The sequence below is a fragment of the Paraburkholderia sp. FT54 genome (assembly GCF_031585635.1).
GTDB lineage: Bacteria > Pseudomonadota > Gammaproteobacteria > Burkholderiales > Burkholderiaceae > Paraburkholderia.
In genome coordinates, this window is the sequence record NZ_CP134196.1 from 2,344,968 (window position 1) to 2,402,638 (window position 57,671).

Consider the following 57,671-nt stretch of genomic DNA (forward strand, 5'->3'; position numbering starts at 1 on the left):
CAGCGACTGGTTGATCTCATTCTGTGCCATTCCCTGCGCCTCGTCCTCATACTCTTCGGACTCGTCGCCATGCTCCTCCTGAGCCGTTCTCTCGCCCGCGATCGTGTCTTCCTCTGTGCCGAGCAGTTCCCGACGCAGCGCCTCGAGGCGCTTGCGCTGCTGCGCGATGAACTCGTCACTCAACTCACCCTGTTGCTGCGGCATGGTGCTTCTCCCTCAGATTGATTTGCTTTACTCACCGTAGAGCCGGGCATCAGGCACCCGGTTCCTGAAATGCGTGGCCGTTGGCCTCCTTACAAAGAGCCCGTGCGCCGGCTATTTCTTCATATGAGTAGTCGTTTTCGCGCGCGGCAGCATGCGCTCTCACTGCCCACGCTACAGCGAATTCCATGAGCAGGTCGCGGCCAGCTGAACGCGGGTTTCTCCAATGCTAACTATCCGCGAAATACGATCGGCATGCGCTATTCACGCGCAATTTTCTTTGTGTCGGGATGCCCGGGATTACGGCATGATGACGCTAAGCAGGGACACGCGCCCTAAAGGAGAGAGCGATGCCAGCATCCACTGTTTTTTACGGCGAGTTTGAGATGGTCGTGCGCCCTGAGACCAACAGGTTCGGAGCATGGATCGCGAGCGTGAGCCTGAGAAATGGCGCGGGCAAAGTCGTCGATATTCGCCCGATGACCGTTCAACCCGAATGGCTGACGGAAGATGAAGCGATTAGAGACGCGGTCGAATGGGGCCGCCGGTTCATCGATCGTGAGTTCGAGACGTCGCAGCCTCACTCCTGGGTTAGCGCCCGCTCTCGCGCAGAGGTCTGGTTCCGTGATGCGGAAGAAAAATCACACGGGCCCGAAACCGGTCCATAGACGTTGCAAGATCACCTTGCAAGGCACGCCCAAGGTCAATTGACCGATTCGTCGTAGCGGCGTGAAGTCCGCCGCTCGCCCGGCTTCGATACCCCAACTACGAGCGCTTGCCTTTTGCCGGCGCCCTGAGCCGTGTCGCGCCCGCGCCGGGCAACAGATTCGCCGCCAGGAAATCGACGAAGACCCTCAGCTTGGGCGACACATACGGACTCGACGGCCACACCGCGCGGAACACGCCGCTGTGTTCGACGTACTCATCCAGTACCGTCACGAGGTTGCCATCCGCGAGTTGCCGGCGGATCGCAAAGTCCGGCACGCAGGTCACGCCGAGCCCTTGCTCGGCAAGTGCAATCAGCGGCTCGACCGTGCTCGACGAGGCCGTCACGGGCAACGGTACGTCATTGCCGGAAGCGGGCGTCACCAAAGGCCAGCGCTGCAACTTGCCGCTGGTCGGATAGCGGTGATGCAGGCAGGCGTGATACAACAGGTCCTCGGGTTTCGACGGCGTACCGGCGCGAGCGAAATAAGACGGGGCGCCGACGAGTTGCAGCCGGTAAGTGCCGAGCGTGCGCGCGATCAACCGCGAGTCGCTCGCATCGCCGGTCCGCACGACGACGTCGAACCCATCGTTGACGACATCGACCAGGTGATCGCTGAAATCCAGATCCAGTTCGATCTCGGGATAGGCGCGCATGAAGCCGCTCAAGGTCGGCATCATCAGCATGCCGACCATCGGCAAACTCACGCGAAGCCGGCCCTTGGGCACGCCTTTGGATTGCGCGAAGCCGGATTCGATCGCGTCGATCTCCGAAAAGATGCGGCGACAGCTTTCGAGGAATTGCTGGCCTTCCTGCGTCAGCGTGATGCTGCGCGTGCTGCGGTGGAAAAGGCGCACGCCGAGCCGCTTCTCGAGCCGCGCCACCGCTTTGCCGACCGCGGACGAAGACAGGCCGAGTTGCTGCCCGGCATCGGTGAAGCTGCGCAACTCCGCGGCGCGGGAAAAGACTTTCAGAGCGTTGAGACTGTCCACACCGCGTCCCCACGATTGCGGACATTGGTGTCCGATAAGTCGGGAACTCTAGCATATTGATGGCCACAAACGTCGCCCCCAGAATCATGCAACGGATCACTTTCGCCCTGAGGCTTTGCATGAAACCCGCACACGTCACCTCCGCTCTCCCTGCTCCGGTCTACTGGCTGGCGCTCGGCGCTTTCGCGATCGGCACCGAAGGCTTCATGATCTCGCCGCTCTTGCCCGGCCTCGCCGCCGATCTCTCAGTGAAGATCGAAACCGCGGGTCAGTTGGTCACGGTTTTCGCTCTGGCGTATGGCCTCAGCTCGCCCGTGTTGACGGCGCTAAGCGGCAACCTGAATCGCCGCACTTTGTTGCTCGCGAGCATGATCGCGTTCGCGCTCTCCAATCTGCTCGCTGTCGTCGCGCCGAACTTCTGGGCGCTGATGGGCGCGCGCGTGCTGTTGGCGCTGTCCGCCGGTCTGTATGTGCCGGGCGCCAATGCGCTGGCGAGCGTCATCGTGCCGCCTGAACGCCGCGGCCGGGCAATTGCGGTGGTGAACGGCGGCATCACGATCGCCATCGCACTCGGCGTGCCCCTCGGCGCGGTCGTCGGCCATGCGCTCGGCTGGCGCATGACGTTCGCCGGCGTCGCCGGACTGGCGACGTTCGCCGCGGCCGGGCTCGTCATCGGTCTGCCGCGCGACATAGGAGCCGGCATCCCGGTTGCGACGCTGCGCGAGCGCATCGCGGTGGCGCGCAACCCGGTCGTGCTGGCAACGCTGCTGACAACCACGCTCTGGGCGACCGGCGCCTACACGGTCTACACCTACCTCTCGCCGTTTCTCGCCGGCGTCACCGGCCTGGCCGGCGCGCGGATCGGCATGGTGATGTTCATGTGGGGGCTCGCTGCCGCGGCCGGCGTCGTGACCGGCGGCAATGCGAGCGACCGCTTCGGACCGCTGGCCGTGATCGTGCCGACGATCGCATTGTCCGGCCTCGCGTTCGCCACGCTGTCGATCAGCGCGCGCGTCCTGTCACCTGCCGCCGCACTCATACCCGTGCTCGTGGCCATCGCGTTGTGGGGCGTCGCGCACTGGGCTTTCTATCCGGCCCAGCAGGCGCGCCTCATCGACATCGCCGGCCTCAAGGTCGCATCGATCGTGCTGTCGCTCAATGCATCGTTTATGTACATCGGTTTCTCGCTGGGCGCCGCGCTTGGCGCACTGACCTTGGCCCACGCCGGCGTGACCAGCCTCGGATGGGTCGCGGCGGCTTGCGAACTGGCGGCGGTGCTGCTGACCGTCGCGATTGTCGGACGGCCTGCCGTGGTGAGCGCGCCTTGCCAGGCGGAGCGCGGATAGTCGCCCGACCATCGCGGGTGCCATCGGACAGGGCGTCCTGTCCGATGCGGCGGCGCATCGCCCTGACTGGTACTGAAGCGGTCTTCGGCATCGTCCACCGCCAAACCTGGAAGTTCGGTACGATAAGCCGGCCTGTCGCACGAGCGCATCCTGCTATGACCGAAATGAATATGGACTGGGGCGATGTCCGCGTGTTTCTCGCGATTGCCCGTTGCGGCACGCTCGGCGCCGCCGCGCGCCAACTGGGACAAACCCAGCCCACCATGGGCCGCCGATTGCGTGCGCTCGAAAACGCGGTCGGCCAGACGCTGTTCCAGCGTACCGCCGACGGCTTCGTACTGACCGATGAAGGCCATGCTGTGCTGAGCTTCGCGCAGCGTATGGAGGAAGAAGCGCTCGCGTTCACGCGTTCGCTTGCAGGGACCGCTCAGCAGCTGACGGGGTCGCTGCGCGTGTCGTCATCCGACTGGTTCGGCATTCATGTGCTGACGCCGGTGTTCGCCGCGTTTCTCTCGCGGCATCCGCAACTGTCGATCGAGTTGATCACCGATTCGCGACGCTACAGTCTCTCGCGCCGTGAAGCGGATCTCGTGTTTCGCATCACGCCGTTCGACGAACCCGACGTCATCCAGCGAAAGATCATGGATTTGAACTACGCGCTGTACGGGCACGTCGATCTGGTTGCGCCGCACGCGGGCGATGGCGCAGGGCAATCGCTCATCACGATGGACAGCGCCTTCGAAACCTTGCCCGATGTGACATGGATCCGCCGCATGCTGCCGAATGCGCGGGTCGCGTACGCCAGCAACAATCGTGGCGTCCAGGCGCGCATGTGCGCAGAGGGCGGCGGCTTCGCGGTTCTGCCGTGCGCGCTGGGCGACAACACGCCGGGCCTGCGGCGCATCGACCTCGGCGAAACACCGCCGGGCCGCGAGGTCTGGTTTGGCTACCATCGTGACCTTCGGCGGCTTGGGCGGTTGCGGGCGCTGATCGACGTTATCGTCGAAAAACTCGCCAACGCCTGACACGCCTCTGGACAATGCTGGCGTCATCCCGTCAACGCTTCGGCGCGACCAGCGTCACTCGATATCGACGACGATTTTGCCGCGCGCACTGCGATCGGTGATTGCGTCGTACGCTCGTTCAGCCGAACGCAGATCGAAGCGGCGCGGATCGAGTCGCGGCGTCAATTGACCCGCTTCGGCGAGACGCGTCGCTTCGCCCAGCATCTCGCCGTGATGCGCCCGATGCTCGCCGGTCAGCAGCGCATGCAAGGTGAACACGCCAGAGTAAGTCGCTTCGCGAAACGACAGCGGCGCGAGCGCATGCGTCCCCCAACCGAGCGCGCTGACGACATGGCCGAAATGCCTGACCGCGGCGAACGACGCATCGAGCGTCGCGCCGCCCACCGTATCGGCGACCACATCGAAACCCGCGCAGCCCGTATGCCGAGCGACGTATTGCTCGACGTTCTGGGTGGCGTAGTCGATCGGCGTGGCGCCGAGGCGCATGACCATGTCGTGATCGCGCGCGCTCGCCGTGGCGAACACCCGCGCCCCGAGCGCCCGCGCGAGTTGCACTGAAACCTGACCCACGCCACCCGCGCCGCCCTGCACGAGCACGGTCTGCCCGGCCTGCAGCTTCGCGCGATCCACGATCCCCATGTAGGCGGTGATGAACACCAGCGGCAGCGCGGCGGCTTCGCGCATCGACAGATTGGATGGCTTCAGTGCCAGCAGATCCGAGTCGACGGCGGCATATTGCGCGAGCGAACCCTGAATGCCGCCGACGCCTCCCGTCATGCCGTAGACCTCATCGCCCGCTTTAAAGCGGGTCACGCCCGCACCGACCGCCTCGACCACGCCGGCCATGTCGATGCCGAGCACCAGGGGCAGTGGATGCCTTGCATGGGCAGCGCCACCTGCGCGGATTTTCGTGTCGAGCGGATTCAGCCCGGCCGCCGCGGTGCGCACCAGCACCTGGCCAGGCAACGGTTCAGGGCGCGCCAGGGTTGTGAGTTCGAGCGGTCCGTTGTACTGGGAGAGAACGAGGGCTTGCATAGTCATGGCGACGCTCCTTGCGAATACCGGTAAGGAAAAAGCAGATGAAGCGCATAGTGACCCATGCAAACCAGCCTGAAAACTTACAAATCCGCACACCTGTCATGCGTTAACGCATGACCTGGCCTTTCACCCGGCGCGGCCGCCAGTTGCATTGGTCGTACGCGACGGCGGCCGCCGGGCACGATGTCCACCGGAACCGTTCCGCGTCACCGAAACATCGAAGCATCTTCGATCAGCGCGGGCGTCACGCGGGACTTGAGCAGATCGAGCCATGCCTTGGTCTTGGCATCGAGAAAATGTCTGGAGGGATACAGGGCGGAGACGGTGACATCGGGTGACCGCCACGACGGAAGAACGCGAACCAGACGCCCGTCGCGAATCGAGTCCTTGACGGTGAACCACGGCAGCAAGGCTATGCCGCTAGCTTGCTGCGCCGTCTTCAGAAGAACGTCGGGATTGTCCGCCGTGATGGGACCGACGGCTTGCGCCAGAAATGACCGCTTGCCCGACATCAGTTCCCACTCCGCGGCAACCGAGGGATTGATCAGCCGAATGCAGGCATGGTCCTCCAGTTCGCGCGGATGCCGGGGCGCACCGCGCCGTTCAAGGTAGGCAGGCGCCGCGCACAGGACACCGAACACCGTGCCCAGCGACAGGGCGACCAATCCCGAATCGGACAACTGTCGCGACAGATAGATGCCCACATCGATGCCCTCCGCAAGCAGCGCCGGCGCGTACTGCGAAGTCGCGTACTCGACGCTCACTTTGGGGAACGCTGCGCAAAAGTCGGCAATCAGCGGGACCACATAGAGATTTCCGAAGCTACCCATGCATTGAACCCTGAGCCGCCCTGCCGGCTCGATCGTCGCCCCTGATGCATAAGCCTCGGCAACGTTCACGCGCTCGAGGATATCCCGGCACTGAATCACATACGTCTCGCCGGTGCTGGTGAGCGCAATCCGGCGGGTTGTCCTCTGTAGCAGTTTGGTGCGCAGGCGCGTCTCCAGTCCGGATACGAGCCGCGAGATCTGCGCTGTCGTGAGGTCCATCTGCTCGGCGGCGGATGTGAAGGTTCCAGCCTCCACCACCCTGACAAACGCCGTCATCGCGTGAAGCAGGCCGTAATCAAGATTTTTACGCATGACGTAACTAAGTTTCCGATCCGACTCGATTGTTACTCACAGTAGGACTATCGAAAATGGTCGTCAAGCCGGCACTGCGTCCGAATCCGTCAGACAGCGGCGCCCCCTTTTCGACATCTTTGGAGCAACACCATGAACGGTGCAGAAAGTCTGCTGAAGTCGCTGGTTGCCAGCGACGTGGAGGTCTGTTTTGGAAACCCGGGCACATCGGAAATGCATTTCGTTGCAGCGCTCGACGCGGTGAAAGAAATGAGACCCGTGCTGGGTCTTCAGGAAAACGTCGTAACCGGGGCCGCCGACGGCTATGCTCGGATGGCCGGCAAGCCGGCCGCCACGCTCCTGCATCTGGGACCAGGGCTGGCAAACGGTCTGAGCAATCTCCACAACGCGCGCCGCGCTTCCAGTCCGATCGTGAACATTGTCGGAGATCATGCGTCGTCGCACGCAAGGTACGACGCGCCTCTCGCCTCGGATATCGCCGGCTTTGCACGTCCGGTGTCGGAGTGGGTTCATTCGTCCACGAGCGCCCGTTCCGTCGGCGCGGATGCGGCACGCGCCGTCCGCGCAGCGAGGGAGGCGCCGGGGCAGATCGCGACACTGATTCTCCCGGCCGACACCGCCTGGGACCGCGCGGACGAGGTTGCGGCGGCGCTGCCGCTTCAGCCGCGTGCACACGCGGCCGGTTCAACTATCGACCGTGTCGCCAGCAGGCTGCGGGCAGGAATGAAGGCAGTCCTTCTCGTTCGAGGCGACGCGCTTCGAGGCGAAGGTCTGGTCGCGGCAGGCAAAATCGCGGCAAAGACCGGGGCGCGGCTGGTTTCCGACACGTTTGCGCCTCGTTTGGAACGCGGTGCGGGCCGCGTGCGGGTCGAACGGCTTCCCTACTTCGGCGAGCACGCCACTGAATTCCTGGCCGGAACAGAGTTGCTGATTCTGGTCGGCGCACGTCCTCCGGTCAGTTTCTTCGCGTATCCCGACAAACCCAGCTGGCTGACGCCCGACGGCTGCGAGATCGCCGTGCTGAGCCATCCGCACGAAGACGGAGTGGCCGCCCTGGCAGCGCTCATGAACGCCGTCGATGCGAGCGGCGCCGAGGAGCGCGTTGCCGCGCGGCAAGCGATTCCCTTGTCGCTCGACGGCGCACTCGACGCGAAGAGCATTGCGCAGATCGTGGCCATGCATCTGCCCACAAACGCAATCGTCGCCGATGAGGGCGTTTCGTCGACCCTGCCTTACTACGACCTCCTGAACAACGCCGCGCCGCATGATTTTCTCAACCTCACCGGCGGTGCGATCGGCAGCATGATGGCCGTGTCGACCGGCGCCGGCATTGCCTGTCCGGACCGCAAGGTCGTGACATTGGTCGGCGACGGCAGCGCGATGTACACCGTCCAGTCGCTCTGGACCCAGGCGCGCGAGGACCTCGATATCGTGACCGTCGTGTTTGCCAATCGCGGCTATAAGGTGCTGAACAACGAACTGGTTCGCGTGGGCGCGGCTTCGAATGGATCGGGCGCGGCAGCCATGCTCGATCTGAGTACTCCGTCGTTGGACTGGGTTTCGATTGGCAACGGCCTGGGTGTCGCCGCCGTCCGCGCGAATTCCCGCCGCGCGTTCGAGCAGGCGTTCATCTCGGCGGTAGCGCAACGCGGCCCGCGCCTGATCGAAGCGGTTATCGAGTAAGCGCCGCAAAGCCCGACTTGGGGGCAGGCTTACATGTCAATTTCGTAATGAAGCAGTAGGGATTGCGTCATTTGAGGAAGCGCAATATGGCTTCCAGACGCTCAGAGAAGAAAGACCCGCACTACCAGTAGCGTCGAAGTATCTGCTGCCATGCGGAGAATTTCCACCAGTTGTCCATTGCATTTATTTAGGAATCGAGATCATGAAGAAAGCTATTGTTTGCCTCGCCCTCACTGCTGCCGCCTTGTCCGCTCCGGTGCTCAGCTTCGCGCAGTCCAATGCTCCGGTGACACGTGCCGAGGTCGTTAGCGAACTGGCACAAGTGGAACAGGCCGGCTATAACCCCGCGCGAGCCGAAGACGCCCAATACCCGGCCGACATTCAGGCCGCCGATGCGATCGTCGCGGCGCAATCCACCAACCAACAGACGATGCAGAGCTACGGCGGTACGCCGGCGAACGGTGCAACGTCAAGCGGTCCGACGCACACGGCAATGAATTCGACCTGTATCGGTCCGGCCAGCTTCTGCACCCCGTATTTCGGCAAATGAGCGGCACGCTTTCCGGTCCCGTGCTGTTGCTGCATGCACGGGACCCGGCTTCATCTGAAGTTCCTCCCGGCTCAACGGAGCTTCACCCGCTGTCCACCTCGCATTGAGCCCCGTTCCGCTGCAGGCACGCCGCAGACGCGCGTCATCCCTTGCCGAACTCCGTTTCCCACACCTGCTCGATTGCCTGCAACGCAGTCAGCACGATCGACCGGTTCAGCGCCGCCGCGAGCGTGCCGTCGCGCTCGGCATACGCCTCGCACAGCCGTTGATGATCGGCGCACGAGCGCTGCATCCGCCCCGGTAACGACGTGCTGAGGTGCCGCAGCCGGTTGGTGCGCATGCGCATCGAATCGAGTACTTCCTTGAAGATGCCGTTACGGCTCACCCGCAGTTCTTCATCCCGAAACGCGACATTGGCCCAGAAATAGCCGTCGACGTCGGCGCGCGCGGCCGCGTCGGCGAGACGCGCGTGCGCGCGCCACAACGACTCGATGTCCTCGGCGGTGGCGTGCTCGACGATCGCAAGCGACACCTGCCCATATAACAGCACGCGCAGCTGGTAGATCTCGCGCACTTCCGTGAGGCTCATCGACGACACGCGCGGACGCCGCCGCGGCGACCAGTCGACCAGCCGTTCGCGGTTCAGCACGAACAGCGCCTCGCGCACCGGCGTGCGGCTGACGTTGAAGCGCTTCGCGAGATCGACCGAATTCAGGTCGTCGCCCGGTTGCAGCCGCCCTTCGATGATGCCGCGCGCCACCCAGTCGACGATCTCCGCGACCGGCGATGCGTCGCTCTGCTCCTCTTCGTCGCGTGTGTCGACAGTTTCGTCCATCCCGTTATTCCTCGATATCCCTTGGTATGCCGCTCCGCTGCGTGCACGGATTCTAGCAAACCGGCGGCCGGCCAGGCCGGCGGGGCTCCTGCTTGATTCCGCAAAGTGTGCACAGTTCATAGAATTTCTCTTGAAATTCACCCGTGATTCGCCATACACTTGCCTAAAGTGTCGACACTACCAATATAGAACATCAATCCAACGGGACCGTGATTAGCGCTAAAGCGCTAACTGCGGTCGACAGGAGACGCAAGCATGTACATGGAAAAGGAGATCGCCGGCGCAACCGCCGTCGAAGCCAGCGTTTCGGCGCGGCTCGACCGCCTGCCGCCGACGCGTTATTTCAGCGGCCTCGTCGCGCGTATCGCGATCGGCGGCTGGTTCGAGTTTTATGAAATGTTCATGGCGGCCTATATCTCACTGGGACTCATCGGCAGTGGCCTGTACCGTGCCACCACGGCCGGCCTGTTCGACGTCAACGGGTTCGCCAGCTTTCTCGGCTCGTTTTTCGCCGGGATGTTCGTCGGCACGGTGGCGCTCGGCGGCTTCACCGACCGCTTCGGACGCCGCGCCGTGTTCACCTGCGCGATGCTGATCTATTCGGTCGCGACCTTCGCCGCCGCGTTCCAGCATTCGCCGGAATCCATGGATCTCTGGCGCTTTATCGCGGGCCTCGGAATCGGCGTGCAACTCATCACTGTCGACACTTATATTTCCGAGCTGACGCCGACTCACACGCGCGGCCGTTACAGCGCGTTCAGCATCCTCGTGATCCTGACTTCCGTGCCGACCGTCGCGGTGCTGTCGTTCCTGCTCGTGCCGCACACGATCCTCGGTCTCGAAGGCTGGCGCTGGGTGATGATCATCGGCTCGGCGGGCGCGGTGCTGATCTGGTTCATGCGGCGCGGCCTGCCGGAGTCGCCACGCTGGCTCGAAAGCAAGGGCCGGCATGTGGAAGCGCGTGCCATCGTCGATGCGATCGAGGCCCGCGTGGTCGCCGAAACCGGCCGGGCGTTGCAGGCACCGGCGCAACACACCCCGGAGCCGCTGGCGAGTGAGCACAGCGCGTCATGGTCGGAGATGTGGAAAGGCCGCTACTTCAGCCGCACTGTGATGCTGTCGTTCTTCAACTTCTTCCAGACCTTCGGCGTATATGGATTCGGCGCATGGGTGCCGGTGCTGCTCTACACGAAGGGCATCACGATCACGCATTCGCTCCTCTACACGATGGTGATCGCGTTCGCGACGCCGCTTGGTGCGCTCGGCGCGATGGCGTGCGCGGAGCGCGTCCAGCGCAAGTGGCAACTGGTCGGGTGCGCGATCGTCGTCGCGGTCGCGGGCGTGCTGTTCGGCATGGTGCGCGAACCGGTGCTGATCCTGCTGTTCGGCAGCGCCGTGACCATCGCGAATAATTGGCTGATCGGCATCTTTCACACCTATCAGGCCGAGCTCTATCCGACGCGGATTCGCGCCCGCGCTGTCGGTTTCGTTTTTAGCTGGAGCCGTCTGAGTTCGATCTTCGTCGGTTTCTGGGTGGCGGCATTGCTGAAGCATTCGGGCGTGCCCGCCGTGTTCGTGCTGATTTCGTCAGCCATGTTTGTGATCGTCGTGATGGTCGGGCTGCTAGGGCCGAAGACCAACGGCATTCGTCTGGAGGAGTTGTCTCAATGAGTTCCATCGCCGCCGCATTCGCGCACGGCCTTTTCGCACTGGCGCAGCGTCCGCTGCCGATTCCGGTCGCGGAGGAAGCCAGGCGTTCCTTGATCAATGTGATCGGCACCTCGATCGGTGCGTCGCGGCATCCCGGTGTCGATGCGATCCTCGCCGCCGCCGCTGAGCTGGGCGTCGCGCCGAACGCGCCGGTGCCGGGCCGCCGCGAAAAAGTCGACCTGCATTTTTCGGCGCTCGCAACCGGCTTTGCCGGCCATCTCGACGATTTCGACGACACCCATCTCGTCACCGTGATTCACCCTGCCGCTTCGGTGCTCGCCGTGCTGACGGCGCTCGCGCCCGACACACGGCCCACCGGCGCGGCCGCGCTGACCGCGTTCACGCTCGGCTGCGAAGCGCAGTTGCGGGTCGGCGTATCCATTTCGCCGGAACACTACGATCGCGGCTGGCACATCACCGGCACGTGCGGTGTGATCGGCTGCGCGGTGACGGCCGCACTGCTGCTCGGTCTCGACGAAGCGAGGTTGGCAGAAGCCGTGTCGATCGCCGCCTCGATGTTCGTCGGCCAGCGCGAAGCATTCGGCACGATGACCAAGCCCTATCACCCCGGCAAGGCGGCAGCGAACGGCATTGCGGCCGCGCGTCTCGCGCAGCAAGGCCAGCGCGCCGCCGCCGATATTTTCGAAGCCGCCGGCGGCTATTCGCATTCGATGTCGACCAAGGTCGATTTCGAGCTCATGAACGGCGCGTTCGGCGAGCGCTGGGAACTGCTCTTCAACACGTACAAGCCGTATCCGTGCGGCATCGTCGCGCATCCGGCGATCGACGCGGGACTCGCGCTCGCGCCGCGGATCGACGATGTGCAGTCGATCGAATCGATCACGCTGCGCTGCCATCCGCTCGTGCCCGAACTGATGGGCAATCCGCAGCCGAAGGACGGCCTGCAGGCGCGCTTCAGCGCGATTCACGGCGTGGCGGCCGCGCTGTGCGACGGCCAGGTCGGTCTCGCGCAATACGAAGACGCGCGCGTGGTGCGGGACGACGTCACCGCGGTGCGCGCGCTGACGAAGCTCGCGCCCGACGCATCGGTCAATCGCGACGAAGTCTTTATCGCGGCGACGCTGAAGAACGGCACGGTCGTCGAACATCACGTCGAGCATGCGCGCGGCAGTCTCGCGCGTCCCTTGACCCAGGACGAACTGATGCACAAGGTTCGTCTGCTGGTGGATCCGCTGCTCGGCGAGGGCGTCGCCGCACAACTCGCTTCCGCCGTGGCGACACTGGATACCGCCGCCAATCTCGACGCGCTCTTTGCACTCTGCGCACCGTCTGAGGAACTGAATCATGCATAACGCCGCTCAACATTCCGTCGTGTCCGACGCGCTCGTCGGCTTCGCCATCGCCGCGCTGCCCGCCTCGGCCGATGCCGCACTCGACGCCGCCCGCGACGCGCTCACTCACGCGCGCCTGCTCACCGATCCGGCGACGCGCTCCACCGCGCAGATCAGCGCACTGCTGCAATCGCAAGGCAGCGCGACGACTGACTCGCGCACTCGCGCATGGATTCTCGGCACGTCGCTCGCGACGCAGGCCGCCGCGTCGCCGGCAATGCCGGTGCTCGCCGCCGTGATCGCGGCCGGCGACAGGCTCGGCTCGTCCGAAAACGATGCGATCGCCGCCGCCGCGATCGGTATCGAAGCCGCCTCGCGCATTCTCAGTGCGGTCGATAGCGACGAATTTCGCGCGCGCTGGAACGTGGCGTCGTCGGTGGGCTTGCTGGGCGCGGTGCTGGCGGTCTCGCGCCTGCTGCGTCTCGACGAAGTGCATACACGTCATGCACTCGGCGTCGCCGCAACCCAGGCCGCGGGCCTCGCGCACAACGCGGACCACGCAATGGAAGCGATCGAGATCGGCAAAGCCGCTGCCGACGCGCTCGAAGCCGCGATGATCGCGAAGCACGGATTCACGAGCGCCGCTGCTTCGATCGATGGACGGCGCGGCTTCGCGGCGCTGATGGCGTATCGATTCGACGCCGCCGCCATCACTGAAGCGCTGGGTACGCGCTGGACTTCGCTCGACTGAACGTGACGCGCTTCGCCCGATGTGTTTGACGCATGGGGCGAAGCTGTCATCATCAACCATGCTCGACGCCTCGTCGGCCAGACCAGGGGAATCCAATATGACCAGCAAGCGAATCATCCAAGCCTCGTTGCCCGCGCTGTTCTCGCTGTGCGCGGCACTGAGCGGCGCGAACGCCATCGCGCAGACGCCCGCGTCGCAACCGTCGGCCGGTGGACTGCCGGCGCACTCGCCGTTCGATATTCCATACGGCATGCCAATCAGTCTGCAGAACGCCAACCAGGCGCTCGAAGCCGCCGAAGCCGAGGCCGCGCGGCATGGCTGGCCCGAAGCCATTGCGGTGACCGATCCGAGCGGTGAGCTCGTCGCGTTCGCGAAGATGGACGACACGCAGAACTCATCGCCGAAAATCGCGCTACGCAAGGCCGCGACCGCCGCGCGTTTTCGCCGCGATACGCGCACGTTCTATAACGCCTTCGAAGCCGGCCACACCTCTTCGGCGACGCTCGATCCTTCGGTGGTCGCGTCGCCCGGAGGCTATCCGCTCGTGATCGGCGGCAAGATTGTCGGGGCGATCGGATGCAGCGGCGGCAGCGGCGATCAGGATGCGGATATCTGCAAGGCGGGCGCGGACGCATTGAAGTAACGACGCGAGTCGCCGTTTTGCGGCGCTCGCGTTGGTCGACAATCCTGCTCGCAAGCCAACTTGATCAGGATGCCTTTTTTATGCACGGAGAAGTTCATCATGGCCGATAAACCCGCTGACGGATCAGCGATGCCGCCGATCGCATCATCACGGCGCCGGTTCCTGATCAAAAGCGTCGCGGTTTTGCCGGTGGCTGGCGGCCTCGCCGCGTGTGATCGACCCGGCGGTGTGACGGCGTCAGCATCGGCGTCGACCACCGCTGGCGTCGACGGTTCCAGCTCGACACCGTACCAGCCGAAGTTCTTCAAGCCTGACGAATGGAGCACTCTGCAGGCCACGATCGACCGCCTGATTCCGGCCGATGCCGAAGGCCCCGGCGCGCTGGAACTCGACGTCGCGGCGTTCATCGACCGGCAGATGGAAGGCGCGTTCGGTCATGCGTCGGCGTGGTACATGCACGGTCCGTTTCATCCGGACGCATCACCGCTCGCCGGCTATCAAAGTCCGATGTCTCCTCGCGACCTGTATCGCACCGGCATCGCGGCACTCGACGTCTATTGCAAGACACACTTCGGCGGCAAGCCGTTCGTGCAATTGTCCGCCGCGCAACAGGACACGTTGCTGCACGGCATGGATAGCGGCAAGGTCAAATTCGAGCAGACCTCGACCGCTCATTTCATCGCGTTGCTGTGGCAGAACACGAAAGAAGGCTATTTTTCCGATCCGGTTCACGGCGGCAACAAGCACGCCGCGAGCTGGACCATGATCGGTTTTCCTGGCGCACGCGCCGACTATCTCGACTGGGTCGCGCAACCCGGCAAAGTGTATCCGCTTGGATCCGTGACGATCGAAGGCAAGGCATAGCCGCCGTCTTCATCCAGCGCGACGCACAGCAGCATCGCATAAAACACACGCCAGGAGGAGACACATGGCGAACATCAGTAAACCCAAAGTGGACGTGGTCGTCGTTGGCATGGGCTGGTCGGGTTCGATCATGGCGATCGAACTGGCGGACGCCGGCCTCACCGTGGTCGGCCTCGAACGCGGTGAAAACCGCGACACGTATCCCGACTTCGCGTATCCGAAGATCGCCGACGAACTGACCTACGTGCAGCGCTACAAGCTGATGCAAAGCCTCGCGCACGAGACCGTCACGATCCGCCGCCACGCGAGCGAACTCGCGTTGCCGCTGCGCCAGTACGGCGCCTTTCTGTTCGGCGATGGCGTTGGCGGCTCGGGCGTGCATTGGAACGGCTTCACGTATCGCGCGACCGACCCCGAACTGAAACTGCGCAGCCACTACGAACAACGCTACGGCAAGGGCTTCATTCCCGACGACATGACGATTCAGGACTGGCCCGTCAGCGCCGCCGAACTCGAGCCGTTCTACGACCGCTTCGAATATGTCGCCGGCACCTCGGGCAAGGCGGGCAATCTCAACGGCCAGTCGATCAGCGGCGGCAATCCGTTCGAAGCGCCGCGCTCGCGCGATTATGCGTTGCCGCCCTTGCCGACCGCGTATCCGTCGATGTTGTTCGAACAGGCCGCGCGCGAAGTCGGCTACCACCCGTATCCGACGCCTGCTTCGATTGCGTCGAAGGCATATACCAATCCGTACGGCATGCAGCTTGGGCCGTGCAACTTCTGCGGCTATTGCGAACTGTTCGGCTGCTACATGTTCTCCAAAGCATCGCCGCAGACCTGCATTCTTCCGGCCCTCGCGAGAAAGCCGAATTTCGAATTGCGCGACCGCTCGGCGGTCGTCAAGGTCAATCTCGACTCGACCGGCAAACGCGCGACCGGCGTCACCTATATCGACGCTCAGGGACACACCGTCGAGCAGCCGGCGGATATCGTCGCCCTATGCGCGTACCAGATGCACAACGTGCGCCTGCTGTTGTTGTCCGGTATCGGCAAGCCATACGATCCCGCCACCGGCGAAGGCACCGTCGGCAAGAACTACGCGTACCAGAAGAACAGCAAGATTCAGGTCTTCTTCGACAAGGATGTCGCGATCAATCCGTTCATCGGTTCGGGATCGGGCGGCGTCGTTTATGACGATTTCAATGCCGACAACTTCGATCACGGGCCTCTGAATTTCATCGGCGGCGCGATCACCTTTGCGACCGTGACGGGTGGTCGCCCAATTGCGCAGGCACTGGTGCCGCCCGGCACGCCGAAGTGGGGTTCGGGCTGGAAAAAGGCCGTGAAAGACCACTATCTGCATTCGTTCGCCATCTCGACGCAAGGCTCGGTGATGTCGTACCGCGACAACTATCTCGATCTCGATCCGACGTATAAGGACGCGTATGGCCTGCCGCTATTGCGCATGACGTTCGACTGGAAAGACAACGAAGGCCGCATGACGCAGTTCATCAGCCACAAGGCCGCCGATGTCGCGCGCGCCATGACCCCGAAGCCGCAATCGGTTGCGATCAACGCGGGCAAGCCGGGCGATCACTTCGACGTCGGCCCGTATCAGAGCACGCATACGACCGGTGGCGCGATCGCAGGCGACCGGCCGGAGAACAGCGTGGTCAACAAGTATCTTCAGTCGTGGGATGTCCCGAACGTGTTCGTGGCGGGCGCCTGTTCGTTTCCGCAAAATCTCGGCATCAATCCGACCGGCACGATCGGCGCAATGACGTACTACGCGGCGAAGGCGATCCGCGAAACCTATCTGAAGAATCCCGGCCCTCTGGTTCAGGCGTGAGCGACCTTCATGAAAATCACACTCGATCGCTTGAGACAGTACCTGATTCCGGTGTTTGCATTGATGTGCAGTGGCGCGCCCGGTGGCGCAAATGCGCAAACCCCGAACGCGACGCTCACGCCGGCGACCGTCGACGCACAATTGGACAAAGGCGCCTATCTCGCCAAGGTAGGCGATTGCGCGGCGTGTCACACGGCGAACAAGGCGCAGCCGTTCGCGGGTGGGTTGCCGCTCGCGACGCCCTTCGGTACGCTCTACTCGACCAACATCACACCGGACGCAGCGACCGGCATCGGCAACTATAGCTACGACGACTTTGCCGCGGCGTTGCGCCAGGGCGTCGCGAGGGACGGCCATCGTCTGTATCCGGCGATGCCGTATCCGTCGTACGCGAAGATCGACGACGCCGATATGCATGCGCTCTATCGCTATTTCACGCAAGGCATTAAACCTGTCCAGCAGACGAACCGCGCATCCGAACTGCGGTTTCCGTTCAACGTGCGCACATTGATGACAGTGTGGGATCGTTTGTATGCGCATGACTCGCTGCCATATCGGGCCGATGCGCATCAGAGCGTCGAATGGAATCGTGGCGCGTATCTGGTGCAAGGGCTCGCGCATTGCGGCGCATGTCATACGCCGCACGGCATGCTTGGGCAGGAGAGCGTACTCGACGACAAGGACAACACCGCGTTCCTGTCCGGCAATACGCTGGCGGGCTGGTACGCGCCAAACCTGCGTGGACATCCGGCGCGAACGTCGGACGGCAACAAGGCGTGGAGCAAGGCAGATCTCGCCGCCTATCTGCGCAGTGGGCGCTTGCATGACGGCGCGGCATTCGGACCGATGACGGAGGTCATCGACGACAGCACGCAATATCTGCACGACGACGATCTGAACGCGATTGCAACTTATCTGACGTCGCCGTCATTGCAAGCGGGCGCGACCCCGCCAGCCACGCAGCAAACCAGCCGCGCGGACCCGACGGCCATTGCGCTCAGAGCCGGCCACATTGATTCGACCGGCGCGCATCTCTATCTGGACAATTGCGCGGCCTGTCACCGCACGGACGGCACCGGCGCGATGCCGGCCTTCCCGAGCCTCAGGGGCAATGCCTCGGTGCTGAGCGGCGATCCGGCATCGCTGATTCATATCGTGTTGAGCGGCTCCCATATGCCGTCCACCGCAGCCGCGCCAACGCCGCTCGCGATGCCCGATTTCGGCTGGCGTTTGACCGATCAGCAGATCGCGGATCTATTGAGCTTTGTTCGAAGCAGTTGGGGAAATCGCGCGGCTGCTGTCACCGCATCCGAAGTCGCCACGGTTCGCGGCGTGGCGATCAGCGCGAAATAGGCCAGCGCTGCTGCGATAGCGCGTGAGCCTTAATGAGTGAAGTCCAGGGCACCGAACGATGCCCTGGACTTTTGCGTTGAGAAGCAGCGCCCTTAGAACTTGTGATGAATCGCGACGCGCGCCACGGCCTGGTGGTTGTTCGACGAGTCGCCGAGACTGCCGATATCCGCAACCGCCGCGGCGCCGGTGGAACTCGTGCCGCTCGCGGTCTGGAAGGTGCCAAGCAGATAGACGTCGGTACGCTTGGACAGCGCGTAGTCGAGCAGCAACGAGAACTGGTTGTACTTCTGATCGCCGATGTCGCCCTTCACCGCATTGCCCTTCGTATAGTTGTATTCGCCCGCCAGAGACAGCGCCGGCGTGAAGCGATAGAGCGCGTTCAACTCGTAGCTGTTGAACGTTGCGGTGGCGCCACCGAATGCGCCAATATTCATGTACCTGGTATTCGAATACACCGCGCCGATCTTTGCCGGGCCAAAATCATACGATCCACCGGTCGTGATGATTTGCAGCGAATTGGCGGGCTTCGTGCCGAGGTAGCCCGAATTCAACGAATTGAACGTCGTGGCGCTCGCGTTGCTGTTCAGAAGCGAGCCCATCGCCGACGGATTCTTGAACAGTTCATACGCGAGCGCAATGCCGAGCGGACCGTGTCCATAGTTCGCACCGAGGCTATAGCCGCTGGACTGCGAGATCTCCCCCGCCACGCCACCCAGACTCACCGTGCCGCCGAAAGTCAGTCCGTTGAAATTGGGGCTCGCGTATTTGATCGTGCTGTTCGCGCGGAAGGTGTGGTTGACGTTGTCGAGGTCGCCGGGATGTTCCGTCGTCGATCCGCCATAAGCAGCGGCAAAGCCGTAGCCGCCGACGTAGTCGTTGATGCTGTCGTACTGACGGCCCAACGTCACGGAGCCAAACGAACTGCTCGCGAGTCCCACGTAGGCTTGCCGGCCGAATGCGGTGCCGCCTTGTCCGAATGCGCCCGTGCTGACGTTGATGCCCGACTCCAGCACGAAGATCGCCTTCAGGCCGCCGCCCAGATCTTCGGCGCCCCGGATGCCCCAGCGACTGCCCTGCGTGCCCGCGTTGGAATCGACCGAAAATTGCCGGCCTCCCACATTCTTGCCGTTCACCACGTTCTTCGCGTTGGTGTTGATCATCACGCCTTCATCGACAATGCCGTACAACGTCACGGAACTCTGCGCATGAACAGTTCCTGCAAAGGTACCCAATATCGACAATGCAAAAAGCGACTTTCTCATTCTGCTATCTCCGCCAAGTCATGATTTATTCTGTGCATCCAACATTTCACTCTGTAATACTAATTAATTTGCCGTCTTCACCGCATAAGCAATCCTCCTGCGAAACCCGCGGCGGCGGGTCCGACTCGACACCGTTCGACGGCGGCGCGCGGATGTCGTGCGCAGCGCCGTCGCCAGAACGATCAGCCTAGAAAAGCGCCGCCGTTCGCATGAATCGCCTGGCCCGTCAGATAACGTGCTGTCGGGCCGCATAGAAACTGCACGAGGCTCGCAACTTCCTCGGGCTGGCCACGCCGGCCGAGCAAGGTGGTGCGTTCAGCGTGATGCGCAGGTTCGGTATTGCCCGCCGAGCCGCCACGCACAGTCGCGATCAAACCTGGCACCACGCAATTGACGGTGATGCCGTCCGGAGCCAGATCGTGCGCCAGTGCGCGCGTCAGACCGACGAGGCCCGCTTTCGCGGCGATCACGTGCGCGCGTCCCGCCGAACCCGCATGCGCCGACATGCCACCAATATTGACGATCGCGCCGGTCCTCGATTGCCGCAGATAGGGCAACGCCGCGTGCGCGCACAGATACGAGCCGTCGAGAATCACCGACATCACTTCACGCCAGCGCGCGAAATCCAGCTCCGCGAACGGCACTTCGCGGCGCACGGCGGCGTTGTTGACGAGAATGTCGATCTGCCCGAAATGGTGAATCGCCGCTTCCATCAGACTTCGCGCGCCCGCCGGTTCGCTGACGTCGGCCAGATGCGCGGCCGCGCGGCCGCCCGCGGCCTGGATCGCGCGCACGACCTCCGCGGCTTCGTCGGCGGAACTGCGTGCATTGACGATCACCGCATTGCCCGCCGCCGCGAGTTGCAAAGCGATTTCGCGGCCGATATTGCGCGCCGCCCCGGTGACGACCGCGACGCCGCTGAGTTCTCCATTCATGAATGCACTCCCAATGATTCCGTTGATAGCGTGGGTGTCGCGCTGGCTTGCAGCGGCCGGTCGGGACGAATCCAGAACGACAGCGCAATGCCGACCAGCAGCAGCGCGATCGACATAACGAACGGCAGGCGATAGCTGCCCGTCATGTCGGTGATCAGGCCGAACGCGACCGGCGACACGACCGCCGCGAGACCGGCCGCCGTGCTGATGAAGCCGCTTGCGACGCCCGCAAAGGCTGGCGCGATATCCATCGGCACGGCCCAGATCGGGCCTTCAGTCGATTCGAGGCAGAACAGGGCCGCGGCCAGACACAGCGCGATCACCGTCCGGTCCCGCACGAACAGTACGCACGAGAGAAACAGCAGCGAGCCTGCGAATCCGATGATGATCACGTTGCGGCGCGCCGTGTTCAGATTGCCGGTGCGTCGATAGATCGCGTCGGTCAGCAGGCCGCCCGCCGTATCGCCGACCACTCCCGCGAGAAACACGCCCGACGTAAACAGCGCCGTACTCTTCAAATCAATGCCGTACACGCCGACGAAAAAGCTCGGCAGCCAGCTCAAATACAGCCATAGCGTCCATGCGTGACAGAAGAACACCAGCGTGACCGGCATGATGCGCCGTATCAGCGGCCACCACGGCACCGCCGTGCGATGGCGCGGGCCGGCATACGGCGGCAACGTCTCGACTTCAGCGGCGGTGATCGACGGATGCGTGCGCGGATCGTCGCGGAAATACAGCGCCCATACGACCACCCAGATCGCGCTGACGCAGCCGAGTGCCATAAACGCGCCTCGCCAGCCGAGCAGCGGAATCATCAGCACGAGCAGCGGCGGCGTGACGGTGGCCGCCAGGCGCGCGGCCGAGTGCGTGAAGCCCTGTGCGAAGCCACGTTTGACCAGCGGAACCCAGTTGGCCATCGCGCGCGTGGCGTTCGGAATCGTGCCGGCTTCGCCGAGACCGACCAGCGCGCGAGAAAGGACCAGCGTGGCGAGACCTCCGGTCACCCCGGTCGCGAGCGTGCCGAGCGTCCACAGGATGCCCGAGAACGCCAGCATCCGGCGAGGTCCGATCTTGTCGCCCAGATAGCCGTTGATGACCTGAAAGATCGCATAGCAATAGCCGAACGCCGAGAGCGCGATGCCGAGCTGCGTGTTCGACAGATGCATCTCCGACTTCAGCAGCGGCGCCGCGATTGAAAGATTCACCCGGTCGACATATTCGATGAAATACATCGCGCAGATCAGCATAAACACTCTGCCCGTGGTGCCGGTGAACATGCCTGCTTTCGATTTCATCTTGAACCGCCCTGCCGGTGACCGCGTTGCATGGTTTGCTCCTTCAGTTTCGATTGCCGCCGACGCCTCGCGGCGCGACGCACATCATTAGGAATACGTGGGGATCATCTCTGCAGTGCCCGGTGCGCGGTTTCCGGCGCCCACTTCACGCAGACGAGACCCACCAGATAGATCATCGAGACGGCACTGATGGCGAGCGGATAGGAACCGAACATCGCCGCGAGCGCGCCGACAATCGACGGCCCCGCCGCGCCGAGCACGCGGCCGAAGCTGAAGGCGAATCCGGAACCGAGCGCGCGCTGCATCGTCGGGAACATTTCGGGCAGCCAGATCGTGAACAGCGAGAACACGCCGCTCGTGAAGAACCCGAGCAACGGCAGTGTGATCAGGAATAGCGGCAGGCTTTTCAGCAGCACCACAATGCCGAAGTACGACGTGACATTGCAGATCAGCGCGCCCGCGAAGAACACGCTGGCGACCGATTTGCGGCGCGGAATCCAGCGCACGATCCACGGCATCGCGACGCATCCCGCGAGCGTGCCCACGCTCAGGATCAATCCGCTCAGCGAGCCGAGATACTGCGCATCGGCAACGGATGCGCCGCCCGCGCGTTGCCAGGTGATCACAAGCGTCGGAATCCAGAACGTCGACGACCACAGCCCGAAGATCAGGCACGTCATCATTAGTGCGGCCGACCATGTGGTGCGCGCCATGCCATGCGCGAACAGATCGCTGACGCGCGCACGCGGACCCTGTGCGCGCTTCTGTTCTTGCCAACGGCGCGACTCCGGCACGCCGAGCCGCAGCCAGATCGTCAGCAACGCGGGCGCGCTGCCGATCAGAAACAGGACGCGCCAGCCGCCCAGCGGCAAAATCACCAGCGCGGCAGCGGACGCCAATAGAAAGCCGATCGGCGTGCCGGTGTGCAGCCATCCCGACAGACGCTCACGCAAAGGCTCGGGCACCGACTCCTGCAACAACGGCGCGCCGGCAGCCCACTCGCCGCCTATGCCGAAGCCCGTCAGAAAACGAAAGATCGCGAACGACACAATGCCGGGCGCGAGTCCGCAGGCGCCGGTGAAGATCGAATAGATCAGGATGGTCGCGCACATGGTCGGCACGCGCCCAAAACGGTCCGCGCACCAACCCCAGAACATCGAGCAGGCCCAGCCGAGCATGAAGAGGCTGAACATCAAACCGCCGAGCCGCGCGATGTGCGCATGATCGGCCACGAAACCGCTTTTCGGCAGCAACTCGGTCAAGGCGGGCACGATCACGTAGATGTAGATGGCGTTGTCGAAGCCATCCAGCATCCAGCCCGCCCATGTGGCGATAAAGACGCGATACGGACGTGCTGCTGCGACTGCCACACCGACTGAACTCGACATCTGGTCTCCTGAATTCATGGTCCGCCGCGTTCGTTGATATCGCGGCTTGTGTTATGTCGACAATGTTAGCGATGAAGCGCGCGGTGCTCGTATGAGGCGCGCGTCATCGGTACGGCAGGTGGCGTCGTTTTACGACGCCTTTTCCACAGGGCGCGCCAGCTCCGCCAGCGTCGCGACGTTGTCCAGCGATTCCATTCGACATCTCGCGTCGAGCAGCTTCGCGGTGTGCGCGCCGCCCAGAATCGGTTCGACCAGGTCAGTGAACCTGGCGGCCAGTTCGTCATTGTTCATCGGCCGATCGCGAGAGTTTCGGTGACGCGATCGGCTTGGGTCATCGGATCGAAAAGGGTAGTGAGGCCATGAAAAGGGAACCGTCAGGGGAACCGCCAGCGTACGAGATCGCATTGTACATATTGTCGACAATACGCAAATCATGGCAAATTCTAGTTGCGCGCATCTATTGTGGATAGTATGTTGTCGACAATCTTCAAGCCGCAATGTGCGTTGTACACTGCCAGTTTTTCCCAAATACAGTTCCACAGGTCCGCTTATGCCCCGCCCCACCACGTCGCTCGAGTTGCTTCGCTCCGTCACGCTGTCCGGTCTCGTGCAAGATGAAATTCTGCGACGCATCAAGACTGGCGAACTCGAGGCCGGCATGAAACTCAACGAGATGGATCTCGCCGACCACCTGAAGATCAGCCGCAGTCCGGTGCGCGAGGCGTTTCGCGCACTCGAGGAAGCGGGGCTCGTGTGGCTCGAAAAGAATCGCGGCGTTTACATCCGCGAGATTTCCGATGCCGAAGCCGCCGAACTCTACGAAGTGCGCGCCGGGCTCGACGAGATGGCCGGCCGCCGGCTGGCCTCGAAGATCACCGACACGCAGTTGCAGGAACTGCACGCCATGCTCGATCAGCTCGAGGCCAGCTCGATCCACGGCGAGCTGAACAACTACTTCACGCTGAATATCGCCTTTCACGACCGGCTGGTCGAACTGTCGGGCAACGCGACGATGCTCGGTCTGTACCGGCAAGTGGTCAACCGCCTGCATCTGCTGCGCCGGCGCGGCTTTTCGATTACCGGCAGTTCGCAGGCATCGCACACGGAACACCGATTGATTCTCGAGGCGCTCGCGAGCCGCGATGCTGAAGCCGTCGCGACGGCGATGCGTCAGCACGTGCAGGCGGGCTTCCAGCGCGCGATCGCCGCGCACGGCGCGGAAGACGCCGCGCCTGGAACCGCGGCCGGTGCTGCAGCCGATGCAAAGGCGCAATCCACTCTCGCCGACGGTCCGCGCTAGTCGCGCAACAGTCCTTTTGCCCACGCGCGACACGGCGGCGCACGCATTTCATTATCGATTCGGAGTGGTCACCCGTATGAGTGTTGAAAAACCAGAAGGACACGGAATCATCGGCGAAAAACTCGGTGCCTGGATTGCCGATGTGCACACCTCAGCGTTGCCTGCAAAGACGGTCGAAACCGCCCGTCTGCTGCTGCTCGATGTGACGGGTTTGTGCATCGCCGGGCGCGAGGAGTCGTATATCCGCGCGACGCTGCAAGCCACCGATGCAGGCGGCGCCTGCACCGCGCTCGGCCACGCGGGCAGCTTCAGTGCGTTCGATGCGGCGCTGATCAACGGCACCGCCGCGCACGGCGAAGATTACGACGACACCTTCGAGGGCGGTCCGGTGCACTCGGGCGCGGTGGTCGTACCCGCGGTGCTGGCGGCGTGCGAACGCGAAGGCCTCAGCGGCGAGGCGTTGCTGCGCGGCATTGCAGTCGGCACGGAGTTGATGTGTCGGCTGAGTCTCGTCGCACCGCGCGCGATCCACACCGCCGGCTTTCATCCGACCGCCGTGATCGGCGCACTTGCCGCAGCGGGTGGCGTGGCGAGCGCGCTGCGGCTGAATCCGCAGCAGGCCACCTCGGCGCTCGGTATCGCGGGCAGCATGGCGGCCGGGATCATCGAATATCTGGCCGAAGGCACCTCGACCAAGCGCATGCACGCCGGATGGGCCGCGCAGTCGGGCATTCGCGCGGCGCTGATGGCGCGTGGCGGCTTCGACGGACCGCGCACCGTGCTCGAAGGCAAGCACGGTTTCTTCAAGGCGTTTGCGCCGTCGCGCGCGCCCGACTTCTCGCCGGTGCTCGATACGCTCGGCAAGTCGTGGATCATGGAGACGATCGCGTTCAAGCCTTATGCGTGCGGCACGATGACCCAGCCGTATATCGATTGCGCGATCGCACTCGCGCAGCGCGGCGTGCAGGCAGAGCAGATTCGCGACATCGTGTGCGAAGTTGGCGAAGGCACGGTGCATCGGCTGTGGGAAGACCTCGCGGTCAAGCATCGGCCGCCGACCGCTTACGCCGCCAAATTCAGCACACCGTTCTGCATGGCCGTAGGTTTCTTCGATCGCAAGGCGGGCTTCAGCCAGTTCACCGAAGCGCGCATTCACGATCCGGCGGTGCTCGCGTTGGCCGGCAAGATCCGCTATGTGATCGATCCGGACAACGAGTATCCGAGCAATTTCACCGGCCACTTGCGCGCGACGCTCAACGACGGCACCGTTCAGGAAGTGCGTCAACCGCATATGCGCGGCGGCGCGCGCGAGCCGTTGTCACGCGCCGAACTCGCGGCCAAATTCACCGACAACGCGAAGCACGGCGGCTGGAGCTCAACTCTTGCCGACGAGGCGCGCGAATGGTGCGAGACGGTGTTCGACGAGCCGGCGCTCGGCGCGATCGCGCAGTTCCGGCGATAGGCCTGTCGGTCGACGCTTGCGACGCCTTTGTTTGCGGGCGTCCGTTCGTTGATGACATGTGGCGCCCTTTCACACACAGCAGACGTCGCGGCCATTTCCGAACAGTCACGCGGACGGCACGCGCCGCCTGCCCGCGACGCACACCGCTCAATCCTGCAAGCCGCGCACGTTCCGATAAGAACAGCGGCTCGAATCGACGAACCGCACGCGAAATTCGACTGGCTGATCCTTGAACGTATAAGCCGTGCGTTCGATACGCAGCACCGGCGCGCCAACTTCGATATCCAGCGCGCGCGCCACCTCTTCGTCGGCGCTTGCGCCGCCCAGATCTTCCACCACGCGCACCACGGAAATCCCGAAGTGCTCCTGGTAAAAGCCATAGATGGAGCCGCGCCGTGCTTCGAACATGCCGGCTTCGAGACTCGGGAACACATCGAGCGGAAACCACAAGCGATCCAGCATGACAGGCACATCGTCATGCAGCCGAAGATTGACGGCGGTGGCAAGCCGTGCGCCGCGTGCGAGCTTGAGCGTCGCGGCCAGCGCCGGGCTCGCGCGCTCCTTGCCGAAGCGCAGCAGGCGTGCCGTGACCTTCAGTAACTCGCCGTCTGTATCGACGAAGCTGAAGTAGTGGTCGAACGCATGTTCGTCGGCGAACTTCGCGACGATCGTGCCGCGCCCTGCCCGGCGAATCAGCAGGCGCTCGGCCACCAGTTCTTCGACGGCGCGCCGGATCGTGCCGATGCCGACGCCGAATTCCTCGGCCAGTTGCGGCTCCGTGGGGATCTTGTCGCCGGCCGTCCATTGGCCGGTCTGAAGGCGCTCGACAATACGGGCGCGGACGATTTCATAGAGCGGCTGCTCTCCCGGAGTACGAAGTCCTGGCATTCAGGTCAGTGTCAGAGTGAAGAAAAAGGAATCGGAAAAAGCCGTTCGATCCGCGATGAGGTGGCCGCGAGACGCACGCATTTCATGCGCCGCGCCCGGTCCGATTCGCAGCCCGCACGGCGAATTCCGGAAGGATACAGGATCGACACCGGCATGCGTGACTGTGACAGGCGACATGCCGATAGCCGGCGCGATGGGCGGAGGCAATCGGCATCGACCCGAACCTATCTGTTGATTCGAATCATTCGAATGATTCGATTGACTGAGATCACATGTCGTCTTAGACTGATCTTCATCGCGCAACCACGCGCGCTTACATCAGAGGAGATGAGCCATGCCGAATTTCATCAAGCACATTGCATTCAAGGTTGAAGACGTCGAGAAGGAACGCGCGTTTTATGAGAACGTGTTCGGCTACAAGCACGTGAATACCGTGCGTCGCAAGGGCAAGAACGGCGATCACATTTCGCATCACCTGACCGACGGTTATATGGACCTGACGCTGATTCACTACGAGAAATCCGATTCCGATGAAGCCGATTTCGCCGGCCCGGCGCCATGCATTCACCACATCGGCATGGAAGTGGAAGACCTCGACGCGTTCGTCGCGCAGATCAAGGAGAACGGCGGCGAAATCCTGACGGCGCCGGGTCATCTGCCGGTCAAGTTCCGTTCGCCGAACGGCCCGGTTGCCGAAGTCGTGCCGATGCAACGCTGGGAAAAGAAGACGCTCGCCGCCGGCGTGCACGGCGAAGTACTCGAGTAAGACGTTTCAGTTCGCATCACACCAATTCATAGCGAACTGTTCGACGTACGGCGACGTGGGGCGATTCCCGCGGCGCCGCGACACCAAACGCAACGGCGTGTGCCGTTGCGTGGTCGCAAGGAGGAGACACGATGGAATCGATCCGCCGCCGCAACCGCTTTTCCGCGACGACAGGCGTACTGATTGTCCTGTGCATCATGTCGTTCCTGATGTATGTGGACCGCACCAACATTTCCACTGCGGCTCTCGCGATCCGTCGCGATCTGCATCTGAGCAACTCGCAGCTTGGCATCGTGTTTTCCGCCTTTGCGCTGACCTATGCGCTCGCGATGATTCCAGGCGGCTTTATCGGCGACCGTCTCGGCGCCCGCAAGATGCTCGCGGTGTGCGGCGTGCTGTGGGGTCTCGGCACGCTTCTGACCGGCTTCGCCAGCGGTCTGGGAACGTTGCTGCTCGCGCGCTTCGTCGTCGGGCTGGGTGAGAGCCCGATCGTGCCGGCGTCGGCCCGCGCGCTGACCGCGTGGATGGAACCCGAGCGGCGCGGCTTTTCACAAGGCATCACGCATGCGTGTGCCCGGCTGGGCAACGCGTCGACGCCGATTCTCGTCGCCGGGCTGATTACCGCGTTTTCATGGCATATTGCCTTCATCGTGCTCGGTGCGGCGAGTCTGGCGTGGGTCGTATTGTGGGTCTGGTATTACCGCGACAATCCCGCCGATCATCCGGGTATCACGCCCAAAGACATTGCGCGTCTGCCCGCGAAGCTCGGCAAGACACGTGTACCGATGCGCTGGCCGCCGCTGCTGCGCGCGCTCTGGCCAGCGACCGTCGTCAGCTTCTGCCACGGCTGGATTTTGTGGTTCTTTCTGAACTGGATGCCGTCGTTCTTCGCGCAGGCGTATCACCTGAATATCCGGCATTCGGCCGTCTTCAGTTCGGGAATTTTCTTGAGCGGCGTGGTCGGCACCACGCTTGGCGGTTCGCTCAGCGATCTGATGCTGAAGAAAACCGGCAACATCCGCCGCTCGCGTCAAACGCTGATCACAATCGGTTTTCTCGCGCCGATCGTATTCTTCGTGCCGATGTTCCTGCACACGTCGTCCACGCTCGCCGCGCTCTCGCTCGCTGCCGCGCTGTTTCTCTCCGAACTGGTGACCGCGCCGCTGTGGGCCGTCGCGATGGACCTCGCGCCCAATCACGCGGCGACCTCGAGCAGCATCATGAATACAGGGCTCGGCATTGCGGCATCGGTGTCGCCGCCGCTCGTCGGCTGGCTGGTCGATACGATGCATTCATGGCAACCGGTGTTCGCGCTGTCGATGTTCTTTCTCGTGCTCGGACCGATTGCCGCGCACTGGATTCGCCCCGACCGTCCGTATCTCGGCGAGCCGGAAGCGAAGGCGAAAGAAGCCGGCGGTTTTGCGGCGCCGATGGATGCGTATTGAACGCGCAGCATGGCGATGGGTGTCGATTGGCCACAAGTTGGGCGCACGGAACTTTGCGGAGTTTGCGCACGAAATCGTCTGCTAGGACTTCGCCGTGTTCCCGTTGTCATCCCCAATGACCCCGAACTCGACAGCCATCTTGACGTAGAAAAGGTGTACGCCATCCGCGCGCAGCCGGTCGAATAACCGGTCGGCCTCCTCGCTCGTCATCGCCATCACGACGGACAAAGGCTGGTCCGCCAATTCGAAAAAGTGTGCGGAATGAATGCGGTGATGGTGGCCGATTCCTTCGCAGGCGGGTATCACGGTTGCACCGCGCAGGCCGAGTTCGCCCGCAAGATGGACGAGCCAATCGGCCAGCGGCTTGCCGTGATGGCGGCGATCCTGTTGAGTGAAGAAGGTGACCTGATAGCCGTTCATGTCGGTGCCTCATCTGTCGACCAGAGTTAGCGCTTTAGCGCTTACTCTGGTCCCATGCACAGCGGTCGACCGGAGTTAGCGCTTTAGCGCTTACTCTGGTCCCATGCAAAGACGGTTGCCGTCCGCGCTGGATCCGCTTCTGCTTGTTCTTTGTCGGTGGCGGGACGCGGCAATACCTGCGTCGCCTGTTCGGCGCAGTCGTTGGCTTCATCGGCCAGATATGGAATAAGTGTAGATGTCAGGCTGGCCCGGCGCCAGCCCGAGGTGGCTTTCGTCAAGCTGACGTCCCGGCGCTCCGGCCGTCATTCGAGCACCCCATGCTCGCGATCGCGCCCGTCGCTATGGCTGCCGGGATGCCGCGCATTGCTGCTGCCAGCAACGCAAGCCGAACAGCGGCACGAGCCCATACGCGTGATCCAGCATGTCCGACTGCAGGTTTTCGTACGGCTCCCAGCGGGTCTCGTCGAGGTATAGAAAAATCTCCAGCGCGACGACCGGCTGGGTGGACTGCACCTGGCGAATCACGAGAGGCATGTCGTGGCGGATCGCCGGGTGATCGCGGAAATGCGCGATCAGATAGAGACGGTACAGGCCGAGGTTCGTGCGGGGCCGTGCGTCGTCGGGCGCAAACGCCGCAAGCGGGCGGTCGATATCACGGCGCAGCCGGGCGAGGTGCGCCTCGTCGGGAAAGCGGACCGTGTCGGCGTCGAAATGAATGGCATGCTTGACGCGTCTGCCGCCCGACTCCGTCATGCCACGCCAGTTCTTCACGCCGTTTGTCAGCAGCACATAGCTCGGCAGCATGACGATCGAGTTGTCGAAGTTCCGCACCTTGATCGTGTTCAGCGCGATGTCGATCACCGTGCCATCGGCGACGAAGCCGGGCACCTCGATCCAGTCGCCCACCCGCAGCATGTCGTAGGCGGCGATCTGCAAAAAGCTTTTGATCGGCCGCTCGCTCGCGGATGGGAAGTGGCTGTATCGTTCGCTGACGCTGTCGAGGAACGCGAGCGCGGCGCGCAGCAGCGTGTACACCATGTAGCAGGCCGCCAGCACCGACAGCGGATGCCCGAGCGCCGCAATCAGCGGGAACGTGATGCCGGAAAGCAGGGGGCCGGCCGCGTAGATGATCGCGGCGGGCACGAGCGGCGCGAGCCGATGGAAGACCTTGTGGCGCTCGGCGGCGCGCAGCCACTTGTGCCGCTCCTGGCGTGCGAGGCGGCCAACGATCAGCAGCATGATTGAGCGCGTCACGTAGTAGCAGATCGCGCTCGCCAGCAGAATCGCGAGCAGCAGCGCCGCGACCAGCAGTACGGCGACGAATTCACTATCGGTATAAACGTGGAAGTGATGCCAGTCGGGTCCGCCTTCGATACGCAGCGCCTTGTCGAACATAGACTCTCCCATTGCCGGCGAACTCATTTCGCCGGGCAGACTAAAGAGAAAACATTGCACAGCCTTCAATTGCCGCGCCGGCTTCATCCATGCTCGATGCCAAGGAGCCGCGCGTCCAGTCGCCGCGCTAGCGCCGCGCCGCCTTCGCGCATCACTGCATCGTGGTTCCATTGGAAAACCGGTCGCAACACCGGTGCCAACGCATTCATCCATGCGCGGGTCGTGTGCACGCACCAGTCATAGCGGACTACGGTAAGGCTGCGTCCGTCGGTCGAAAAGCTCCAGCGGCCGGCGCCTTCGACGTCGCCACTGGCCTCCCCCTCCAGCGCGACCAACGGGTCGACGCGCGTCACCCGCATATCGAACACGAGGCGATACGGTAACCAGCCCTTCCAGGTATAGCGTTGCACGACGCCCACGCCCTGATCGGAACCCGCCTCCAGCTGGTCCACACGCTCGACGTTATGCCACCACTCGGGCCAGCGCGGCGAATCCTGGATCGCCGCCCAAACTTCCTGCACTGGCGCATCGATGCGCCAAATGGTGCAAAAGCGGTATTCGATCGTCCGCACGCTGCCTCCATTGTTAGTATTCTTCCAGAGATTTTGTCAGATGCTCGCTGCACTTGCCATCACCGGCGAAACGGCGCGGCGTTGCCACTTCTCGGTATCCCGTCGGGCCATCTGCAACAAAACGTAGGACGGCTAGAGCCAGCCGGCGGGCATACGAGAGCCGCCGCCCGAGCTGAAACCGCGATGCGGACGTTGACCCGCTGGCGTTAGTGTTCCGGAAACGTGTGAGATGAGATCGGCTGGAACGATCTGCCACGAGACGCCGAAGTGCTCTTTCAGCCAACCGCACTCCTCGAGCCAACCGCAGCCCGCGATAAGGGCGTTCCAATAGCGGGCGAGTTCTGCCTGATCCCCACAGTTGACCATAAGGGATGTCGAGTGCACGAATCGTCGCCTGGCGTCCCTTATTACCTATGCTAATATAAAAGTTCGCACACGAACTAACTTCCAGCGAAGACGCTCCGTGCTTTAAAGCGCAACAGGTGAGGTTGAAACATGGATCATCGGCTTGTATATCTGCTGAATGTGGGCCAAAAGCGCCTGCATCGGTGGTCGCAAACTCGCACAACCGCAGGTGGAGTCACCGCAGCGCAGGCGGGGCTGCTTTTCTTTCTCGCGAAAAGCGACGGAGCCCTCACGAGCGAAGCGGCCGCGGCGCTCGATCTCAAGGCGCCGGGAATGAGCGGGCTGGTCGATAGAGCCGAGCGCGCGGGTCTTGTGGAACGCCATTCGGACGAACTCGATCGGCGCGCATCGCGACTTTGGCTGACGGCCGCAGGACGCGCCGCACTCAAGCGGTCGAAGTCGGGTCTTGCTGAGTTGAATGCCCGGCTGACGGAGGGATTTACGGCGTCCGAGATCGACGTGGTTGCGCGCTGGCTGACGAGTTTGCAGGACAAGTTCCCCGACGTCGACGAGGAAGCGGCATAGGGTCAAACGTGAATGCGGCGGCGCCGCCGTGCCGCCATTTTTCCTGCAGCGTGCGCCGCTCGCATCATCGCGGAATCTTCCTGAAGTCCGGCCGGCGCTTTTGGGCAAACGCCAGGAATGCTTCCTTCGCCTCCGCGCTTGCAAGTCGCTCCATGAATACGGTGCTTTCCCGGTCCATCTGCGCTGTCAGCCGCTCTGCGTCCCGCATGAGCCGTTTTGTTGCTGTCAGTGATCCGTAGGGTTTGGCGGCGATTTTCTCGGCAACCCGGCGTGCTTCTGTATGCAGATCCGCAACGGGGATTGACCGGTTTGCAATGCCCCAGGCAACTGCAGCCGCAGCCGAAACCGGGTCGCCGAGCGCGAACATTTCGAATGCCCTGACGTGTCCAATCTGGAACGGCAAAAGGTAGCTCGAGGCGGCTTCGGGGACCAAGGCCAGGTTCACGAAGGGGGTCATCAACTGCGCCTCCTCAGACAAAAGCACGTAGTCGCAATGGAGCAGCATCGTCGTACCGATTCCGACGGCCTTGCCCTGAACAGCGGCGATGATAGGCACTGTCGCGTTAGCCAGACTTCGAAGAAACCGGACTACGTGACGTTCCTGTGGACTGCTGCCCGAAGCCTGCATGGCAAATTCCGAAAGATCGTTGCCCGCCGTGAACGTGTCCCCATCTGCCTGAATCAACAATGCGCGAACATCATCATCGACATTTGCCCGCTCGATGGCATCCGCCAGCGCACCATACATCTCGTTTGTAATGGCATTCATTTTTCCTGGGCGTGAGATCGTCACGGCCAGCACGCCATTTGCAAGTTCCACTTCCACTTCTCGTTTCATTGCCTCGTCTCCTAAGATTTGCCCAGGCTATCTACGGGTATGCATGCCTGGGCGCGTCGGAACTGACTTAAACCTTCGCATGCGAAGTATATAATATTCGCATGCGAAGTAAACATCTTCATCAACGATAAGACAGGCATACTGGAAGCAGCGGCGACGCGATCGGAAAACGCCGCAAATTCCTGCGGGAAAGCGCCCCGCTCCAGCAGGCCGCGCTTCACGCGCTCTGCAGGCTTTCGAAAACGCGCATTGCACGGGGCAAGCTCGGACTACGTGTTGCAGATCCCAATAATTGGTTTGCCGTGAATTTTTCGATCCGGACCGAGCAGAGCGTAGCGGGTGCTTACCGCTCTTCATGCCCCTCTTCTACCGGGTGCCAACTCGATAGCAATACTATTAAATCGTGACCCGCGGCCGGCGAGCCAGACCTGTCCTGTCATCGTGTTGCGCCGCATCGCGAGCTGCGAATGAGTAAGGCGCGCGCCGCGCGGGAGTCATTAATCAGTCAGACTAGTTAAGGGTATACATCGATTAGTAGGTAAAAGTGCGTGATATAGCATTTTCTGAGGGGTAGTCATGCGTACGCGCGTGCACGTGGGCTTTACGAAAGGAGTGACGCCCGGTTCCGTGCTTTTCTTGCCGGAGCTTTTCCTGCTTGCGCCGTTATGAACAGTGAAGTGTCCAACAACTGAGAGACGGGAGATCGAGATGGCGCAAGCGAAGGAAGACCGGAACGAAGTGCAAGGCATGCGTCGCGGATTGCTGCAGGGCGCGGGCCTGTCCGCGGCACTGGCGCTAATGGGTGGAGTGATGACGCCGGCCCAGGCGGCTGAAGCCGGTTCGTTCCCGGCGCACAAACGATGGAAGATCGTATTCGTCAACCATGTCACAACGAATCCGTTCTTCGTTCCGACCCAATATGGCATTCAGGATGCGACCGCCTTGCTGGGCATGGACTACCAATGGACCGGCTCAGCCAATGCCGACATCGCCGAAATGGTGAACGCGGTCAACGCGGCAATTGCCGCGAAAGCCGACGCGATCGCCGTACCGATCGTCGATCCCAAAGCGTTCGACAAACCTATCCAGGCCGCACTCGACGCCGGCATTCCGGTATTCGCCTATAACGCCGACGCGCCTTCGGGTTCGACGAATCCGCGCCTTGCCTATATCGGCCAGGATCTTTATCTGTCCGGCTATCAGATGGGCGAGCGGATCGTGAGTCTCGTCGATAGCGGCCTCGTCGCCCTCTTTATCGCCACGCCGGGCCAGCTCAATATTCAGCCCCGGCTCGATGGCGCGGCGGCTGCCATCAAGAAATCGGGCAAGAAGATCGACGTGCAGACCATTGCAACCGGTGCGACCGTCAACGAAGAACTCTCGAAGATCAAATCCTTCTTTCTCGGCCACCAGGATCTCAAGGGCATGTTCGCGGTGGACGCGGGGAGCACCCAGGGCGTCGCCGAGGTAATGAAAGAATCCAACCTGCCGTCCAAAGGCGTCCACGGCGGCGGTTTTGACCTGTTGCCGCGCACGGTCGATCTGATTCACGACGGCTTCCTCGACTTTACGATCGATCAGCAGCCGTACGTGCAAGGTTTTTATACCGTGGTCGAGGCGTTCACCTTTCTCGCCTCCGGCGGGCTCGTTGGGCCGGCCAATGTCAACACGGGTCTGAAGTTCGTCACCAAGGGTACAGTCGATCCGTACCTGAACACGTCGACGCGCTATGAAGGGAAGAGCACGAAAGCCCAGATCGTGCCACGCACCGGTGCGATCAAAGGGTGACGTCTTCCGTGACGGACGCCCGGAAACCCGCCCAACGTCCGAGGCGCTGGTCAGGCGCGCTCGGGCGTTCCAGCGAGGTCCGCATCTTTGCGGTGGCGCTTATCCTCTGCATCTACTTCGAGACGGTCAACCATGACTTCCTGCTGACCAGCGCGAGTCTCCAGAATCTCTCGCAGTTCATCGCGCCGGTGGCGATCATTGCCTTTGGCGAAATCATGCTGATGATCGGCGGGGAGATCGATCTTTCCGCCGGGATGGTCTTTGCGTTCGCGCCTTTCATCATGCATTTCGCCATCGAGGCGGGCTTGCCGCCCTGGCTTGGGATGCTCACCGGCGTCCTTGCCGCGAGCCTCGTCGGGCTGATCAACGGCGCGGTGACGGTGTACCTTCGCATTCCATCGTTCGTGACGACGCTCGGCACGTTGTTCTTCGTAAACGGGCTCACGCTGACGATCTCACGAGGTACGCCGGTTTCACCACCGGAAAATTCAGCGTTTGCGGCATTCATGGGGGAATGGGGTTACAGCGAAATCATCTGGACGCTTGCCATTGCGGCATTCATGCACGTGCTGCTACGCCACACGCGCTGGGGCTTGCATACGATCGCGTCAGGAGCGAATCCGCTGGGCGCGAGCGAGGCGGGGATACAGGTCAGACGCCTGAAGCTCGGCAACTTCATTCTCGCCGCGCTGCTCGCCGGCTTGACCGGGATCCTGGAGGGTTTCCGCATCACGTCGATCGATCCGCAAGCAGGCGGCAATCAGATCATGTTTCTTGCAGTTGCCGCAGCCGTGATTGGCGGCACGCCCCTCGCCGGTGGGTCCGGCACGATCATAGGCGGACTGATCGGGGCGGCGGTGCTTGGCATTCTCAACGACGGCTTCACGCTGATCGGCATCAACGCCTTCACCTTCAACATGATTCTCGGCGCGGCGATCCTCGGCGCCATGATCTTCAACATCCACGTGGTTCGTCTGGCACGCAAGGGGGAGTTGTAATGTCCGAAGTGCTGGAGGCGCTGCGCGGTGAAGACATTGTCAAGCGCTTCGGCGCGGTCACCGCGCTCGATGGCGTCACGCTGACGCTAAGACAGGGCGAAATTCTTGGCGTACTCGGCGACAATGGCGCAGGCAAGTCGACACTGATCAAGATTCTGACCGGCTTTCATCAACAGACAAGCGGCAAGCTTTTTGTCGGCGGCGAAGAAACCATGCTTCGGTCGGTCGATCACGCCCGTTCACTCGGCATTGAATGCGTCTATCAAGATCTGGCGCTCGCCAATTCGCTGAGCATCTATCACAACATGTTTCTGAATCGGGAAATCATAGGTCGAGGGCCATTTCGTCTGTTGAACAATCGCGCGATGCGTGAGCGCGCCGCGGAGTGTCTTGAAGAGATCGGCGTGCACGTGCCCTCGGTCGACCTGCCGGTCGAGCAACTTTCCGGCGGCCAGCGACAGGCTATCGCGGTCGCTCGCGCGGTCAATTCGAATGCAAGGATACTGCTGCTCGACGAACCGCTGGCCGCGATGGGCGCCCGCGAGGCTGGACTGATCATCGACCTGATCCTTCGCCTCAAGGAGAAAGGCGGCCTGTCTATCGTCATGATCATGCACAACTACGCGCAGACGCTCGACATCGCCGACCGCGTAATGCTCATGCAGCGCGGACGTGTGACCTATCAGCGGGAAGCTGCCAGCACGTCAGTCGAGGAGCTGATGGATATCGTGCGACGTGAATATCGGGCCATGCGGACAACGGCGCGCTGATGCCACACCGGTACGTGATTAAGCCTTCGAGTTGCGCGTGTTCTCTTGCGTGCGGTTTCGCAAGGTTCATCTGAGCGCAGTGAGCCGTGCGTGCCTCAAGCGCCAAAACCAAACAGGCTGCGAGGCGTAGTCCACAAGACGCGCCGGCGTGCGTCCGGATCGGGAATCAGGCGCTGAACCAACGTCAGCAGCGGAGCATAATCCATTCGCACCGGCGAGCGCAGAAACGGCCAATCCGAACCCCACACACACCGGTCCGCGCCGAACGTGCGAAGAATCTGTTGCGCGAAGATCTGCGCGTCTTCGTACGGATAATCAAGCTGCGAGAATTTTTGCAGCCCGGAAAGCTTGACGACGGTGCGCGCGGTGTCGGCAAGACGCAGGAGCGCCTGGAAACCGGGTTGGTTCAAACCGGCCGCGGCCTCGGGTCGAGCGCAGTGGTCGATCAACACCCGCGTCGCGGTCCGCCCGATCAGCGGTTCGAGCGCGATCAACTGATCGCCCGTGACCTGGATCTGCGCGAACATATCGAGGTCGGCCAGCGTGTTGAAGAGCGCGTCGGCATCACTCATCCCTTCGACGCCCTCCATCGCCGGATTGAAGGCAACGCCGACGACGCCCGCGCTCTTCATCTCCAGCAGCGCTTTGCGGCTCACATCGTTGTCCACCACGGCAATGCCTTTGAAACGATCGCCGTGACACGCAATGGCATCGAGCATGCAGCGATTGTCGGTACGGTACCCGCTCGTCGGCCCCACAAGCAGCGCATGTCGCACGCCGCATGCGTCCATCACGTGGGCAAACTGCGCAGCGGTGCCGATCTCCTGCATTGATGGCCGGTACGCACTGTCCGCGCGATAGGGAAAGCGTGCGGGATCGAAAATATGATTGTGACAGTCGATCTTCTCTTCATCGAAGATATTCATTGAGGCGACTCTCCCCGAGATTCGTGGCGGCGGCGTGCAACTTCAAGCATAGCGCGCGTGCTTCGGTACGCAAGTTCAAGCCGGTCCTTCGCAGGCAACGACGGCAACGGCATCTCCACGCCCATAGCCGTACCATACCGCGGATGCGGCGCTGCGGGACTAGAGCCAACCGGCGTAGTGCAGCACGACAAACGATACGGCGCCGCCCGCGATCAGCAGCAAAGCATTGATTCGGGTCGTCATCACGAGCACTGTCGCGATGGTTGCTGTGAGCCGCGCTATCCAACCGCCGTCGAGTTGTTTCATCAACACGTAGACGGCAGCCAGAATGAGACCGGCGGCGACGGGCCGAAGACCCGCCTGCAATGCATTCAGCCAGCGAGCGCCTTCGTGTCTGTTCCACACGTGCACGACGGCGCACATCAGGAACGCCGTTGGCCCGAATAGAGCCAGCGTCGCGACGAGGGCTCCGCCAAACCCGCCGACCTGCCAGCCGATCAACGTCGCCAGCAGCGACCCCGGACCCGGCGCGAGCCGCGCAATCGCGAAGTCGCTCAGGAATTGGGCGTGGGTCATCCAGTGATGCACGTCGACGACTTGCCGTTGGACCTCGGCAATGATTCCCTGGCCGCCGCCGACCGTTACGATCGAAAGCGGCGCAAAAACTGAAAACAGTGCGATGAGATTTCTGGACACGTGATGTCGCTTTCTGAAAGTTGCGCGATTGTCGTTATTGCTGCCGCGGCGAACGGACGTATTCGTATCCGACGCTCAGGACGCCGGCGATCAACACGGTCCACACAAGGGACGCCCTGAATAACGCCACAGCGACGAAGGTCGCGATCAGAATGAGATACGAAAAAGCGCGCCGCGGCAGTCTGCGCGCGGCGGTGATCGCCATCGCCGCGGACAGCCCGATTGCACCTGCCGCCGCGCCGGCCAGCGCAGTATGCGTCAGCGGAAGATAGGCGATGGCCGAGAAGAATGCGCCGAGCAGGACGATCAGGATTGCCGGTGGGAAGATGATTCCGCAAAATCCGGCAAGCGCGCCGCGCCAGCCAAGCAGACGATAACCGATCCAGATGGCCAGATTCTTGACGTTGACGCCTGGCAGCGCCTGCGACAACGCCAGTCCGTCGAGGAACTCACTCTCGGTCAGCCAGTGCCGGTCGTGCACGAATTCGCGCAGGAACCACCCGCTCAATCCGCCGCCAAAACTCGTGAGGCCGATTCGCGAAAAGATAAGAAACAGCCCTAGCGCCGTCACTTCGCCGGGCGCTGGTCTGCCGCCCTGCCCGCTATCTTCGCGCGTCAATGCCGGGGCGAGGACCTCTTGCCCGTTGATGCCTCTAACCAATGCTCCCTCCTTGCGAACTGTGCGGCAAAGCCGGTAAATCCTGGCGTCCCGTCGCTGTCGTTGCAGCCACAACGACGCCGCCACCGGCGGTTCAACCCGCGTGTCGAATGATAGCTTCAATAAGCCGGACCATTTCGCCAATCATAAAACGACGCCAACGTTTTGCCGCATGCACGCGGGTGCGAGCAGTCTCCATGGTGCGAGCCAGTTACTAGCGACGTTGCGAATTGGGCGAATCCATCGCCTGTCTCATCTCGAGGTGTCGAGCTGCGGCAAAGACGGCCGTGCGCAAGAAGCCGGGAAGCACGCCATGCGGATGAGCAGGACGCTCAGTGGAAATTGTATTCAGGGTTATGTCGATCGAAGACGGATTCGCTCCAATGGTGAGGCACGACGTCTTCGAAACGGATCAGCTCCAGCAGGCCGCCGTGGTCGTCCCATGCGGCCTCGCCACAGGGCCACGTATGCTGAAGATCGAATAACAGTCTCACGCGCTGCGCGTAGTGCGCTGGCGGCCCTGACGGAGCCGTCCATGTCCACGCAAGCACCCGCATGCCGTGCATGTTCATGAGTTCAATGCGGCTCGGCTTTTCAGTCAGGCCCTCTTCGCGAAAGCTCCGCGCATCGTGCTCGACGGTGCGCGCGATGAACTGCAGGCCCAGATCCCGGACACTATGGTGGGACTGCGCGTGCGCGAACGGTCCGTCAACGGCGACCTTGCCTGACATGATATGCAACCGGCCGCCCAAATGCCCGAAGATGCTGTTCGGGTCCGCAGTTTCGTCGTAAACGATTTCCTGTCCCGCATGGGCGCCATCAGGCAGCCATTTTGCGTACACTTTTCGTGGGGTGTCCTGATATCGGATAAGCATGTGATCGGGCCGGTCCGGCCATCTGCCGGATATACGCTCCTGGCGGAACATGCTGTATTCGTAGGCGTCGTCGGCAACCATGCCGGACCTCGCGTACTCGACGAAGGCTTCGGGCTTCATTGCATTCATCAGTGCGAGAATCTGATCGTCGGTCAGGGACAGAAGCGAGTGGTTTTCGATCCGCGTTCGCCATGACGCCGCCTGTTCCTCGGCCGTGAGACACCGGAACTGGTCGATGTCCGCGTTCACGGTGTCCGACGTGGCGGCATCGGCGCATCCCTCCGAAGTACTGGATGAGGCCGGCGTAGCCGGGCTGTTCGATTGGGCGAGCGCGTCTCTTGAGACAATCAGGCACGTCAACGCGAGCACGCACAGCAGCGCTCGCACGACTTGCCGCCATCCCGCAGCAGGCAGCACGCGTGCGCATGGTGGATGATCGGAAAGGCGAAATCCGCAAAGCGTCATGGGTTAAATCCGTTGCTGGTTTCCGGGCTTCTGAATGCCAGCCCGAGCATGCTGCAAGCGTCGATCGCCATGGGTCGCAATTGCGCCTCGGCGAGCTGGCCGGTCAGCGCGCATCCCATTCCCTGACTCCACCAGTAGAACGTGTTGCGATTATCGTCGCGAAACAGGCGGAATGCTGTCGCATTCTTTGGAACCGCCGCAACGTACATCGTGAGCCGGGCGCCGGCCGGGTTCTGATACATGAACTGCGCGGCGGGCCCCGTCTCGCCGGGCAGCAGACGTCCGCCGATCAGCGAATACCCATATTGCCGCAGCGAAGGCACCGCCAAGCGCCGACCGAGCCGGCGTGACAGCCAGTTGACAAGCTGATCGCGTTGAAGTGCCGCGACCTCCACGGGGTGGCGTTGCTCAGGCGCGTACACCGCGAAAGCGATGTCGGCGCGTTCCGCGAACACGGATGGATCGGCCGCGAAATTCGCCGGCACCCAACCGGACGATGAGCCGAGCGCCACGCCCATCGCCATGAAGGAGGCCGCGACGCCAGCCTGCCGCCACCACGGCGTGAGGCGCCGCACGACGATACAAGTCAAATCGTCTCGCGAGTCCCTGAATAATGCCGCCAGCGCGGCTTTTTGCGCGCGGTAATCACTCACGCGCTCGGCCGCCCTAAGATGGATCGTCAGCCAAACGGCCGTGGCCGCGCGCTCCGAGGCCGCTAGCTCATTGTCGGCAAACGCGGATAGCAGCCGCAAATCTATCCCGCCCAAGCCTTGCCTCGTTCGGTCACTGTCGTCGTTCATGGCTTGGTTCGCAGTTTGCAACTACCCTGCCCTGATGCCTCCCAATCACATCACGCTGTCCGTTGCAGACCCAAGGCGTACGCGCACCGGATCGGTGCTCCCGGCATGAAGTCTTGTTCCTGACCGGAGATGGCATTCCCGCACCGATGGGCTCCAAAACAGCCTCCACACCGTGAATAAACGTGCGGAGGGGTTGCTATATTCCAATCGTGTGAAGTGAAGGCTTGCCGTTGCGAAGCCGCGAACAGCTACCGCGCAACGCCTGCGCCCCACTCAGGCAAGCCCCCATTCGCCATTGCCTTCGCAGCATTGGAGTTTGCGCGGGAGACGGAATAGACGGCCGCGCCGAATCGTTTAGACAACATGTGCAAACCAACGGCAGACTTCGATGAACATTCCACAGCAGCACTTCATTCGACCTGTCGGCGTAGCACTGCTGATGGCATCCGTCGCGCTGGCCGCCGGCTGCGGAGGCGGTGGTGGTGGCGGCAGCAGCAGCACGTCGATGATTTCGATCGCCGGCACGGCGGCAACCGGCAAGGCACTGGCGAACGCGACGATTAGCATCGGCTGCGTGCGGGGCTCGATGTCGGTTGCAGCAGATGCGAACGGAACCTACCACGCGACACTCGGCGCAGTAACGCCGTGCATGATCGCTGCGACCTCGGGCGTGACGACGCTGCATTCCGTTGCGTTCGCCGGCGGCACGTACAACGTCACGCCGGAGACGGATCTGCTGGTGTCATATCTGGCGGCGCAACTCGGCACGAATGAAAGCGGGCTCGTCGCCGGCTTCGCGGTCAACACACAGTTTCAGCAGGCGCTGGCGAATCAGACCAATGTTCTGACTGCGCAGGCCGCGGTCGTCCAGAGTCTGCAGCAGACGTACGGTGTTGCGCTGTCGACGCCCAGTTTCCTGAACACCGCATTCGCGGTCGGTCAACCAGGCGAGGACAGCGATCTCGAAGCGCTCCTCGCCCGCGGCGCCATCGACCCCAATGGCGAACCGGACGCCGCCGCAGTCGCACTGATGGCCACGGCGGGGGCGGCCCATCCGATTGCGACGTCACCGAATAACAGCACGGGCGGGACCGGGATCGGCGGCATTGGAAGCTCGGGCGGCATGATGTGAGACGCCCCTGCGGGTCAGAGCAGTTCCACGGTGAAGTCGCCCGCCGAATGGCTGCGGCTGGAACCGGGAAAACGCGCACGAAACAGCGTGGTGAACTCTTCCGCAGGCAGAGGCCGTGAAAAAAGATAGCCCTGTCCCGCCTGGCAGGACCATTCACGAAGGAGCCTTGCCTGCTCGCTCGTTTCAATCCCCTCGGCCGTGACGGACAATCCAAGCGACTGCGCCATGGAGATGACGGCTCGAACGATTGCATCGTCCTCGGCACTCGTGCCAATGCCCTGAACGAAGGATCGATCGATCTTCAGCACATCGAGCGGCAGCTTGCGCAGATAACTTAGCGACGAATAGCCCGTGCCGAAGTCGTCGATTGCGATCGTTACGCCAAAATCTTTCAGCTTTCGAAGCGTCTCGATACTCTTTGCCGTATCCCGCATGATCAGGCCCTCCGTGACCTCCAGTTTTAGCGAGGCCGCGCCGATGTGAGCACTGGAGAGCGCTGCGGCAACATCGGCAACGAGGTTGGGATCATCGAACTGCCGAGGGGAGAGATTGACGCTGATCTGCAGTGGCGGCTCGGTTGGGAACTCGCGCTGCCAGCGGGCGACCTGCTGGCAAGCCTCTGCCATGACGTATCGACCGAGCGGAATGATCAGGCCGCTTTCCTCTGCAATCGCAATGAACTCGGACGGCGGCAACAATCCTCGCGTGGGGTGCTGCCACCTCACGAGCGCTTCCATTTCACTGAACCCTGCCGCCTGTAACTGCATGATGGGCTGAAAATACACGCGTAGCTCGCGATGGTCGATCGCGTAACGCAGGTCCGTTTCAATCTCCAGCTTTTCGACGGCTTCCGTGTGCATGTTCTCTTCGAACACCACGTAGCGGCCCTTGCCGCCATTCTTGGCCCGGTACATCGCGACGTCGGCATCCCGCAACAACGTGTCGGCATCGCCGCGGCCGCCGCCGGCACGCGCGAATGCAAGCCCGACGCTCGCGCTGACGATGTACTGTTTGTTGTCGAGATCGAATGGTTGGCTGAACTGCGCAAGGATGTTGTCCGCGACCAGGGTTCCTTCGCTGGCCGCTTCACTTCCCAAGTGCTCCAGCAGAATGACGAACTCGTCTCCGCCCAATCGCGCGACGGTGTCGGTGGGGCGGACGCAGCCTTCGAGGCGCTTGGCCGCTGCGATCAGCAGCCGGTCTCCCACATGATGTCCAAGACTGTCGTTGACGCGCTTGAAGTTGTCCAGGTCGATGAAAACGACTCCGATCATCGCATTGCGTCGCCGCGCGCGAGCTTCGGCCTGACCAATACGATCAAGCAGCAGCGCGCGGTTCGGTAACGCGGTGAGCGTATCGTAGAACGCCCTTCGCGCGAGTTGCTCCTCGAAGTTCTTTCGTTCGGTGATGTCGCTCGCGGTCGCGACGATCGCGCCAACCGCCGGTTCGTCGAGCAGATTCGTCAAAGTAAGCTGAATATGGCGCCACGCATCCCCCTCGCCTCGAGTGCGGATCTCGATGGATTTCGTGGATCGGGCCGTCGACGATACGGTCTGCAGCAGACCCGCCAGCGCGGGACGGTCAGTGGGATGGATCGGATCGAGCAGACTGGTGCCGACGAGCTGGCCCATGTTCCGCAACGGATCCGGTCTTCGCGTCGGCGCCTCGTAAGTCACCGTCCCGTCGATGTCGGAAACGAGTATCGCGTCCGACGTGTTCGCGACCAGCGCCTGCAGCCGCTGTTCGCTCGTGCGCAGCGCGTCCTGGGCCGCCGCGTCCGCGTTTTTGCGAATCCGCCGCAGCATCCGCAGAAACAGCAGCGTCAGCCCCACCCCGATCGCCAGAACCACTGGGGTCGATATCAGGACGATCCGTTGCACGGCAACGAGCCGGTTGAGTTGCATCGTCGCATCGTCGCGATGCTGTGCCGCTGCCGCGAGGACCTGGTGCTCGATATCGTCGAAGAGCGGATCGGCCGAATCCTCGTCGATCTCGTTGGCTTTCGCGATGTCGTGATCGTCGACCGCCTTGAACATGGGCCTGGCGAACGCCCGATACTTCGCATGCTTCTCCAGCAGGCCGAGCAGCATCGTGCTGCTGCCGGGTTCAAGCGCCATCGCCTTCTTTAGCGAAGCATCCAGTGCCGCGCCGGCCTCGCTATGCTCCCGCAGCACTTCCGGGCGCGGGTCGAGGAAGTACTTGCGTTCGGCCGATTCCTCCCATGCGACGCTGTAGCGGGCTTCCTCGAAAGCGTTATCCGCCTCGTTGGCGGCTTGCGCGGCGAAACCGGCGCTCAGGCTTTCATAGGCGCCCCAGAAGGCCAGAAGCGGCACACTCAGCAGAACGAGGATGAGTCCAAATAGCGCTGTGCGCCGCGCCGGCGGCACATTCAATGACGACTGCCGCAGTGGGTCTGCCCCCGAGTTGCTTCGCCACAGGGAGCGACGCCTCTGGCTATCTTTCTGTCTGGTCACGATTGCTCCGATGTGGAACGTCACGCCGACGGGGTGATCTGTTCGAGCAGGTTGGGCGAAAGCAAACTGGAAGCGTCAGTCCGCCGGTAGCCGGCGCGCGAACGCGAAAGTCGTGGCGCGAAGGATGACTCAGTTCCTTCGTCGACTCCGAAGCGCGCAGATTGACGGACCAGTCCGATCCCGGTCCGTGTTTTGTCGGACCACCGCTTGTTTACGGCACGCTCTGGTTTTTCTAAAGAAAAGCCGCTTCAGCAGCCAGCCTGCCGGTCCTGATCGCCGGATGCGTCGGAGCAGGCCCATCAATCCCCCGGCACGGCCCCAAGATCGCCTCGCGCCTTGGCCAAAGCGAAATACGTCTGCAACGCGGGGGCCGAGTGGTCGCTCAACGAGCAGATTCGCGCCAGCCAGTCGGCCTCCGCGGGCCATTCACCTTCCACCACGCGCGGATAGATCTGCCGCACGAACTGATGCAGAGCCTTTGCGCCGATATTGCCGCTGATGCCTAGCAGAACGTGCAAGGCTCCGTGTGTCGCTTCGAGGTCGCGTGCCGCCACGCTGGCGGCGAGTTGCGCCACAGTCGAGCGGATTTGCTCGATGCCGTTAAGGAACGTCTGGTCCAGCAAATCGAGCGCCACCAGTTCTTCAAGGTGTTTCTCGTCGAGCAGCGGCCCTTCCTTGATCGGCGCAGGTCTCGCGGCTTGCACGGCGGGCGGCTGCGCTGGCTCCTCTTTGGCTGGCGCGTGCGACGCGCGTGGCTGGGCAAACTGTCTCGCAAGGGAAGCAAACAGGGAGCCGATCTGAACAGGCTTGATCATGACCTCGTTCATGCCCGCGGCGAGGCATGCCTGCACGGCTTTCATGTCGGATTGGCCGGTCAATGCAACGATGGGGACGTGAGCATTTGAATCGGCACGGGCGCGAATCAACGCAGTCGTTTCCACGCCGCCCATTCCCGGCATGTTCATATCCATGACGATGGCGTCGATGGCGCCATTCTCCTGCAGCCTGGCCAGCACGGCCGGCCCATGTTCGGCCTCGACGACACTTGCGCCGCAACGCTCCAGATAACCTTTGGCAATCCGCCTGCTATAGGTGTCGTCGTCCGCCACCAGAATCGTTTTGCCGGCGAACCCGTCGAACGGGTGGCTGTGAAGGTGCCGATTGCCGCTTTCGAAGAGCGTCTGGAGCGCCGTGATCAGGTCCACCGCGCTGGCGGGTTTGCTGATCATGTCGTCCATGCCGGCGCGCCGGGCGAGCACGCGCGTCACATTGCCCGGCTCCGCCGTATAGGCAGCGATCAGAACGTTCCAGTGTGGGGATTGACGGTCGGCGCGGATCTTCTCGGCGGTGGTATAGCCATCCATGACCGGCATATTGATGTCCGTCAGCACGAGATCGCACGGCGTTGACTGTTGCAGCATGCTCAATGCCGCCTCGCCGTGTTCCGCTTCGCTCACGTCCGCGCCCACCCTGGACAACGCGCGACGGCTTCGCGCCCGCTGAGCGGCATCGTCGTCCACGACGAGAATGCGTTTGCCGGTGAAAAATAGCGTGGCGCGCTCGAAAATCTTCTGCTCATGCTCTGCCACCTCGCTGCTGGAGACAACGGGGAATTGCAGCGTGAACTGGGTGAATTTGCCGACTTCCGAACGGCAGGCGATCGTGCCGCCGAAAGCGCGCATCGCGCGCTGGCAATAGGCAAGGCCGAGCCCCGTGCCCGCAGAATTGCCCCCGGTACGGAAAGGCTCGAACAGATGCGGCAGGAGGTCAGGCGCAATGCCGGGCCCGGTGTCATGAACCAGCACCGTTTGCCGGTCGATCGTGAGCGTGAGCGTCGCCAAAGGATGCGCGGCAATGTGATGGAGCGCGTTCTTGATCAGATTGAACAGCGTGAACAGATAGACGGTTTCGTCGACCTTGAAGGTGAAATCTTCCAGCACCACGATTCTGACCTTGGCGCGCTCCTTCTGATCGCCGAAGCCGTATTCGTCCAGCGCTTTACGCGTGGTGGCCGCCGCGCTCAGATAGATGAAGTGATCCGGGCGGATGGGTTTCGCACTGACTTCGTCCAGCGTCATGGTGATGATGCGCAGGCCCCGGTCGATCGACAGTTGGCCATGGGCGAGATGCCGATAGAGCAACGCCGCCTTGTCATGCGACAAGGCCGGCGACGGGTTGGCGTCCGTCACCGCGGGCAGCGCCTCTTCCATGCGATCCAGCACGTGCCTCAGTTGGCTGAGAGGATTGCGCATTTCATGCGCGATCGAGCCGGCTAGCGCCCGAAACGCCACATTTTTTGCCTGTGCGACGATGCCCTTCAGGTTGCTGTAACTGAAGGTAAGGCCAGCGAAAATACCGAAGGTAAAAACCGGCAGATACGTGTAGAGAAATAGCTGCCCATCCACGTGGAGGGACTGCGGAATAACGACACTGGCGCACAGGACTGCGAGGCCGATTCCCAGAATCAGATTGAGTGCCAACGCAACGAATAACGGAAATATGGCGATCAGGAAAAATACCATGCCCAGCTCGGCCATCGACCAGAGCATCGAATAGTGACCGGCGATCAGGTAATAAGTGAAAAAAAACGGTAGCGTATAGGCTACCGTTACGAAGTAATACCACGGCAGGAAGCGCACGGCCGAAACGGGCCAGAATCGGCGCAAGAGCAGCAACGCGCAGGCAGCCGTGCCCAAAGCGCGCATCAGCAGACTTTCATTGGGTTGAGGATCGATATACGTCCACCACAGCCAGTACAGTGGATGTCCGATCGTACCGATCACGCCCACAGCCAACACGCTATAGTCCGACACCTTGGCCGAGTCATAAACCACTCGGTTGAGATAACGGATGCTCCCGGAAATGGCTCTCATGTCGTGCTTTATCTTTATTTATCCAGCCTCAGAATTTGAAGCTGCTAACGTTGAATGACATGCCGGCGCTGCCGACCCAGCACAGCACTCTGTCGCCCCGCTTCAGCCGCCCGCTGTCCTTTGCCAGTGAAATCGCGGCCGGGATCGAAGCAGACACGAGGTTTCCGGTCTCCGGATAGATGTGATACATCTTGTCATCGATCCCTACCTTTGCGCCATAGCCCTGCCACGCTGCCTTGGAGGAAGCGTGGGTAAAGACAATGTCGATGTCTTTCTTTGGAACAGGCAGTTTGGTCAGTACGGCGGACAGCTCGTCCGAATTCTTGTGAAGCTCATGGCCGAATGATGTGAAGCGCATGTCGCCGTTCTTCCCGATCCGCTCGGTTGGGTGGCAATACCCTTCGTAGCCGGGAATGGGAATGGTGCACAGGTCCGATACTTCCGGCTTTGCGCGAAATGCGAAAGTGAAATTATCTGGCTCTTTTGCGACGAGCAAGGTAGCGGTGGCCGCCTCGCCTATCGTGAACGACGGCAATGTATATTCGATCTGAGCCTGGCTCTTCAACGCAAAATTCCCCGGATAGAGTGGGCCGCCTGCAAGCATATTGAACTCGGCATTCACAATCATAGCGTTTCTGTACTGGCCGGACTTGAAAAGGCTGTCGATAATCGCCATGGCCCGGGTCCAGCTCATGCAGGCGTCGACCACATCGAAACATTCCGCATTGACGAAGCCGAGCGTGCTGGCCATCATGTGGCTGTTGCCGGGCTCGAGGAATCCTCTTCCAATACCGACATAAATAAACAGCTCGATATGTTCCGGCTTCAGATACGTCTCCGATAGCGCCTTGCGCGTCGCCATCGCAACGTGATCGATAGGCGACTCGTGGCTTTCACACCAGCGCCGGTTGACCAGCCCGCTTCTGTCGAGCAACGTCTTGATGGTGCGCATCCCCCTGTCGATGTCGCCCTCGTACTCCCTGGAATGAAATCGAATCATATCGATTACTTCCTCGTTCGTAACGATCCTGGAGGGCAAACTGACAGCTACGTTCTTAATAAGCATAAAGAATCCATGAAAAATAATTGACGCGGTGGGTAAAAGTACGTTTTTGCGCCTATGGCACGCGAGTATCTGGAACATCAGATACGCGGCCTCGCGGCGCTGGTACATTAACGCGTCCACCGCGATTCATGAATAAAGTCCCGTTTTGGCGTGTTGCCAAAGGCAGCGGGAGTCTGCGCCGGTGGTGGTGTTGCAGGGTAGTTTCGGCGGGAAATCAGGGTGTACGGGTATACGGGGGAACGCCTCGATTGGCCGCCTCCGTGAGTCACTCACCTGTCCTACGCCCCGACAATGGAGCGGCGTCCGCCTTCATCCCGTCGACGCAGCGCAGGCGCCCCCGGTGACGACAATCCGGTCCGCGGCGCCGCGCAGGAACGCAAGGAACTCGGCGGCAGGCAAGGGCCGGCTCATCAGGAAACCCTGCATCTGATCGCAGGCAAGTTCGCTGAGCGTGCGGAACTGCGACTCCGTCTCGACGCCTTCCGCAACGACCTCGATCTGCAACGCGCGCGCGAGCGTCACGACGGCGGACAGCAATGCGCTGCCGCGCTGGCCGGCGGTGTCGAGATCGCGCATGAACGAGCCATCGATCTTGATCTGGTCGAACCTGAAACGCTGCAGATAACCGAGACTCGAATATCCAGTACCGAAGTCGTCGATGGCGACGGTATAGCCGCGCGACTGCAGCGCTTCGATCGTGCGGCTCGTCGTTTCGATGTTCTGCATCGCCGTCGTTTCGGTGATCTCGAACATCAGGCGACAAGGATCGACTCCAGCCGCATCGATCAGCGCATCGATGCGGGCCACCAGGTCCGGCACACTGAACTGGATCGGCGAGAGATTCACCGCCACGGCAATCGCAGGCAGCCCTTGCGCGTCCCATAGCGTGATGTTGCGGCAGACCTCACGCAGCACCCAGTCGCCGATCTCGACGATGAGGCCCGAGCGTTCCGCGATCGGGATGAATTCGAGCGGAGCAATTTCGCCGAGATCCGGATGACGCCAGCGGATCAGCGCCTCGACACCCGTCACCGATTGTGATGCAACACTGAATTTGGGCTGAAACGACACGCTGAGTTCGCCGTCGCTCAACGCGCGATTCAGATCGCGTTGCAGGATCAGCGACCTGAGCGCGGTATGGTTCATTTGCGGCTCGAACACGCGGAACGTGTTGCGTCCGCTTTGTTTGGCAGCGTACATCGCGGCGTCTGCGCTATGAAGCAGTTCATCGGCATTGCCGCCGTCGCAAGGATAGAACGCAATGCCGATGCTCGCGCTCACGCGCAGCGGCAGTCCGTTGACGACGATCTCCTGGCTCAGCCGCCGCAGCGCGCCATTGGCGACCGCCGCCGCGAACGACACATCGGCCACGTTTTCCAACACGATCACGAATTCATCTCCGCCGAGGCGCGCGACCATGTCGGTATGACGCAAGTCCTGGCGCAGACGTTCAGCGCACACTTGCAGCAAGTCGTCGCCGACACCGTGGCCGAGCGAATCGTTAATGGACTTGAAGCCGTCGAGGTCGATGAAGAGCACGGCGAACATTGATTCTCTGCGCGCGCATTCGGCGACCGCCTGCGCGATGCGCAAAGCGAGTTGCTGGCGGTTCGGCAGCTTCGTCAGCGCATCGTGCGTGCCGAGATAATGCAGTTGCCGGTTCGCGCGCTTGAGCGAAACGGAGAGGCTGCTCGTATGGTAGCCGAGCAAGGCGAGCGTGCCGACCAGCACGGTGAACGAGGTCGCAGTGACGACGAGCGCCAGCCAGTTCGCATCGAGCTTTTCGCCGGAGAGGCACAGGCTGCCGGCGGCGAAATTGGCCGCGCTCATGCCGAAATAGTGCATGCCGGTGATCGCGATCGCCATGATGAAGGCCGCGCCGAGCCGCTTCACGACGAGGTTCTCGGCGTCCGACGTGCGCAGCGTGAAGGCAAGCCAGAGCGCTGCCATGGAAGCGGCGATCGCCACGCCCACCGAAAGCGCGACCTTCCAGATCGTATAGTCGATCCCCGGCGACATCTGCATCGCCTGCATGCCGGTGAAGTGCATCCCGGCCACGCCGACGCCCATGATCGTCCCGGCGACGCAGAGGCGCCTGGGCGACAGCGCGCCACGGCTCGCCGTGGCCAGCGCGATCAACGACACGCTGATCGCGAGGAACAGCGACGCCGCGGTAATGGAAAAATCGTAGCCGATCGGAATCGGCAGTGAGAACGCGAGCATGCCGATGAAGTGCATCGACCAGATGCCGACGCCCATCGACACCGCACCGCCGACAAGCCACAACGGCCGCCGCTTCGCACTCGCGAGCGCGTTCAGGCCGCCAGACAGTTCCACCGCCGTGTAGGACGCGAGGAATGCGACCACCAGCGACAAGCAGACCAGTAAGGGGTTGTAGACACCAGTCATCGGCCCTCTCTCTCGTTTGTATCAGTCTTATGCGACTGTTTCTTCTTCTTGCGTCCGGGAGCTGGCTTCCGCGAGCCGCGCCGCATCAGTGCAGCGGCAGATAGTCCCCGCTGCTTTAACGGCATCCTGGCGGATAACTTTATGCTTTTCGGTCAAGAATGTGACCTCATCCGCCGCGTGCGCCCTGCGCTTGCTTCGAACGACTAAACTCGGTTTCGGTCTTTCGAGGGGCGCTTGTCCGCGCACTCGTATGGAATGCGGGCCGCAGCTGCGGCTGCGGAGCTGGAGGGTAAGGCCGCGGGCTCCGCGATTGCACTCTTTTTCGCGCCCATTCTGAGTCACAGGCTCGGCTACGAATAGTCACCCTTCACGTCTCAAGCCTTCGCAGGTTCTTTGACGAGTCGCGACTATCGGCTCAATGACATCCGGCACGCCGTTCTGCTGGCAAATCTGCCTCTTCAGCTTGTCAAAACGTGTCCGGCGGAAACGCCAGTGAGAAAGGCAGCGGCCACCCATCGCAAGCCATGCGAGAAAAGAACGAGTTCAGGTTGCTGCTGCATTGTCGAGAACGGACGTCAGGATCATTGCGCCCGCATTGCGGGGCGCCGGCCGGCAGGGACGCGGCGTGTACACCGCGTCGCCGCGACGAATCGCGCGCCCGCTCATCGCGCAGATGCCCACGGTGCGAGCCCGCGTTGCGCACCAGATCTGGTCGCCATAGCAGCAGCGCGTTGAGTCGCGCCAGGAGATCGTCGCCGTCGACGGCGTCTGCCGCTCCAGCAGGCTCACCGTGACGCCGTGCAGCGCCGCACGGTCCGCACGACGCGCCACGTCGCCGTCATTCGGCCCACTGGCGCGGTCTTTCGACCCGCTCGCGGGCACGGACAACAGGCCGATGGTTTGCATCCACGGATCGATCATATTTGCGTTTGCCAGCATGTCGCGACTCCTGTTGAAGAGTTACCTGACGTAGACGGACGAATCGAAGACAGCGTCGACGGGCATGCCAGGCGCCGTGACCTGAACGGCGCCCGCCGTCACCCGCCCTTGCATGGGCCTCGCGATGCGTCGCGGCGCAATGTCGGCACCGGGTTCAGGGTATGAGAGCAGCGAACTGGTCATGAAATGTCCGCCCCATAGCGCGATCTGCCTGCGGTCGAAACACCGGCACCGCGATAACTCAAAGTTAATCAAACGAATCTCGCGCGCCTAGCCGTACATTCGGTTGCCCGAGGTATCGAATGGTTGGGTCAACCTATACGAAGGTTTAATGCGGGCGGGAAATGCGCGAATGCCATAGCCACGCGACGGTGTCCGTTTGCGCACGGGAGCGCCACATTGCGAGAGATTCGAGACAGAAACGAACGACGATGCGATTTTCGCCGTTCGATAGGCAAAGATGCCCGCGCGGTTCAGCCGCGCTGAACGCGCGGCGGTGTCGTGGTGCCTGGTGGCGATTTGACGCCGAGGGCTTCCGCCTTCAACACGAAATCGGCAAGCGAGCGCGACTCCATCTTCTTCATCGCCTGACCGCGGTGAATCTTCACCGTGATTTCACTCAGATTCATTTCAGCGGCGATTTGCTTGTTCATCAGACCGCTCGCGACAAAGGCCATCACTTCGCGCTCGCGCGGCGTGAGCGACGCGTACCGGCGGCGCAGATCCGCGACCGAGCGGTCCGCTTCACGCCGTTCTTCGTCCTTGCCGAGGGCCGTCGCCACGGCGTCCAGCATGTCCTGGTCGCGGAACGGCTTCGCGAGAAAGTCCATCGCGCCGGCCTTCATCGCCTTGACCGACATGGCAATATCGCCGTGCGCGGTCATGAAAATGATCGGCACACGCAATTCGCCCGCCGCAATCCGTTCCTGCACGGCGAGGCCGCTCTGCCCTTTGAGCCGCACATCCAGAATCAGACAGCTCGGCACATCCGGCATCCGGAACGCAAGAAATTCATCTGCGGATGCGAACACCTCAACCTGCAAGCCCACCGAGCGCAGCAGCATGCCGACCGCTGCACGCATCGACTCATCGTCGTCGACGACATAGACAATCGAGTTACTCGTGGTGTCGCCCGTTTCACTGCTCATGACAGGTTCCCTCATCGAGCGGCAGAGTGAACTGCAGCACCGCACCCTTTCCCTCTTGCGATTCCGCCCAGATCTGGCCACCGTGCGCCTCGACAATCGAGCGGCAGATCGACAGTCCCATTCCCATGCCTTCCGGCTTCGTCGTAAAGAATGCATTGAAAAGCCGCCCGGCGTTCTCTTCACTGATGCCGGTGCCGGAGTCTTCCACGATCACCTGTGCGTGCCGCGCGTCGAAGTGGCGCGTGCGGATGCGCAATTCCCGCGGCCGTCCCGTGATGCCCGACATCGCCTGCACGCCGTTCATCACGAGGTTGATGATGACCTGCTGCAACTGCACGCGGTCGGCACGCACCCGCGGCGGTGGACAGGCGTAGTCGGTGTCCACGTCGACGCGGTGGGCATCCAGTTCGCGTCGCACCAGGCCGATCGATTCTCTCACTATGGCGTTCAGATCGAGTACCGCCTGACTCGGATCGCGCTTTTGCGCCATCGCGCGTATCTGGCGGATCACGTCGCTCGCGCGCCGGGCGTCGTGAATCATCTGCGTAATCGACTGTCCGGCTTCCTTCACATCGGTCTGCGGACGGTTCAGCCAGCGCAGGGCGGCGTCGCCGCACGTAACGATCGCCGCGAGCGGCTGCGTGACCTCGTGCGCGATCGACGCGGCCAGTTCGCCGAGCATCGTCACGCGCGTCACGTGCGCGAGTTCGGCCGTCGAGCGGTCAAGCGCTTCCTGCGCCACCCGCCCTTCTGTCACGTCCATCAGCGCGCCGACGTACTCAGGAATCGCCGACTGCGACGCTGCAAGATGCGCAACGTAATGCACATATTTAACCCTTCCGTCGGGCATCGCGAGGCGATGTTCGATGTCGACGAGCGGCACCCCCGCAAGGCTCTGCTGATAAGCGTGCCTGACGAGCGCGACGTCCTCGGGATGCGAGCGCGCGAGGATCAGCTGGAAACTGGGCGTGACGTCCTTCGAATAATCGAAGATTTGATATGTTTCGTCGGACCACCACATCTCGCCGCCGGGCAGTCTCGTCGCAATGCTGCCGGTGCGGCTCAGGCGCTGCGCGTCGGACAGGAACGCTTCGCTGCGTTCGAGCGCCTGCTCGGCCTGCGTGCGGACGGTGATGTCGTTGTTGGTGGCGAGCACGGCGCGCGGCTTACCCTTCGCGTCGCGCCACAATGCCAGGCGGATCGAAATGATGACGGCAGCGCCGTCACGGCGCACGCGCTGCAATTCGCCTTGCCAGCGGTCCGAACGCAACAACTCGCTGCGAAGCTCGTCGAGTGAGATTGACGCGTGGGTTCGCAACAACTCGTGAATCGGCTGGCCGATGGCCTCGCGCGCGGTCCATCCGTAGAGTGTTTCCGCGCCGTGATTCCAGAACGTGATCAGATCGTTCATGTCGTACACGACGATTGCGTCATGCGTCAGATCGAGCAACTGAAGCTGCTCCTGCAACGTCGCGGTGTTCTTCTGATTGCGCAACGCCAGCACCGACGTGATGGCGATGGCGAGCAGGCTGACGACGCAGCGCGCGGCTGCGCTGCTCGAGAAGTGCTCGTCATGCGACAACGCAAACGCGATCGCCGTGAGCGCCACGCAGCTCCATGCCGTGAGGATCGCAGCAGGCCGCGACCCTGTCGAGGCGACCAGCAGCACCACGACCACATATAGCACTGCAATCGCGATATCCAGCGACGTGAAAGCGTCGATCACGAATACGATCAGCGCGACGATGGCCGCGAGAGCGGCCAGTACACGCGCGTCATGCCGCAATGGTTCATCGGCATGTGAGCGGAATATCATGACGACGATTGAGCGCGCCGCGCGGCAAGGCGGGTGAATAAACGGCGCGATGTTGGCATAGGCATTCCAGGCAAATGTTCGTTGACGAGCACCGGAACCCTGTCTCGTGCCGCAAGAACGGCACGTCAAAAGTCAGACATGCAGGACGCCGACTCATAATCCGCTAGTAAGTTTATACGAATTCTTCATTATCCAGCTATTAAGGCCCGCTGCGAACGGGCTTCAATGAAGCTCGTCGCCCTCGGCCTGAAGCGTCTCGAGGCAATGCGACACGGCCGCGCCATCGACAGGTTTGCTCAGCACGCACATCGCGCCGCCATCCAGCGCCTGACGGCGCACCGTTTCCGAGACGAAAGCAGAGATAAAGATGATCGGCAGCGTAATCCCGCTGTCGAGCAGGCGCCGCTGCATCTCGAGCCCTGTCATGCCAGGCATCTGCACGTCGGAGATAATGCACGCGACATCACCCATCTGGCCGGCGGCGAGGAAATCTTCGGCCGACGCATAGAGCCGGACGTCCCAGCCCAGCGAACGAACCAGGCTCGAAGTGGCAATGCGGACGGATTCGTCGTCGTCGATGATGGAAACTATCCGGTGGGTGTGCAAGCGACTTGTCCTCTTCCATACATGCGGTTATGACGGCACGATCTGGTTTGCCCGCCGTTCAGGTGTTCCCATCTTATGGAAAAAACATTGCCGCGAAAATAATATGTGTGTATAGGGAAAGATCGCAACCCAGACTCTTTGCCCGCAGCCTCGCTTGCGCGCCTTTAAAGGCGCCTCAATGAACGTCGACCTTCGACTCTTCGTGCGTCGCGATCTGCTTGCCGACTGCATCGGCGAAGCGCTCAAGCGCAGCGAGCGAGCCCTGCACGCTGCGGTATTCCGTTTTGCCGATCATGCCGTCCAGCACGACCAGCAGTCCCGAGTCTTTGGCGAGCTTGACGATGTCCATTACAGTCTCCCGATCGAGGGACAAAGGGCGAAGAGGCATTCGATCAACTTGATGCGCGCGGGGCGGAAGAAACTCGCCGGCGGCGCACACGAAACCTGTGGTCTTATCGAAACTATCGACGAACGAGCAGCGCGGAACCGCCAGCGAGTCGTTGCGATCGAGCGGCAATGCCGGCAAGGTTGCCAACATGCTTGCGCCGAATGCTGTCCTGGTCCGGTCGGTATCCTCGCGCCGCAGATGAATCGTTGTCGTGAGCTAACGCTACGCGCGACGCGAGTCCAGAACCATTCTACGAACGGCCACCTGCATCGTGCATTCGCATGAGCAACTTATCCATCCGTATAGGTTGAGCGAAGAAATATGATGCGCGGCGCCGCCGATCCATACTTCGGACGGAAATGGAGCGCAACATGAACTCGGAGATCGAGCCGGGACGTCAGGCATTTCGAGCCGCGGCGATGCGACGCTGCGAGGCCAGATCGCGCCCGATGCGGCGAATCTCGGCCTCGCCCTGCGTAAGCGCGTCTGTGCTCGTGTGCACCGAGTAGTGGCCAAGCACCAGTGGATAGGGATGCCTGATCGCGGAGCCGATGACGAACGACGTCGCGTCCTCGGCTCGCAGCTCGATAGGCGCCCCATCGGATTCCTCGAAGACGGCGAGTTGGCCGGCCTCGATCGGTTCGGACGCATTCAGGCGGCCCGTGTCGATCGCCAGCCACGAGACGTTGTGCCCGGCAGGCGGCACATATCGCCAGGTATCTCCGGCGCGCAGTTGAACGTGGAAGTAGTTGATGCCTTCAGGCGCGCGAATATCGCTCGCCGCAGCGCCATAGCGGCCGAGAATTACGCGAACCGGCCCCTCCCTCTGGACCTGGGCCGGCGCGATGTACTGACTCTCCGGCGGCGAATTTTCCAGCGCGGGCGGCAGCGCGACCCAGAGTTGAAAGAGGCGTACGGTTTCACCTGGCAATACGTTTCCGTCGTGCCAGACACCATTGCCGGCCTTCATCCATTCGAGGCCGCCGGCTGGAAGTTCGCCATTTTTGCCGGTTGTGTCCGCATAGGAAATCCCGCCGCTCAGCACGGTCGTGAGAGTGGCGATGCCCGAGTGCGGGTGGAACCCGAACATCGGCTTGCCGGTCGGCACGACCACGGCGTGGTCAAGGAACACAAAAGGCTTGATCAATTCTCCGATATCGGAGGGACTGGCCAGACGAGTAATGCCGCCGTGCGCGCTGCCGCCGGTGCGAAAGACGATCCTGCGCGGCGCCAGCATAGTTTCCTGAGTCGGGGTGAGTACGGCTGTGTCGGTATTCATGGTTCTGCCTGAAGAAAACGGAATGTAGACAAGGTAAGAGCTTGCGCTCCATCATAAAAGCCTATATTTTTAGATTTCACATATCGTCTGGAGCGATGGATATGCTTGACGGCGTCACTCTGGACCAGCTTCGGACCTTCATCGCGGCGGTCGATGAAGGCAGCTTCTCAGCGGCCGGACGCAAGCTCCGGCGCGCGCAATCAGTGGTCAGCCAGACGCTCGCGAATCTCGAAGCGCAGCTCGAGGTGAAGCTGTTCGATCGCACGGCCCGTTACCCGCAGCTCACCGACGCAGGCAAGAGCTTGCTGCTTGACGCCCGTGCCGTGGCTGACACGATTGATGGCTTCAAGGCGCGAGCCCGCGCGATGCGAGAGGGCCTGGAGCCCGAGCTCTCCGTGGCGATGGACGTGATGTACCCAATGGACAGTTTGACAAGCGCGGCGGCTCAATCCCAAAAGGAATATCCGCACACGCCGCTGCGGCTCTACGTCGAGGCGCTAGGCGGTGTGATGAAGCTGGTGCTCGATCAGGTTTGCAACATTGGCGTGATCGGCACTCTGCCGATCGTGACGGACGAACTGCAGGTCGAACTGGTGCGCGAGCTCAAGTTGGTTACCGTCGTCAGCCCGTCTCATCCGCTTGCAAATCGCCGGGGGCTCGTTTCGGCGGCCGCAATCAAGAAACAC

At 62.2% G+C, this 57,671-nt stretch carries 53 protein-coding genes and 1 pseudogene (2 of these 54 cut by a window edge); 22 read left to right on the forward strand and 32 right to left on the reverse strand.

Annotation, left to right across the window (positions count from 1 at the left end):
- Positions 1-204, reverse strand: partial view of a TraR/DksA family transcriptional regulator gene (locus RI103_RS30120; RefSeq protein ID WP_310816290.1) — the 5' portion only. 177 nt of this gene lie to the left of the window's left edge; the window shows 204 of its 381 coding nt (coding positions 1-204); it begins with the start codon at positions 202-204; its stop codon lies off the left edge, out of view.
- Between the two features lie 347 nt (positions 205-551).
- Here RI103_RS30120 and RI103_RS30125 point away from each other — a divergent pair, with 347 nt between their 5' ends.
- Positions 552-869 (forward strand): DUF6566 family protein, encoded by a 318-nt coding sequence (locus RI103_RS30125; RefSeq protein ID WP_310816292.1) that lies wholly within the window; start codon positions 552-554, stop codon positions 867-869.
- A gap of 97 nt (positions 870-966) precedes the next feature.
- Here the strand turns inward: RI103_RS30125 and RI103_RS30130 are convergent, their stop codons facing one another.
- The gene (locus RI103_RS30130; RefSeq protein ID WP_310816293.1) at positions 967-1,899 is read right to left on the reverse strand and encodes a LysR family transcriptional regulator; all 933 of its coding nucleotides are present in this window, start codon (positions 1,897-1,899) and stop codon (positions 967-969) included.
- A gap of 119 nt (positions 1,900-2,018) precedes the next feature.
- Here RI103_RS30130 and RI103_RS30135 point away from each other — a divergent pair, with 119 nt between their 5' ends.
- Together RI103_RS30135 and RI103_RS30140 are read left to right on the forward strand one after the other, a co-directional pair.
- Positions 2,019-3,245 (forward strand): MFS transporter, encoded by a 1,227-nt coding sequence (locus RI103_RS30135; protein WP_310816294.1) that lies wholly within the window; start codon positions 2,019-2,021, stop codon positions 3,243-3,245.
- A gap of 155 nt (positions 3,246-3,400) precedes the next feature.
- Positions 3,401-4,270 carry a LysR family transcriptional regulator gene (locus RI103_RS30140; RefSeq protein ID WP_310816296.1) on the forward strand — a complete coding sequence of 290 codons (870 nt, stop codon included), beginning with the start codon at positions 3,401-3,403 and terminating at the stop codon, positions 4,268-4,270.
- A 54-nt stretch (positions 4,271-4,324) separates the two neighbouring features.
- On the opposite strand, the gene RI103_RS30145 is transcribed toward RI103_RS30140, so the two are convergent.
- Positions 4,325-5,311 (reverse strand): zinc-dependent alcohol dehydrogenase family protein, encoded by a 987-nt coding sequence (locus RI103_RS30145; RefSeq protein ID WP_310816297.1) that lies wholly within the window; start codon positions 5,309-5,311, stop codon positions 4,325-4,327.
- A 203-nt stretch (positions 5,312-5,514) separates the two neighbouring features.
- A complete protein-coding gene (locus tag RI103_RS30150) occupies positions 5,515-6,450 on the reverse strand; it encodes a LysR family transcriptional regulator (RefSeq protein ID WP_310816299.1) in 936 nt (311 codons plus the stop codon).
- A gap of 132 nt (positions 6,451-6,582) precedes the next feature.
- Here RI103_RS30150 and RI103_RS30155 point away from each other — a divergent pair, with 132 nt between their 5' ends.
- Both RI103_RS30155 and RI103_RS30160 read left to right on the forward strand, forming a co-directional pair.
- Complete coding sequence (locus RI103_RS30155; RefSeq protein WP_310816300.1) at positions 6,583-8,133, forward strand: acetolactate synthase large subunit; 1,551 nt, start codon at positions 6,583-6,585, stop codon at positions 8,131-8,133.
- 202 nt (positions 8,134-8,335) lie between these two features.
- On the forward strand, positions 8,336-8,683 hold the full coding sequence (locus RI103_RS30160) for a DUF4148 domain-containing protein (protein ID WP_310816301.1): 348 nt from the start codon (positions 8,336-8,338) through the stop codon (positions 8,681-8,683).
- Positions 8,684-8,825: 142 nt separating this feature from the next.
- Here the strand turns inward: RI103_RS30160 and RI103_RS30165 are convergent, their stop codons facing one another.
- A complete protein-coding gene (locus tag RI103_RS30165) occupies positions 8,826-9,518 on the reverse strand; it encodes a GntR family transcriptional regulator (RefSeq protein WP_310816302.1) in 693 nt (230 codons plus the stop codon).
- A gap of 255 nt (positions 9,519-9,773) precedes the next feature.
- Here RI103_RS30165 and RI103_RS30170 point away from each other — a divergent pair, with 255 nt between their 5' ends.
- The 7 genes from RI103_RS30170 (at position 9,774) to RI103_RS30200 (ending at position 17,980) form a co-directional block, all read left to right on the forward strand.
- Positions 9,774-11,189, forward strand: a complete 1,416-nt coding sequence (locus RI103_RS30170) for an MFS transporter (RefSeq protein WP_310816303.1) — start codon at positions 9,774-9,776, stop codon at positions 11,187-11,189.
- The gene (locus RI103_RS30175; RefSeq protein WP_310816304.1) at positions 11,186-12,541 is read left to right on the forward strand and encodes an MmgE/PrpD family protein; all 1,356 of its coding nucleotides are present in this window, start codon (positions 11,186-11,188) and stop codon (positions 12,539-12,541) included. The genes RI103_RS30170 and RI103_RS30175 overlap by 4 nt, the downstream gene beginning before the upstream one ends.
- Entirely contained in the window at positions 12,534-13,271 is a 738-nt protein-coding gene (locus RI103_RS30180; RefSeq protein ID WP_310816305.1) for an MmgE/PrpD family protein, read from the forward strand. The genes RI103_RS30175 and RI103_RS30180 overlap by 8 nt, the downstream gene beginning before the upstream one ends.
- Positions 13,272-13,368: 97 nt before the next feature.
- The gene (locus tag RI103_RS30185) at positions 13,369-13,914 is read left to right on the forward strand and encodes a heme-binding protein (protein ID WP_310816307.1); all 546 of its coding nucleotides are present in this window, start codon (positions 13,369-13,371) and stop codon (positions 13,912-13,914) included.
- 99 nt (positions 13,915-14,013) lie between these two features.
- Positions 14,014-14,778 (forward strand): gluconate 2-dehydrogenase subunit 3 family protein, encoded by a 765-nt coding sequence (locus RI103_RS30190; protein ID WP_310816308.1) that lies wholly within the window; start codon positions 14,014-14,016, stop codon positions 14,776-14,778.
- A 64-nt stretch (positions 14,779-14,842) separates the two neighbouring features.
- Entirely contained in the window at positions 14,843-16,627 is a 1,785-nt protein-coding gene (locus RI103_RS30195; protein WP_310816309.1) for a GMC family oxidoreductase, read from the forward strand.
- A 9-nt stretch (positions 16,628-16,636) separates the two neighbouring features.
- Positions 16,637-17,980 (forward strand): cytochrome c, encoded by a 1,344-nt coding sequence (locus tag RI103_RS30200; RefSeq protein WP_310816310.1) that lies wholly within the window; start codon positions 16,637-16,639, stop codon positions 17,978-17,980.
- 92 nt (positions 17,981-18,072) lie between these two features.
- Here RI103_RS30200 and RI103_RS30205 read toward each other — a convergent pair whose 3' ends face one another.
- The 5 genes from RI103_RS30205 to RI103_RS30225 all read right to left on the reverse strand — a co-directional run bounded on the left by RI103_RS30205 (position 18,073) and on the right by RI103_RS30225 (position 23,154).
- Complete coding sequence (locus RI103_RS30205; RefSeq protein ID WP_310816311.1) at positions 18,073-19,242, reverse strand: porin; 1,170 nt, start codon at positions 19,240-19,242, stop codon at positions 18,073-18,075.
- Positions 19,243-19,424: 182 nt separating this feature from the next.
- Positions 19,425-20,177 carry an SDR family NAD(P)-dependent oxidoreductase gene (locus tag RI103_RS30210; protein ID WP_310816312.1) on the reverse strand — a complete coding sequence of 251 codons (753 nt, stop codon included), beginning with the start codon at positions 20,175-20,177 and terminating at the stop codon, positions 19,425-19,427.
- Positions 20,174-21,475: an MFS transporter gene (locus RI103_RS30215; protein ID WP_310816314.1), complete on the reverse strand. Its 1,302-nt coding sequence runs from the start codon at positions 21,473-21,475 to the stop codon at positions 20,174-20,176. Before RI103_RS30215 ends, RI103_RS30210 begins: the two co-directional genes overlap by 4 nt.
- Positions 21,476-21,579: 104 nt before the next feature.
- Entirely contained in the window at positions 21,580-22,863 is a 1,284-nt protein-coding gene (locus RI103_RS30220) for an MFS transporter (RefSeq protein WP_310816315.1), read from the reverse strand.
- A gap of 129 nt (positions 22,864-22,992) precedes the next feature.
- Positions 22,993-23,154: a hypothetical protein gene (locus RI103_RS30225; protein ID WP_310816316.1), complete on the reverse strand. Its 162-nt coding sequence runs from the start codon at positions 23,152-23,154 to the stop codon at positions 22,993-22,995.
- Between the two features lie 259 nt (positions 23,155-23,413).
- Between RI103_RS30225 and RI103_RS30230 the strand changes: the two genes are divergently transcribed.
- Positions 23,414-24,163, forward strand: coding sequence for an FCD domain-containing protein (locus RI103_RS30230; protein ID WP_310816318.1), 750 nt, complete (start codon positions 23,414-23,416; stop codon positions 24,161-24,163).
- Positions 24,164-24,239: 76 nt separating this feature from the next.
- Positions 24,240-25,625: an MmgE/PrpD family protein gene (locus RI103_RS30235; RefSeq protein ID WP_310816319.1), complete on the forward strand. Its 1,386-nt coding sequence runs from the start codon at positions 24,240-24,242 to the stop codon at positions 25,623-25,625.
- Between the two features lie 147 nt (positions 25,626-25,772).
- Here RI103_RS30235 and RI103_RS30240 read toward each other — a convergent pair whose 3' ends face one another.
- On the reverse strand, positions 25,773-26,513 hold the full coding sequence (locus RI103_RS30240; protein ID WP_310816320.1) for a GntR family transcriptional regulator: 741 nt from the start codon (positions 26,511-26,513) through the stop codon (positions 25,773-25,775).
- Positions 26,514-26,847: 334 nt separating this feature from the next.
- On the opposite strand from RI103_RS30240, the gene RI103_RS30245 reads away from it, so the two are divergent.
- Positions 26,848-27,279: a VOC family protein gene (locus RI103_RS30245; protein WP_310816321.1), complete on the forward strand. Its 432-nt coding sequence runs from the start codon at positions 26,848-26,850 to the stop codon at positions 27,277-27,279.
- A 131-nt stretch (positions 27,280-27,410) separates the two neighbouring features.
- A complete protein-coding gene (locus RI103_RS30250) occupies positions 27,411-28,724 on the forward strand; it encodes an MFS transporter (protein WP_310816323.1) in 1,314 nt (437 codons plus the stop codon).
- A gap of 81 nt (positions 28,725-28,805) precedes the next feature.
- On the opposite strand, the gene RI103_RS30255 is transcribed toward RI103_RS30250, so the two are convergent.
- From RI103_RS30255 to RI103_RS30275, 5 genes and pseudogenes are all read right to left on the reverse strand, one after another.
- A complete protein-coding gene (locus RI103_RS30255) occupies positions 28,806-29,144 on the reverse strand; it encodes a DUF190 domain-containing protein (RefSeq protein ID WP_310816325.1) in 339 nt (112 codons plus the stop codon).
- An 83-nt stretch (positions 29,145-29,227) separates the two neighbouring features.
- Complete coding sequence (locus RI103_RS30260) at positions 29,228-29,422, reverse strand: hypothetical protein (RefSeq protein ID WP_310816327.1); 195 nt, start codon at positions 29,420-29,422, stop codon at positions 29,228-29,230.
- Positions 29,423-29,483: 61 nt separating this feature from the next.
- Complete coding sequence (locus RI103_RS30265) at positions 29,484-30,551, reverse strand: mechanosensitive ion channel domain-containing protein (RefSeq protein WP_310816329.1); 1,068 nt, start codon at positions 30,549-30,551, stop codon at positions 29,484-29,486.
- Positions 30,552-30,622: 71 nt separating this feature from the next.
- On the reverse strand, positions 30,623-31,111 hold the full coding sequence (locus tag RI103_RS30270) for an SRPBCC family protein (RefSeq protein WP_310816330.1): 489 nt from the start codon (positions 31,109-31,111) through the stop codon (positions 30,623-30,625).
- A 225-nt stretch (positions 31,112-31,336) separates the two neighbouring features.
- Positions 31,337-31,498: pseudogene (locus RI103_RS30275) on the reverse strand (VOC family protein); the annotation flags it as partial.
- Positions 31,499-31,606: 108 nt separating this feature from the next.
- Here RI103_RS30275 and RI103_RS30280 point away from each other — a divergent pair.
- Positions 31,607-32,041, forward strand: a complete 435-nt coding sequence (locus RI103_RS30280) for a MarR family winged helix-turn-helix transcriptional regulator (protein WP_310816332.1) — start codon at positions 31,607-31,609, stop codon at positions 32,039-32,041.
- Between the two features lie 64 nt (positions 32,042-32,105).
- Here RI103_RS30280 and RI103_RS30285 read toward each other — a convergent pair whose 3' ends face one another.
- Positions 32,106-32,879, reverse strand: coding sequence for an enoyl-CoA hydratase (locus RI103_RS30285; protein ID WP_310816333.1), 774 nt, complete (start codon positions 32,877-32,879; stop codon positions 32,106-32,108).
- Positions 32,880-33,587: 708 nt separating this feature from the next.
- On the opposite strand from RI103_RS30285, the gene RI103_RS30295 reads away from it, so the two are divergent.
- From RI103_RS30295 to RI103_RS30305, 3 genes are read left to right on the forward strand one after another with little or no spacing between them, the layout of a single operon-like run.
- Positions 33,588-34,667 (forward strand): sugar ABC transporter substrate-binding protein, encoded by a 1,080-nt coding sequence (locus RI103_RS30295; RefSeq protein WP_310816335.1) that lies wholly within the window; start codon positions 33,588-33,590, stop codon positions 34,665-34,667.
- Positions 34,664-35,665, forward strand: a complete 1,002-nt coding sequence (locus tag RI103_RS30300; protein WP_409077004.1) for an ABC transporter permease — start codon at positions 34,664-34,666, stop codon at positions 35,663-35,665. The genes RI103_RS30295 and RI103_RS30300 overlap by 4 nt, the downstream gene beginning before the upstream one ends.
- A complete protein-coding gene (locus RI103_RS30305; protein WP_310816338.1) occupies positions 35,665-36,435 on the forward strand; it encodes an ATP-binding cassette domain-containing protein in 771 nt (256 codons plus the stop codon). The genes RI103_RS30300 and RI103_RS30305 overlap by 1 nt, the downstream gene beginning before the upstream one ends.
- A gap of 95 nt (positions 36,436-36,530) precedes the next feature.
- Here the strand turns inward: RI103_RS30305 and RI103_RS30310 are convergent, their stop codons facing one another.
- The 5 genes from RI103_RS30310 to RI103_RS30330 form a co-directional block, all read right to left on the reverse strand.
- A complete protein-coding gene (locus RI103_RS30310) occupies positions 36,531-37,361 on the reverse strand; it encodes an amidohydrolase family protein (RefSeq protein WP_310816341.1) in 831 nt (276 codons plus the stop codon).
- A 159-nt stretch (positions 37,362-37,520) separates the two neighbouring features.
- Positions 37,521-38,057, reverse strand: coding sequence for a chromate transporter (locus RI103_RS30315; protein WP_310816342.1), 537 nt, complete (start codon positions 38,055-38,057; stop codon positions 37,521-37,523).
- A 34-nt stretch (positions 38,058-38,091) separates the two neighbouring features.
- The gene (locus RI103_RS30320) at positions 38,092-38,676 is read right to left on the reverse strand and encodes a chromate transporter (protein WP_310818608.1); all 585 of its coding nucleotides are present in this window, start codon (positions 38,674-38,676) and stop codon (positions 38,092-38,094) included.
- A gap of 371 nt (positions 38,677-39,047) precedes the next feature.
- Positions 39,048-39,839, reverse strand: a complete 792-nt coding sequence (locus RI103_RS30325; protein WP_310816343.1) for a DUF1571 domain-containing protein — start codon at positions 39,837-39,839, stop codon at positions 39,048-39,050.
- Between the two features lie 212 nt (positions 39,840-40,051).
- Positions 40,052-40,855 (reverse strand): anti-sigma factor, encoded by an 804-nt coding sequence (locus RI103_RS30330; protein WP_310816344.1) that lies wholly within the window; start codon positions 40,853-40,855, stop codon positions 40,052-40,054.
- 388 nt (positions 40,856-41,243) lie between these two features.
- Here RI103_RS30330 and RI103_RS30335 point away from each other — a divergent pair, with 388 nt between their 5' ends.
- Positions 41,244-41,987: a hypothetical protein gene (locus RI103_RS30335; protein ID WP_310816345.1), complete on the forward strand. Its 744-nt coding sequence runs from the start codon at positions 41,244-41,246 to the stop codon at positions 41,985-41,987.
- Positions 41,988-42,001: 14 nt separating this feature from the next.
- Here RI103_RS30335 and RI103_RS30340 read toward each other — a convergent pair whose 3' ends face one another.
- The 10 genes from RI103_RS30340 to RI103_RS30390 form a co-directional block, all read right to left on the reverse strand.
- Positions 42,002-44,374 carry an EAL domain-containing protein gene (locus RI103_RS30340; protein ID WP_310818609.1) on the reverse strand — a complete coding sequence of 791 codons (2,373 nt, stop codon included), beginning with the start codon at positions 44,372-44,374 and terminating at the stop codon, positions 42,002-42,004.
- A gap of 386 nt (positions 44,375-44,760) precedes the next feature.
- Positions 44,761-47,334 (reverse strand): response regulator, encoded by a 2,574-nt coding sequence (locus RI103_RS30345; RefSeq protein ID WP_310816346.1) that lies wholly within the window; start codon positions 47,332-47,334, stop codon positions 44,761-44,763.
- Positions 47,335-47,362: 28 nt separating this feature from the next.
- Positions 47,363-48,334, reverse strand: coding sequence for a 3-oxoacyl-[acyl-carrier-protein] synthase III C-terminal domain-containing protein (locus RI103_RS30350; RefSeq protein WP_310816347.1), 972 nt, complete (start codon positions 48,332-48,334; stop codon positions 47,363-47,365).
- Positions 48,335-48,709: 375 nt separating this feature from the next.
- On the reverse strand, positions 48,710-50,809 hold the full coding sequence (locus RI103_RS30355; protein WP_310816348.1) for an EAL domain-containing protein: 2,100 nt from the start codon (positions 50,807-50,809) through the stop codon (positions 48,710-48,712).
- A 543-nt stretch (positions 50,810-51,352) separates the two neighbouring features.
- A complete protein-coding gene (locus tag RI103_RS30365; RefSeq protein WP_310816349.1) occupies positions 51,353-51,748 on the reverse strand; it encodes a DUF3331 domain-containing protein in 396 nt (131 codons plus the stop codon).
- A gap of 473 nt (positions 51,749-52,221) precedes the next feature.
- On the reverse strand, positions 52,222-52,896 hold the full coding sequence (locus tag RI103_RS30370; RefSeq protein ID WP_310816350.1) for a response regulator: 675 nt from the start codon (positions 52,894-52,896) through the stop codon (positions 52,222-52,224).
- Positions 52,886-54,712: an ATP-binding protein gene (locus tag RI103_RS30375; RefSeq protein ID WP_310816351.1), complete on the reverse strand. Its 1,827-nt coding sequence runs from the start codon at positions 54,710-54,712 to the stop codon at positions 52,886-52,888. Before RI103_RS30375 ends, RI103_RS30370 begins: the two co-directional genes overlap by 11 nt.
- 222 nt (positions 54,713-54,934) lie before the next feature.
- Positions 54,935-55,318 carry a response regulator gene (locus RI103_RS30380; RefSeq protein WP_310816352.1) on the reverse strand — a complete coding sequence of 128 codons (384 nt, stop codon included), beginning with the start codon at positions 55,316-55,318 and terminating at the stop codon, positions 54,935-54,937.
- A gap of 175 nt (positions 55,319-55,493) precedes the next feature.
- Positions 55,494-55,667, reverse strand: a complete 174-nt coding sequence (locus tag RI103_RS30385) for a hypothetical protein (protein WP_310816353.1) — start codon at positions 55,665-55,667, stop codon at positions 55,494-55,496.
- A 436-nt stretch (positions 55,668-56,103) separates the two neighbouring features.
- Positions 56,104-56,943, reverse strand: a complete 840-nt coding sequence (locus RI103_RS30390) for a pirin family protein (RefSeq protein ID WP_310816354.1) — start codon at positions 56,941-56,943, stop codon at positions 56,104-56,106.
- 143 nt (positions 56,944-57,086) lie between these two features.
- On the opposite strand from RI103_RS30390, the gene RI103_RS30395 reads away from it, so the two are divergent.
- Positions 57,087-57,671, forward strand: the 5' portion of a protein-coding gene (locus RI103_RS30395; protein WP_310816355.1) for a LysR family transcriptional regulator. The gene runs 300 nt beyond the window's last position; 585 of the gene's 885 nt are visible here — the first part of the coding sequence; its start codon is at positions 57,087-57,089; the stop codon falls past the right edge of the window.

Excerpts from the sequence above, each read along its gene's own strand:
- RI103_RS30125 (WP_310816292.1), top strand. The coding sequence starts at position 552 with ATGCCAGCATCCACTGTTTTTTACGGCGAGTTTGAGATGGTCGTGCGC.
- RI103_RS30135 (WP_310816294.1), top strand. The coding sequence starts at position 2,019 with ATGAAACCCGCACACGTCACCTCCGCTCTCCCTGCTCCGGTCTACTGG.
- RI103_RS30140 (WP_310816296.1), top strand. The coding sequence starts at position 3,401 with ATGACCGAAATGAATATGGACTGGGGCGATGTCCGCGTGTTTCTCGCG.
- RI103_RS30145 (WP_310816297.1), bottom strand. The coding sequence starts at position 5,311 with ATGACTATGCAAGCCCTCGTTCTCTCCCAGTACAACGGACCGCTCGAA.
- RI103_RS30150 (WP_310816299.1), bottom strand. The coding sequence starts at position 6,450 with ATGCGTAAAAATCTTGATTACGGCCTGCTTCACGCGATGACGGCGTTT.
- RI103_RS30155 (WP_310816300.1), top strand. The coding sequence starts at position 6,583 with ATGAACGGTGCAGAAAGTCTGCTGAAGTCGCTGGTTGCCAGCGACGTG.
- RI103_RS30160 (WP_310816301.1), top strand. The coding sequence starts at position 8,336 with ATGAAGAAAGCTATTGTTTGCCTCGCCCTCACTGCTGCCGCCTTGTCC.
- RI103_RS30165 (WP_310816302.1), bottom strand. The coding sequence starts at position 9,518 with ATGGACGAAACTGTCGACACACGCGACGAAGAGGAGCAGAGCGACGCA.
- RI103_RS30170 (WP_310816303.1), top strand. The coding sequence starts at position 9,774 with ATGTACATGGAAAAGGAGATCGCCGGCGCAACCGCCGTCGAAGCCAGC.
- RI103_RS30175 (WP_310816304.1), top strand. The coding sequence starts at position 11,186 with ATGAGTTCCATCGCCGCCGCATTCGCGCACGGCCTTTTCGCACTGGCG.
- RI103_RS30180 (WP_310816305.1), top strand. The coding sequence starts at position 12,534 with ATGCATAACGCCGCTCAACATTCCGTCGTGTCCGACGCGCTCGTCGGC.
- RI103_RS30185 (WP_310816307.1), top strand. The coding sequence starts at position 13,369 with ATGACCAGCAAGCGAATCATCCAAGCCTCGTTGCCCGCGCTGTTCTCG.
- RI103_RS30190 (WP_310816308.1), top strand. The coding sequence starts at position 14,014 with ATGGCCGATAAACCCGCTGACGGATCAGCGATGCCGCCGATCGCATCA.
- RI103_RS30195 (WP_310816309.1), top strand. The coding sequence starts at position 14,843 with ATGGCGAACATCAGTAAACCCAAAGTGGACGTGGTCGTCGTTGGCATG.
- RI103_RS30200 (WP_310816310.1), top strand. The coding sequence starts at position 16,637 with ATGAAAATCACACTCGATCGCTTGAGACAGTACCTGATTCCGGTGTTT.
- RI103_RS30205 (WP_310816311.1), bottom strand. The coding sequence starts at position 19,242 with ATGAGAAAGTCGCTTTTTGCATTGTCGATATTGGGTACCTTTGCAGGA.
- RI103_RS30210 (WP_310816312.1), bottom strand. The coding sequence starts at position 20,177 with ATGAATGGAGAACTCAGCGGCGTCGCGGTCGTCACCGGGGCGGCGCGC.
- RI103_RS30215 (WP_310816314.1), bottom strand. The coding sequence starts at position 21,475 with ATGAAATCGAAAGCAGGCATGTTCACCGGCACCACGGGCAGAGTGTTT.
- RI103_RS30220 (WP_310816315.1), bottom strand. The coding sequence starts at position 22,863 with ATGTCGAGTTCAGTCGGTGTGGCAGTCGCAGCAGCACGTCCGTATCGC.
- RI103_RS30225 (WP_310816316.1), bottom strand. The coding sequence starts at position 23,154 with ATGAACAATGACGAACTGGCCGCCAGGTTCACTGACCTGGTCGAACCG.
- RI103_RS30230 (WP_310816318.1), top strand. The coding sequence starts at position 23,414 with ATGCCCCGCCCCACCACGTCGCTCGAGTTGCTTCGCTCCGTCACGCTG.
- RI103_RS30235 (WP_310816319.1), top strand. The coding sequence starts at position 24,240 with ATGAGTGTTGAAAAACCAGAAGGACACGGAATCATCGGCGAAAAACTC.
- RI103_RS30240 (WP_310816320.1), bottom strand. The coding sequence starts at position 26,513 with ATGCCAGGACTTCGTACTCCGGGAGAGCAGCCGCTCTATGAAATCGTC.
- RI103_RS30245 (WP_310816321.1), top strand. The coding sequence starts at position 26,848 with ATGCCGAATTTCATCAAGCACATTGCATTCAAGGTTGAAGACGTCGAG.
- RI103_RS30250 (WP_310816323.1), top strand. The coding sequence starts at position 27,411 with ATGGAATCGATCCGCCGCCGCAACCGCTTTTCCGCGACGACAGGCGTA.
- RI103_RS30255 (WP_310816325.1), bottom strand. The coding sequence starts at position 29,144 with ATGAACGGCTATCAGGTCACCTTCTTCACTCAACAGGATCGCCGCCAT.
- RI103_RS30265 (WP_310816329.1), bottom strand. The coding sequence starts at position 30,551 with ATGGGAGAGTCTATGTTCGACAAGGCGCTGCGTATCGAAGGCGGACCC.
- RI103_RS30280 (WP_310816332.1), top strand. The coding sequence starts at position 31,607 with ATGGATCATCGGCTTGTATATCTGCTGAATGTGGGCCAAAAGCGCCTG.
- RI103_RS30285 (WP_310816333.1), bottom strand. The coding sequence starts at position 32,879 with ATGAAACGAGAAGTGGAAGTGGAACTTGCAAATGGCGTGCTGGCCGTG.
- RI103_RS30295 (WP_310816335.1), top strand. The coding sequence starts at position 33,588 with ATGGCGCAAGCGAAGGAAGACCGGAACGAAGTGCAAGGCATGCGTCGC.
- RI103_RS30305 (WP_310816338.1), top strand. The coding sequence starts at position 35,665 with ATGTCCGAAGTGCTGGAGGCGCTGCGCGGTGAAGACATTGTCAAGCGC.
- RI103_RS30310 (WP_310816341.1), bottom strand. The coding sequence starts at position 37,361 with ATGAATATCTTCGATGAAGAGAAGATCGACTGTCACAATCATATTTTC.
- RI103_RS30330 (WP_310816344.1), bottom strand. The coding sequence starts at position 40,855 with ATGAACGACGACAGTGACCGAACGAGGCAAGGCTTGGGCGGGATAGAT.
- RI103_RS30335 (WP_310816345.1), top strand. The coding sequence starts at position 41,244 with ATGAACATTCCACAGCAGCACTTCATTCGACCTGTCGGCGTAGCACTG.
- RI103_RS30345 (WP_310816346.1), bottom strand. The coding sequence starts at position 47,334 with ATGAGAGCCATTTCCGGGAGCATCCGTTATCTCAACCGAGTGGTTTAT.
- RI103_RS30350 (WP_310816347.1), bottom strand. The coding sequence starts at position 48,334 with ATGATTCGATTTCATTCCAGGGAGTACGAGGGCGACATCGACAGGGGG.
- RI103_RS30355 (WP_310816348.1), bottom strand. The coding sequence starts at position 50,809 with ATGACTGGTGTCTACAACCCCTTACTGGTCTGCTTGTCGCTGGTGGTC.
- RI103_RS30365 (WP_310816349.1), bottom strand. The coding sequence starts at position 51,748 with ATGCTGGCAAACGCAAATATGATCGATCCGTGGATGCAAACCATCGGC.
- RI103_RS30370 (WP_310816350.1), bottom strand. The coding sequence starts at position 52,896 with ATGAGCAGTGAAACGGGCGACACCACGAGTAACTCGATTGTCTATGTC.
- RI103_RS30375 (WP_310816351.1), bottom strand. The coding sequence starts at position 54,712 with ATGATATTCCGCTCACATGCCGATGAACCATTGCGGCATGACGCGCGT.
- RI103_RS30385 (WP_310816353.1), bottom strand. The coding sequence starts at position 55,667 with ATGGACATCGTCAAGCTCGCCAAAGACTCGGGACTGCTGGTCGTGCTG.
- RI103_RS30390 (WP_310816354.1), bottom strand. The coding sequence starts at position 56,943 with ATGCTGGCGCCGCGCAGGATCGTCTTTCGCACCGGCGGCAGCGCGCAC.